The organism is Amycolatopsis albidoflavus (assembly GCF_039525725.1).
In the GTDB taxonomy this organism is placed as follows: Bacteria; Actinomycetota; Actinomycetes; order Mycobacteriales; family Pseudonocardiaceae; genus Amycolatopsis; species Amycolatopsis albidoflava.
The window spans coordinates 57,672-115,342 of the sequence record NZ_BAAAHV010000013.1 but is presented as its reverse complement, the minus strand read 5'-3'; the positions used below and the strand labels follow the sequence as shown (position 1 = coordinate 115,342).

The following is a 57,671-nucleotide window of genomic DNA, read 5'->3' as shown; positions in this document are numbered from 1 at the left end:
TCCGGCCGAGTCGGCTCCCCCGCCCGCCGCCGGCGTGCTGGGCGGCCGGAGCGTCCGCATCGATCCGCCAAAGCCGCGCGCTCATCAGCGGTCGCCGCCGAAACCGGCCTCAGCGTCCTGCGCGGCCACCGCGGCGACCCGGCGGCGTACCGCGAACCAGCCGGCCACCAGCAACGCCGCGATTCCCGGCAACCCGTAAATCAGGATCCGGCCGCCCGCTCCGTTGAAGTAGCTCATCGCCAAGACCAGCACCAGGAATCCGATGGTCAGGTAGTTGGTGAACGGCGCCCCGGGCAACCGCAGCGACGGCCGTTTCACCTCGCCTCGCTTCGCCTTGCGCTGCAGCGCAAGGTTGCAGATCATGATCATCGACCACATCCCGATGATCCCGACCGCCGAGAATTCCAGCGCGATTTCGAATGCCTGGCCGGGCAGCACGAGGTTGAGTCCCACGCCGAGCGCGTAGACAGCGGCGGTCAGCAGCACCCCGCCGTAGGGCACCCCGCCGCGGCTCATCCGCGCGGTGAACTTCGGCGCCGACCCGGCCAGCGACAGCGAACGGAGAATGCGGCCGGTGGAATAGAGCCCGGAGTTGACGCTGGAAAGCGCCGCGGTGAGGACGATCAGGTCCATCACGCCGCCCGCGCCGGGAACGCCCAGCTTCGAAAGGACCGTGACGAACGGGCTTTCCCCGCTCTTGTACGAAGTCCAGGGCAGCAGCATCACGAGCAGCAGGACGGAACCGATGTAGAAAACGCCGATTCGCCAGGCGACCGAGTTCACCGCCTTCGGGATGATCTTCCGTGGTTCCTCGGCCTCTCCCGCGGTGACGCCGACCATCTCCAATCCGGCGTAGGCGAAGACGACTCCCTGCAGGATCAACAGCGCGGGCAGCACTCCGGCCGGGAACAAGCCGCCGTTCGAGAAGATCAGCCCCGGCCCAGTCTTGTGCCCGCCCACTCCGTGGCCAGTGACCAGGAGGAAGATGCCAATCGCCATGAACACGACGAGCGCGGCCACCTTGATCGCGGCGAACCAGAATTCCATCTCACCGAACAGCCGCACGGACACCATGTTGACGGCGAGAATCACCACCAGAGCGATCAGCGCCGGGATCCATTGCTGAAGGTTCGGCCAGAAGAACTGGGTGTATTTGGCGACCGCCGTGACGTCCGCGACGCCGCTGGTCGCCCAGTTCAGGAAATACATCCAGCCGGCGAAGAATGCCGCCTTCTCCCCCAGGAACTCCCGCGAGTACGAGACGAACGAACCAGAACTGGGGCGGTACATCGCCAATTCGCCCATCGCCCGGACCACGAAGAACGCGAAGATCCCGGCCACCGCGTAGACTACCGCGAGCGCCGGGCCGGACGAATGCAGGCGTGCCCCAGCGCCGAGGAAAAGACCAGTGCCGATGGCGCCGCCGATGGCGATCATCTGGACCTGGCGGCTCTTCAGCGACTTGTGGTAGCCAGCCTCCTCGCGGGCGAAGCGCAGCGCATGCCGCGGGCCCTGCTTGCTGTCAACGGCTTCCGGGGGTGCAGACATAGGCTTCTTCCTCTGCGGGGTTCGGGGAGTTCGGCAAGCGTGAAGTCCTGTTCGAAGCGAGGCCGCCGCCGGCTGATCCCGGAAGCATGCGACGGAGAACTCCGCATTGACAATGGCCTTCACACAGAATTAAGGATGCGCCCGGAGCACGCCGAAACCGGATTGCCCTGCCCCGCATGGATCGCGCGGAGTGTCCGAAAGGAGCAGTGCCGAGAACGTCCGGCGGAACGAAAAGAATAGCGATCGCTGCCCCATCAGGCAGAGTTGGCCGACCCCGGCTGGCGATCCCGGCGGTCAGGCGGCATGCTCCAGTTCGGCTCGCCGAACCCTGGAGGCATCCCGATGCGCGTGTTGCTGATCGAGGCCGACGCGCAGGCTGCTCTGGCGCTGCGTTCAGCATTCGCGATGCGCGGCGCGGCCCCGGACCGGGTGACGACCGCAGCGGAAGCCCTCCGGCGGGCGAAAGAACGCCGACATCGTCCTGCTGGACATCGACGTCCCGGACGTGAGCGGCTTCGACCTGTGCCGGTCGATCCGGACGCGCACCGACGGTGCGATCATCGCCTTTCCCGAACAAGACTCCGTCGAAGACCGGATCCTCGGGCTGCTCGCTGGTGGCGACGACCACCACCTGGTCAAGCCCTCCGACGTCGACGAGCTGATGGCCAGGACGCACGCGGTGCTGCGCCGAAGGGGGCGCCCCCGGCTCGCTGGCACGCCCGCATCCGGGTACCCGACCTGGAGATCGATCTTCCGCGTCGCCAAGCGTACATCGTCGGCCTGTCGATAGCCTTGCCCCGGAAGGAGTTCCCACTGCTCGCCTTGATCGCCGGCGCGGACGGAGAGATATGCCCGAGGGACTGGCTCAACGCTGAGGTCTGGGGAGAATACCGGCCCGGCGAGAACCGTACGCTGGACCTGCAGGTGGCGACGCTGCGGACCAAGCTCCGCCGACCGAGGCTGGTCATGACCGTGCGCGGCATGGGCTGTCGGCTGAACGTCGGCGGACCGGAAGCGACCGCACGGGAGCCCCCTTCCGCCGGTGAAGGTGACCGGGTGATCGCCGGCCAGCGATTACGTCGCCGAGTTCCAACTGATCACGATCGGCCGTCCTGACCAGCCGCCGATTACTGCGGTGCGGGGAAATTCTCGGCCAAGTACAGGTAAAATCGAACCGACCTGTCTTCGTCGCGCTTCTCGTGTCGACCCAAGATCACCTTTTTCTGCCGCAGCGAGCGGAACTCGGCATAAGCATCAACCTTGTGCAAGCCAGCCTCTTCGGTCAGCTCGTCGTACGTCATCCCTGTGCTGTGCTCGTTGAGAACCGAGATGAGGGCCTTGGTTTTCGCCTTGGACTGGGACACCGTTGATCCTTTCAGAAGAACCTGCCAGCCGCTGAATGATCCGGACCGGCCGACAAGGAACAAAGCCCATTCGACGTCGCGGCGCAGGCCAGACGGGTACACTCCCGCGGCCAGGCCGGCGAGACGGACCGAATCGGCTGCACCCGTCAGTCCGCATCTAGGATTGGCCTGGTTTCCAGGGTGGACATCGACTTCCCGCACGCAAGGCCCGGGACGATGCTGCTGCCTGATAGGCAGCAGCATCTGCCTCAATTCCCTGCCGCAGGAAGCGGGGACGATCCATCCGGTGCTGGCTGTTGATCGTCCACCGAAGATCCATACACCTCCGCGGCAATTTTCTGATAGATCGGAGTCGGTTCGCCACTTTCGGAACCGGCGTCGTCGTGCATACCGTTCGCCTCACATACACCTGCTCGTTCGAATGCGAATTCCACCACGACCGACCGGGGAGCCGCCTGGCGACCCCAGCCGCTGCCCGATCCGCTAGACAATTCCGCCCTTACGACTCCGCGACCGCGTTCGGGACGACCAGCGATCACCACTGCCGCGGAACGGACCTGAGGTCGGCCGGATGCCGAAGCCGAGCCCGCGATGCCGCTTCCGCAACGGCCTGTTCCCGGCCCAGCTTCGATTCGATGAGTAACCGTCGCGAGATACGCGCAACCGCGTACGAAACCTGATCTTGGGTACGGATGCGCCTTCGGGAAGGCAGCTGAGAGAGGAGCACAGCCGCCCGCACATCCACCCAGCGCCGCGAGGCCCCCCTGATGCCCGAGATACGACACAATCGAAGCGATGCCCCATTTGCAATATTGGTCCGGTCTGAGTGCCGCCGATTCCGGCCAGCGGAGCGGAACGCGCGCCGTGATCGCCCCCGGTCCGCATCAATGCGGTCAGTCGCCATGCTGGCGCGTTCCCTCGTACCCCTGAATCCTCATCTGTTCGGGCAGGGCCGCCTCGCCACTGTTTCGTTCCCTCTGCCCGGTCCGCAGACTTGGGCCATCCAGCGGACGAGGGAGGTGACAGCCATGTGGCGGTTGACGATGAGCATGACAGCGGCCGCACTGTGCTGCGCTGGATGCGGGGCAGCCGCCCTCGCACCGGCGGCCTCGGACCCGTCGTCCGCGACCTCGCCGTCCGGTGCCGGACCGAACAGCATCGTGGTCTCTCCGGTGCCTGCTGCTCCCCCGCCGATGCCAAGCACCTTCCAAACCGGTCCGGCGGAGTCCGCAGGACCGGTGCCTGCCGGTGCCGACGTGTTCGCCTCGCCGACTGCGGTCGCGGAAGCCTGGATGCGCGAGTGGTGCGCATTCGACTGGCGGGAACCGTTGAACGGGAATCTCGAACGTGCCGCACGATTCGAAACCGCCGCTGCGGCTCGCGCGGACCGAACTCGCGGCGACAACACCCGCTCTTACGGAGCGGCCCGTGCGCAGCAAGTGAGCAGCACCTGTGGCGCCGTTTCCGCGACGCTGAATCCCGAAGCGCCCCACAGCCCGGACAGCGCATATCTGGTGGTTTCCGCCCGCCGCACCGATTTCGCCGCGGGGGTGCCGTTCGAAACCTCGACGCTGCAATCCGTGCGCGAAGCGGTGCGCCAGGCCGATGGGCGCTGGCTCGTCGGCGACCAGGTGGAGGCGGGCTGATGCGGGCGCGTGTCTTCGTCTTCGGCGCGGTGGTCGCGCTGTGCGGCCTTGCCTTGGCTGGACGGCATCCCGCTCCGGCCGCGGCGGCGGACTGCGCCACCGCGGCCCCGCCGCCGGCTCCGGCCCCTGCGGCAGACGCGGGCGCGTTGCAGCTTTCCCTTTCCCAGCTCGATGTCGCGAAGAAGATCGTCGGCACCGCGAAAGCGATGTCCATCTCCGAGCGCGGAGTGGTGATCGCACTGCAGACCGCGAAGCAAGAATCCCAATTGGACGCTTTCGCGACAGTCGGCCGCTCGACCGGTGCCTTCCAGCAAATCGCCCCCGGTCCGGCCAATGCGTACGCCGGATACGACCGGACGGACCCCGCTGCCGCGGCGAGAGGGTTCTTCACCGTACTGCTGGCCCGGGATTCCGGGTATGCGAACGACCCGCGAGACAACGCAGACATCGCGCAGCTGGTGCAAGCCAGCGGAGCGGGCGCGAGCCATTACGCGCCGTGGAAACACTTCGCCGAAACGTTGACCAGTGTGCTGTATGCCGGGACCACAGCGATGACCTGCGCCGTGGGCGGCAAGGCAGGACCGACTGCGATCCAGGTGAACGGACCCACCGTGACCTTGCCGCGAGGCGCGGGCGTGACCGGGTCGGTCACCACGGCCTCGCCCGAAACCGCGAAGGTGCTCGGAGCGGCGTTGTCCTGGCTCGGCACGCCGTACGCGTGGGGCGGCGGCACCCCGTCCGGACCGTCGCGGGGCATCCGGGACGGCGGCGTCGCGGACGCACACGGAGATTTCAACAAGATCGGATTCGACTGCAGCGGCCTGGTTCTGTATTCCTATGCCCAAGTCGGGGTGTCGTTGCCGCACAGCTCGGCAGACCAGTTCGCCAACGGCGGCCAATCCGTTCCGTGGCCGCAAGCGCAGCCCGGCGACCTTCTTTTCTACGGTGCCGCAGTGCACCACGTCGCGCTGTTCCTGGGCGTGCTCAACGGAGTGCCGTACATGATCGAAGCTCCGCAAAGCGGGGATGTCGTCAAAGTCTCCGCCGTCCGGACCGGCGGAGACTTCCGGACCCAAGCCGTCCGGCCGATTCCGGGAGGAGGAGCGGCCGCCCATGCATGAGCACCCGCCGGGCTACGAAGCCGAGCAGCCGATCGATCTCACCAAGACCGTGCACGTCAACGTGCCAGCCGAGCCGCCCGCCGCACGCACGCCTCGGGCGAAAGACCCGGCTTGGCTCCGCCGCCGTTCGGTGCGCGAAGCCCTGACCGCCGACGTACCAGGCTCATGGCTGACCGTAGTCGCCAACGTCAAGCCGGGGACGTACAAGACCACCACGACCCGGATGCTGGAAACCGTCCTCGGCCGGGTCCGCGACGACATCCGGTTCGTCGACGGCGCGCGCCGCCCGGTGCGCGGGCGAGTGATCGCCGATTCGCCGAGCTATCCGCAGGACACCGTGTGGCAGCCGTGGGTTCGGCTGGCAGATCAGCTGGTGATCCCGGTGCCCCAGGACGCCGAGGCCGCCCGGGCCGCGGTCTGGATGCTCGATCACCTCGATGCCGAAGGACTGACCGCGCTCACCGCCGGTGCCCTCACCGTAGTGCTCCGCACGGGCCGGGACCGCCGGCTTTTCCGGCGGATCAAGACTTCCTTGGGACGCCGGACCGCGCAGGTGGTGGCGATCCGGCCGAGCGGGGAGGACCCGGAACCGTGGGTGCCGGTGGCGGCGGCGCTCCTTCAGCAGCTGGCCCGGCGGGCGAACGGCGACACGGTGCCGCCGGACGGACCGTCCGGCCGGGTCGTCCCCTTGAATTCCTACCAGCGGAAGGAAGCCAGCTGATGATCGTGCACCTGATGTCCCAGTCGCCCAACCCGTTCGACGGCATCGTGCCGAATTTCGACGTGTTCGGCGTGCAGTTCAACGCGGCGTGGAAGAAGCTGCTGGGCGGAGTGTGGGGGCTCGCCTTCGTGGTCTTCGCCTTCAGCACCATCCGGGCGACGCTGGAGCTGCAGTCGGCGAAGCGCAGCGGTTACCAGACCTCGGTGTCGGAGCACAGCGCGTCGTTGAAGCGTTCGGTGATCGGGCTGGGCGTGCTGGCAAGCCTTGGCCTTGTCTTCGGTGCCGTGCTCGCGGTCTTCTGACGGGACTGGCATGCTGGCCCCCGTCCTCACCGCGACGTTCGTGACCGACCCGTCGACCGCCGTCGACGACTTGGCGAACGCGGTGCACGCGTCCGCGTTCGATTTGCTCCGGCAGGTACTGCCGGGGCTGCGGACGTCGGCGAACACCGACCCGTTGTCCGCGGGCTTTCTCGGCCAGTACGCGGGTGCGGCCGGGCTCGGCCTGATCGTGATGGCCTTCTTCGCGGTGCTGACGATCGTGCACAGCGTGCGCGGCGGGGGCGGCCGTGCGGACCTGGCCGAGTCCCTGTTCAAATACCTGCCGCTGGCGGTCCTCCTGACTGTGTTCTCCCCGGCGGTCGGCGTGCTGCTGGAAAACGCCGCGAACGCCGCCACGGACGGGATTTCGCGGTGGGGTGCCGGAACCGTGGACGCCACCCAGGCCAAGATCGACGCGCTGGCGGCGATCACCGCCGACAAGCTTCCCGGCGGCACCTTCGTCGGCTTGCTGGTTTCGGCGCTCATTGTCGCCGGGGCGCTCGGCGCGTTCCTGGTGCTGGCGGTGCAGAAGATCGGCATGCCGGTGGCCGGGATCGTGGCCGGGATCGGCTGGGGGATGCTGGTGCATCCGGCGTGGCGGGCCAAGGCGGTCCGGGCGCCCGGAGCGTGGCTCGGGCTGATGGCCGTGAAACCAGTGCTGTTCCTGATGCTGGCCGCCGCGTTCGGCGCGTTCGGGTCGGCCGGCGGCAGCACCGACGGAGTGGCCGGGCTGATCGGTCTCTGCCTCCTCGCGGTCGCGCTGCTGATCGCCTGCGCGGTGCCGCTGGCGCTGGTCAGGAAATTCCCGCAGCTCGGCCGCCCCTCCCCCGGCCGGATGCCGGGCGGGATACCGGTCCCGGCGCCGCTCGGCGTGCACGGGCCGGCGACCGCGGTAGCCGAACGGACCGTGACCGGGCACCTGGTGCTGCCGTCGAGGACCGGGCCCGAGCCGGCCCCGTCGCACACTATCGAGCTGGCCTACGAACAACGCCGACAACGAGATCGAGGAGACGCGCGGGCTCAGGCACGGACCCCGCGCCAGCCCAGCCATCTCGAGGAGGGGGCCCGGACGGAGAACCTCTTCGCCGCGTCCCGGACGAGGAGGCGATGATGCGCACCGCAATGCTCGGCGGAGAGGTCGCGAGCCGCGGTCTGCTGGGAAAACTGGGCCGGCGGGGCGGCATCGCGCTGGGCGCGGTCGTCTTGCTCGCGATCTGGCTGTGGCTGGGAGTCGGCGGTCTCGCCGGGATCCTCGCCGGGCTCGGCTCAGTCGCGCTCGGGACCGCAGTGCTCTACCCGTGGAGCGGCCGCCGGTCGCTGGCCGACGGATGGCTGCGGGCGTGGCGGTTCCGCTGGCGCCGCTACCGGCGGGTCACCGAATTCACCGAGGAAGGCCCGGCTGGCCTGCCGCCGGTGCTCGGCCAAGTCGCGCCGCTCGATCTCACCGGTACACCGCACGAGGACATGTTCGTGCTGCGCCACAGCAATCCCGGGGAACTGCCGTACCTCTCCGTGGTGATGGAGGTCGACGGCCAGCCGCAGGGCCTGCGGACCGACGCCGAGTTCGAGGCTGCGTCCGCGCGCTACGGAGTGCTGCTGGCGCAGCTCGCCCGCGACGGATCCTTCATCCGCGGGCTGCAGCAGATCAACCGGATCCTCCCGCACGATCCGGCGCTGCACCGCGCCTTCGTCGCGGCCCGGGTGTCGGACCGGCCCGGCATCGAATCGCTCGTCCAGTCCTATGAGGACCTGGTCGATCTGACCGCGCACACCGCGGAACAACATCGCAACTACCTGGTCGCGCGGTTCCCGCTCACCCCCGAATTCGCCGCGGCCGCCCGCCGGCACGGGGTCGCCGAGGCCGGCTGGGCGGGCCTGGTGCGCGAGGAACTCGCGCGGCTGGCGGAGCTGGTGGTGCGAGCTGACCTGGCCCGGCCGAGAGTGCTGGGGGAACAGCGGACTTGTGCGGTGCTCCGGTCCATGCAGGACCCTGGGTTTCCGGTCGACCAGCACGAAGGGGTGCGATGGCACAACTGCTGGCTCGGCTACCGGGGCGAACGAACCCGGCTGGTGGTCGGCGACTGCTGGTCGCACCGGGTCGCTGTAGTGCTTCCGGAGGCGATGGCGGCAGTCCCGCTCGGGCCGCACTGGCTGGCGCCGCTGCTGGTCGAGGTCAATCCGGCGGTAATCCGGACGCTGAGCGTGCGGATGGAATTCGTCCCGGCACGGATCGCGCGGGCACAGGCGGTGCGAGACGTGGCCGTCGACGGCGCCAGCCGGCTGGACACGCAGGGCAAGGGACGAATCGACGACGGAACCGACGAAGCGATGCTCTCGGCTTCACGACGGCGGCTGGGCGACCTGATGCCGGGCAGCGGTCATCACGGCGTGGAGTGGTCGATGGCGGTGTCGGTGACCGCCGCCGACGCGAGCGAGCTGGCGCGGGCGTGCACCCGGGTCGAAAACGCCGCCGCCAACTGCGCGGTCGGATGGCTCGAATGGCAGGACACCTGGCACGACGCCGCGATGATCGCGACCTATCCGCTGGCGCGGGGAATGGCGGTGTCCCGATGACGAACTCTTCGCGGGCAAGCATGACCGTGGTGCCCGCTCCGGCCCCTGCTGCCCCGGAACCGGCACCGGAACCGGTGCGACGCCGCACGCCGCGCCGTGCCCGCTGGCTGGACCGCGCCGGATGGTACGAGCCGCGAAGCACCGGAACCCGGTCGACGACCCGGCAGGCCGAAGCGCTCAACCTCGCCTTGTCTTCCCCGCCGACCACCTACCGGGGGCTGATCGTCGGCACCGACCGGCTGTCCGGGCAACTGGTGTGCCACGACCCGTTCGTGGCGTACGAGGACCGTCTGGTCTCCTCTCCGAACGCGGCGGTAATCGGCGATGTCGGCAAAGGGAAGAGCTCCCTGCTGAAGACCTGGGGCACCTTGCGCCAGCTGCTGCTGAGCGGACGCCGGGTCATGGTGCTGGACAAGAAAACCCAGGCCGGCGTCGGCGAGTACACGCCGCTGGCGCAGGCGGTCGGCGCGCCGTCGATCCGGTTCACAGTGGACGGGACCGGGAGCCGGCTCAATCTCCTCGATCCGGTGATCGCGCTGGGCGAGGCCGATGAGGCGGCGGCTGGGAGGCCAACCGGGCAGATGATGCTGGTGCGGGCGGTTCTCGCTGAGGCGCTCGGCCGCCCGGTGGCCGAACGGGAAGGCAAGGCGCTGCGGACCGCGTTGCTGGCCGCAGCGCGCGACGCGCACGAGCGAGGGCGCGTGCCGGTGGTGCGCGACCTCGTGCACCACCTGATCCGTCCTGCGGACGAGGCCGCAGCGGAACTGGGCCTTGAGACGAGCACGCTCCGGGAGTGGGGGTTCGACCCGGCGTTCGCGCTGGAACGGATGGTCGAGGAGGACCTGGCCGGGCTGGTCGACGCCGAAACCAGCCCCGACGTGCAGCTCGACCATCCCAGCGGGCTGGTGCACTTCGACATCTCGGCGCTTCCAGTCGAAGGCCCGGCGTTGCGCATCGTGATGACGCTGATCAACACCTGGCAGTCCAACATGCTGGCCCGCCGTTCCCGCCAGCTGATGCAAACCGTCAACGTCGTCGAGGAGGGCTGGCACGTGGCCGAGGGGGCGCTGGGCAAAGTGTTCCAGCGCAACACCAAACTCGCCCGCGGGCTCGGCCTCGCCACCCTCGCTGGGTTCCACCACATCTCGGACCTGCCGCCTGGTTCCGCCGCGCGCGCCCTGCTGCAAGAAGCCGAGACGGTGTTCATCTTCGGTCAGTCGCTGCGCAGCGACGCGCTTGCCTGTGTCGAGCTGTACAACCTTCCGGCCGGGACCGAGGACACGATCATGAACCTCGATCGCGGCACCTTCCTGCTGAAAATCGGCCATGAGCCGCCGCTGCTCGTCCAGCACATCCGGTCGGCGGCGGAAACCCGCCTGACCGAAACCGACTCCGCTATGACTGGTCAGCCGCGCTGAAACGCTGACCGTTCCGGCCGGGCCGCTACGGTGCGATCGAGGGCACCCCGATCCCGCCGGCGAGGGCTCGGTTCCTTCGCTCGCCGCGACGGCGGTCCACCGGCGTCGCAGCCGCACCCTCACGGGTCGGAAGGCGTCGCCGGGCCGGGCTGCCAGAACGCCGGGAGGCAGGGCCCTCTGGACCGTCCCCGCAGCCGAGCGGAAGGCCAATCAAGATCAGGACCGGCAACAACCGCGCCGGAACCTCCGCTGCCGGCAACCGGATTCCGGAGATCATCGCCGGAATCCGGCACCCCATGCTGATCTTCCGCTCAGGGATGCATCTGTCCTGGCTCCCTTGCATTGCGATCCGATCGCCGGATACACGACCCATCCGCCCCAGTCAAGCAGCACCAACCCGGCAGGCAGCGTTTACTGCCCCCGAATCAGCGTTCCCGCCCGATCGGTCGCCGATTTGGTAATTTCAGCGTCCCGGCGGACCACACGCATACACGCAAGCCAAAAATTCACCTGAATGAACTCATCTTCGTCGGCCAATTCCTGAATGTCTGCGTCGGACCGCCGTGAACGCAGCACCTGGCGAGGCCGGACGGCAGAAGGCGCCAATTCTTGACTCTGAGACGAAGGACACCGCCGTGGACACTTTGCGAAGCCGGGGCCTGCCTGCCCGCGAGCCCGAACCAGGCATGCGGAACCCCCTGTCCCAGCCCGGCGTGGTCTGGACGCTGGTCAACCCCGAAGATCTCGCGGCAGCGACCCGGGTGCTGGCGCTCCGCCGCACTGATCCGGGCGGGCTCTTCAGTCTCACCGCAGAACGCTTCGGCCCGGTCACTGCCTGGTGCGCCCTTGGCGACAATGTCATCGGGGCCGCGAACTGGAACCGGCTGACCTTCGCCGAGCAATACCAGGCCGTCAGCGAACGCGCTGGAGCCTTCATCGCCAGCGGCATGCTGTATTTGCGGATCAGCGGCTCGGGGGCCGGGACGATGCTCGACCGGCTGGCCCCGCGCACAGTTTCCGACATGTCCATAGGAACGGCGCGTTTCGTCCTTTTCACCACTCCGGCCGGGACAATCGACGAAGAAGCTGTCGTGTTGCGCACTGCGCCGGACACCTTTCTCCTCTCCTGCGGCGGAGGCAAGAGGCCAGGGTGGCTCGAGTCGGCAGCACGCCTGCATCCGGGGGTGGCGGTCGAGGAGGGAACGCACGGCAGCTTCAACATCAAAGGACCCGGTCGGCTCGACGCAGTGCTGCGAATCGTCAACAAACTCGACGCCGAGGCGGTCGCCAACCTGGCGCCCTTCGAGCACTGCGAGATCCGTTCGCCCGAAGGCGATCCGGTGCGCATCGTGAAAACGATCATCGGACACGAGGTATGGGCACGCCCCGAGATTCTCCGCCGTATGTGGCAACGAGTACTGGACGATTATCCGCGTACCGTTCCGTGCGGATGGGATCTCCTCAACACCTACCGGATGGAATGCACGGACATCGCTTTCGCCCTTTACCCGGTCGACCTCCATGCCGGCATCACTCTCCGGGAGGCCAACTACCGTTGGATGGTCAAGGCAGGCGAGAAGCACGACTACGTCGGCAGGTCATCGCGCCTCAGCGATGCCGGGCCCCGGCTCCGGCTGCGTGGGCTGGAAGCCGATCTGGCAGTCCCGGCACCGGCCGTCGGAGAGGAGATCACCGACAAGTTCGGTGTCTTTCAGGGCCACGTGACCTCTGCCGCCCACTCCCCTCAGCTCGGCAGGCCGCTTGCGTTCGGGCACCTGCACCCCGAACTCGGTCCCGGATCCAGCGTCGTGATCGACGGCACGGCGTGGACCGTGCGAAGCCTGCCCATCCTCAGTTGCCCCAGTCGTCGGCACCGGCAAGCGCCGGCGCCGACCGCGGACCTCAGTCCGCCGCTGCCACACGACCGCGATCCGCAGCGTCTGCTTGAACCGCATTGAGCCCTGCCAGCGGGCGGAGGGGAGCACGTATGCCTGCAACCTACGATGCGATCGTCGTCGGACTCGGCATTATGGGCAGCGCGACAGCCGCTGAGCTCGCTGGGCAGGGAAATCGCGTCCTGGCTCTCGAAGCACGCTGGCCTCTTCACCGCTGCGGCGCCTCAGCCGACGAATCACGCATCTTGCGGCTCAGCCATCCCGACTATCCCTGCTACGCCTCCGACGCCGGGGCCGCCCTCGATGCGTGGCGAGACCTCGAGGCCACGGTGGGAACCAAGCTGTTCCAGCCCACCGGTGGGTTGCTGGTGAGTCGGGCCAGCAGTTCAGCCCTCTCGGCTGCCGCTGCTGCCGCGGCGGCAGCCGACACCGCACACAAGCTTCTCACGACTGCCGAGCTCCGGATGCGTTACCCGTGGTTGCGGTTCCGGCAAGCCGACGAAGGGTTCCTGGATCTCGGTGCGGGAATTCTGCTGGCGGACCGCTGTCTGACCGCATACCAGCAGGCAGCGGTCGCCGCGGGTGCCGAACTGCGATTCGGGGCCGAACTCGATCTGCGGGAAATCACCCGCAGCTGGCTGGAAAACCATGAGATACCGGTTTCCGGCACGAAGGTCAATGGCCGCCATCTGGTGCTCGCGATCGGGGCTTGGCTCGGATCGGCGCCCGCACCGCTTCGCTGGCCGGAAGTGTGGATCGAACGCACGGTCAGCCACTGGTTCTCGCCCGGGCTACAGGTACCCGGCATCGGCGTCGAAAACAGCCCGTTCGTCGAATGGATCGACGATCAGCTCGAACTGTGCATGATCCCCACCATCAACGGGCGGGTCAAAGTAAAGACGCACCACACCGGGCAGGAGGCAGACCCGGCTGCCGGACCCGCTCCCCCGACCGCCGCAGAGGAAGCTTTCGTCAGGTCCAGCCTGAAAGAACTGTCCGGATTGGACCTCCCACCGCTCGGCGCCGCGGCCTCGATGTACACGAATACCGCAGACCGAAGCCTGCAAGTTCGCCGGCATCCGACGATCCTCGACCTCACGACGATAGCGGCGTGCTCGGGGCACGGGTTCAAGTTCGCGCCCCTCGTCGCCGCCCGCGCCGCGCAGCTCTGCACCACGGTGCCTGCGCAGACTTCGCAGGCACCAACGGTTCAGCAGCACGCTCTGTGAGGCAGGCACCATCAATGGCTACCACCTACGTCGGGACCTCCCCGCCCCGCCGCGAAGACGACGGTCTGCTGACCGGCAGTGCGCGCTTTGTCGGAGACCTGAACCTTCCTGGCATGGCGTTCGCCGCGGTAGTGCGCAGCCCGATCGCACACGGCCGGCTGCTGAAATGCGACACGTCGGCCGCCGCAGCGTCGCCGGGAGTGCTGACCGTCCTCACCCCGGCGGAGGCGGCGGGCGCTCGGCTCCCGTGCGTGGCCCTGATGCCGGGCCAGGCATCCACCTCTTATCCGGTTCTGGACGAAGTCGTTCGTTATGTCGGGCAGCCGTTGGCCGTCGTGGTGGCGGAGAGCGAGGCCGAGGCGTTCGACGCCGTCGCGCTCGTCGCGCTGGATTTCGAACAGTTCCCCGCAGTCGTCGACGTCCGGGAAGCGCTGGAACCGGACAGTCCGCTGCTGCACCCCGATTGGGGAACGAATCTCGTCTCGGACTGCGAGATCGGGGATTCGGCCCGGGACTGCGACGAGATGATGGAAGCGGCCTTCGCGGTGGTCGACATGACCTTCCTGCTCGGCCGCGTCGCGCCCTGCCCGATGGAACCGCGCGGCGTCGTAGCCCGGTGGGAAAACGGCGAAGTGACGCTGTGGATATCCACCCAGGCCGCACACCAGGCTCGCGATCACCTGGCCGGTGCCGTCGGCCTCTCCCACCGGCAGGTCCGGGTGATCGCCCCGCGGGTCGGCGGAGCGTTCGGCGCGAAGGAACACCTCTATCCGGACGAGGTCGCGGTCTGCCTGGCCGCCCGGAAGCTGGCCCGGCCCGTGCGCTGGACGGAATCGCGCGGCGAACATTTTGTCGCCACCCTTGCGGCGCGCGACGTCGGGTACCACGGCCGGCTTGCCGTCGACAGGTCCGGAAGATTCTTGGCCCTCCACTGCGATATCGTCGGCAATCTGGGCGCGCATCCGTCCAACGTCGGCGGTTCGCCGTTGCTGGTGGGAGCGTCGGTGCTACCCGGCCCCTACCGGTTCGGCCGCGCGGGCGCGCGGGTTCGGGGCGTCGTCACGACGACCACGCCGACCGGCTCGTATCGCGGCTTCGGCCAGCCGGAAGCAAGCTGGGCCCGGGAGCGGCTGATCGACGAGGCGGCCCGGCTCCTGCACGCCGATCCGGTCGAGCTGCGGATTCAGAACATGGTGAAACCCGCGGACTTCCCGTACCGGAATCAGGCCGGGGAGGTCTACGACAGCGGCGACTACCCGCACGCCCTGCGGATGCTTCGCGACCGGGTGGCCGCGCGGGAAAGCAAAGACGACAACCGTCGGCGAGCGGTGGGATACGCCTGCCACGTGCTGTCCACCGGGATGGGGCCGTCCGAGTCTTTCAAGGACATCGGTTGGCAGGCCGGCGGTTTCGAAACCGCGATCGTGCGGATGGAGCCGGACGCTTCGGTCGTCGTCCACGTCGGCGTCAACGCGTTCGGACAGGGAATCGAGACGGCACTCGCCCAGATCGCCGCGGACGAGCTGAGCGTTCCCCTCAGCCGGGTGCAGGTGAAAATGGGCGACACCGACACCGCGCCCTATTCCTCGATCGGCAGCATCGCGAGCAGATCGGCGGTGCTGGCCGGCGGAGCTCTCATCCAGGCCGCGGCGAAGCTTCGCGCCAAGATGATCGCGATTGCCGCGCACCAGCTCGAAGCGTGCCCCGAGGACTTCGAATTCCGCGACGAGAAGGTGCAGGTCCGCGGGGATCGCTCTTCGTGCCTGAGTTTCGCGAAGATCGCGTCAGACGCTTGGCGCGGATGGGATCTGCCGCCGGGCGCCGGTCCCGGCCTCGAGGAGCGGGTGACGTTCGACCCGGCAGGCTACACCTTCTCGTACGGGGCGCACGCCGCCGCCGTCGCCATCGATCCGGACACCGGAGTCATCGACCTCGAGGGGTATTGGATTGTCAATGATTCCGGTTCGGTCATCAACCCCGCCATTGTGGAGGGCCAGCTGCGCGGCGGGGCCGTCCAGGGAATCGGGATGACGCTCACCGAGAACTTTCCGTACGACGGCTCCGGCCAGCCGTTGACCACGCAGTTGTCGCTCTACGGCGTTTCCGGAATCAGAACTATTCCGGATATCGATGTCACCATGCTGACCATTCCGTGCCCTTTCACCCCGGGCGGGATGAAAGGTGTCGGAGAGGCGGGCATCATCAGCGCGCCCGCGGCGGTGGGGAACGCCGTCGCGGCGGCCCTGCCCGAGGTGGCCGGGCAGATCACCGACGCACCGATCCGGCCGAGCACGCTCTGGGCGCTGCTGGATCGCCAATCCGCCAATTCCGCTTCTGACCGGTAGGGAGAGCTCCGTGGACTCGCGTCACATACTCGTAGACGGCCACCCGTTCAGCACAGTCTGGCTGCGCGACAACTGCCTGTGCCCCTCCTGCCGGCATCCGGAGAATTTCTCCAAAGTGGTGGACATCAGCGAACTGCCCGGGCCGCCGATCGCCGAAAGCGTGCTCCTTGACGAAGACACCCTCGTTGTCGAATGGGGAAATCCGGCACGACACCGCAGTTCGTACCCGGTCGCGTGGTTGCTCGAACACAGCTACGGCGAGCTGCCCGCGCCCGCCGAGTCCGCTCGCCGCACCTGGAACAGCGCCGACTGGGCGGCCGATCCGCCCGTCAGTTTCGACATCCGCGAGTGCAGCGCCGACGGCGGGCCTTGGGCCGAGCATCTGCTCAAGTACGGCTTCGCTTTCTTCGACGGCATGACCGAATCCGAACTCGACAGGTTCGTGACCGCCATCGGCCCGGTGCAGCACACCGAATTCGGCCGCTTCATCACGGTCAAGGCCAATCCCGAGGTGAAAGACCTGACCACGACCGGCCACGGACTTGCCCCGCACACGGATTTTTCCACTTATCTGCACATGCCGCCGCTTCTGCAGTTCATGCTCTTCATCGAGAACTCCGCCGAGGGCGGCGACTCGATTTTCGTCGACGGATTCAAAGTTGCCGAGGACCTCCGCAAGGAACACCCGGACAAGTTCGCCCTGCTGGCCGCCACGCCGGTAAATTTCCAGCAGGTCTACACCGACTGGCGATACTTTCTGAAGAGGACCCGACCTATTATCGAGGTCGCTCCGGACGACGAAGTATCCGGCCTTTTCTTCGCCCATTCGCACACCGCGGCCTGGCAGCTTCCAGCAGACGAAGCAGATGCCTTCTACGAGGCGTACAACACCCTCTTCGGCTACCTGAAGAGCCCCGGCTACCAGCTGCGCATCCGCATGGAGGCCGGGCAGTGCATCGCACTCCAGAACGGCCGGATGCTGCACGGCCGGACCGCCTACGACCCCGCATCCGGCCCGCGCGAACTTCTCGACGCCTTCGTCCCCTGGGAGTACTTCGAAGCCCGAATGAGATTTCATTCGCACCGAAAATGGTACCCCGCCACCTGAGGCCGCACCGCCCGGTCGCGCAATCGGCACGAAACGACACACTTTCCCACAGCACGTCCCGCGAAAAGACGAGGTGGCTGACTTGCATACTGATTCGATGACGGCCAGCGGACGAGAGTTCGCGTTCGACCCCAATGATCCGGAATTCGACGTGGACCCCAATCCGACCTGGGACCACCTCCGCGAAAACGACCCAGTGCACTGGTGGCCGGCCGCGCACGGCTGGGTTGTCACCCGATACGACGATGTGGTGACCGTGCTCACCGACCGGCGCTTCAGCACCGAGCTGAGCCACTATCCGAAAATGCCCCTGGACCTGCCGGACGACCTGCTCGCGAGTCATCGCCTGCTCGCGCGGCACGGGCTGTTCTGGGTGCCGCTGGCCGATCACCGGCGAATCCGGAGCGTCCTCGCTCCGCTGTTCACCGCCGGTGCGGTGGAAGCGTACCGGCCGCTCGTCGAAACCGTCGCCGACGACGTGCTGTCCCCGCTGGAGGGCAGCGCCCGCCTCGACCTCGCCGCACAGGTTACGACCGGCCTGCCACTGGAAATGACCATGAATCTGCTCGGCATGCCGCGCCGCCGGCACACCGAGTTCCGGCTTTTCGGCGGTGCCATCGTCGATCTGTTTTACCCCGGCATCAGCCAGGTCGCCGTCGAGGAGAAAGCCGCCCACATGCCGAGGGGGCTGGCGCTGCTGGACGAACTGCTGGACGAGCGCCAGGCCGCACCGGGCGACGACCTCCTGAGCCGCATGCTGCACGCACAGCACAACGGCGAGACGCTCACTCGCGACGAGGTGCGCAGCATGGTCGCGCTCCTGATGTCGACCGCCTCCGAACCGGTCGGGCACCTGATCAACGTCGCGATGGTGAACCTCCTGAGGCATCCCGAAGCGATGGCGGAGGTTCGCGCCGACGCCTCGCTCATCCCGGCCGCAGTCGACGAGGCATACCGGTACGACGGGTTCGGCAAGTTGAACCTTCCGCGCTTCCCGCTGGAGGACGTAGAACTCAGCGGCGTCCGCATCGGTAAAGGACAGCAAGTCTTCGGCGTGTTCGCCAGCGCGAGCCGGGACGAGCGGGCGTTCCCCGACGCGGCGGTGTTCGACATCCACCGGGACAACCGCAAGAGCCTGCTGTTCGGAGACGGCCCGCACGTGTGCCTCGGCCGGTGGCTGAGCAAGGTGGTGGTGGAGACGATGATCGAGAAGCTCGTCACCCGCTTCCCGGCCATGCGGCTCTCCGGCGAACCGGTCTACACCCAGAACACGTTCTTCCGGAAGATGGTTTCCGTTCCGGTCGAGGTCGGGCGGTGACCATATACAGCACGCCCGGTTCGGCCGATCGGTTCCCGGCCCGCGCGATCGTCGTCGGCGGCGGGCCGGTCGGCTGCCTGGCCGCGGCGATGCTCGCCAGGCACGGCTTCGAGGTGGACGTCTGCGAACGGCGGCCGAGCTTCCTCCAGCACGGTTTCGGCGACGAAGGCCGCACCATCAATCTGTCCGTCTCGCCACGAGGCATGCGGGCACTCGCCAAAGTCGGCTGCCGCCAGGACTTCGCCGACGCCGCGATGCCGATGGACCGACGGGTGGTGCACACCCGCGACCGGCAGGTGCTGATCACCCGATACGAGCAGCCCGGCTGGCGAAACCACTCGATCGCCCGCAACGAACTGAACCTTCTGCTGTTGCGGAACGCGCAGCGGCGACCGGGAGTGCGAGTGCATTTCAGCACCGCCTGCGCGTCGATCGACTTCGACCGCCGCGAGGCGGTCTTCGCCACCAGCGCGGGCGAACAGGTCCGGCCCTACCACCTCCTGGTCGCCGCGGACGGCGCGCATTCGCAGGTCCGCGCCGCGATGCTGGACAGTGGTCTGCTCACCTGCCAGCAGACCACCTTGGACGCTAGGTACCGCGAGCTGACCCTCCGGCCGGCCGAGCCCGGCCGGCTGAGCCGCAGCGCCATCCACGTATGGCCGAGGGAAGGCTTTTTCCTGTGCGCTCTGCCAAATGTGGACGGCACGTTCCGGGCCACCCTGGTGCTGCCCGCCGAGGGGCAGGCCAGCTTCGAGGAGATCCGCCGGACCGGGCTGCGTAACCTGGTCCGCAGGCACTTCGGCGACACTGTCCCCGACATCGACTGGCACACCGCGCAATCGCGCGACGCTCCGCCCGCCCGGATGGAGCAGATCCTGTCCAGCACCTTGCATTACCGCAACTCCGTCGTGCTCGCGGGCGACGCCGCGCATACGATGGCGCCGTTCCTCGGGCAAGGCATCAACGCCGGTTTCGAGGACCTCATCACGCTCGACAACGTCCTCGCCCGTGCGCACCCGGGCGGGCTCGGAGCAGCGCTGTCCGAGTACAGCCGAGAACGCAAGGCGCAGGGCGACGCGGCCGCAATGCTGAGCATGACGAACTACCGTGAGCTGACCGCGCAGACCGGCGACGGCCGGCCGCCCGCGCCGGTCTCCGGACTGCCCCTCCCCATCGTCATAAACTTCCTGGGGCTCTCCTACCAGGAGGTCCTCCGGCAGCACTTGACGATCGACGGCCTCGTACCCAGCAGCATCGCGACCGGCAGCTAAGGAAGACAGCATGCGTCCCAACCACACTCTGGCCCGCCTCCGGAACGGCCGTCTCGCTGTAGGCACCTGGCTGCAGCTGCACAGCGTCCACGCGGCTCGGCTGCTGGTCGCCCAAGGATGCTTCGACTGGATGCTGGTCGATTTCGAGCACACTCCGGTCGACCACACGACCGCCGCGCACATCTTCTCCGCCATCGCCGATTTCAGCGGCGGGCGCACCACCCCGCTGGCCCGGGTCGCGACCGGCTCGGTCGACCAGATCAAGCAGGCGCTCGACGCGGGCTGCCAGGGCATCATCGCGCCGATGATCAATACCGCGGAGGAGGCCGCCGCAGTGGTGCGCTGGTCCCGGTTTCCGCCGGAGGGAGACCGCGGTGCGGGCGGGCTGGCACCACACCTCTCCTTCGGCGTCAGCCGGCCCGCCTATCTGGCCGAAGCCAACCGCGAGACCCTGGTGGGGATCCAGATCGAAACCGCCGAGGGGGTGGAGAACATCAAGAGCATCCTGGACGTCCCCGGAATCGACCTGATCTTCGTCGGCCCCAACGACTTGCACCTGTCGCTGGGCCTTCCGGCGATGTTCTGGAGCGGGCACGACCGGTTCCGCTCCGCTGTCGCGACGGTAACCGACGCGTGCGCGCAAGCCGGTATGCCGACCGGTATCTTGTGCCGGGACGCCACCGGGGTAAAAGATCGCGCGTCGGACGGCTTCACCTTTATCGGGATGGGCAGCGACGCACACTTCATGCTGACCTTCGCCGGGGAGCAGTACGGCGAACTCCACGGCATCGAAGAACCGCCTGAGACCTGGTGCAACGCGATCATCCCGCCGACCGACCGCGATTCCGCGCGCGACGCCGGATGAATGTCCAAATTTCCCCCAAGTGCGGATTAGGGGGTCGTCACGGAAACCAGAGAAAGTTCGGAAACACTGCCGTCGATGCCTACCCGGACACCACCGACAGTATCCTGAAGAACTTGCACAATAAAGCTTGCCGCTTGCTCGACAGTGGTCAGCTTTTCGCGCGGCGTCGCCGCTTTCACGGCGCGGACGTATTCCTCCGCTTCGGCCGGATTCATCACCTGGTCCAGGCCGCGAGTTCCCGGGACGAATCCCAAGGCGACATCGGCGGCTCGCACGCCCGGGTAAGCGAGCGACACCTCCGCCAGTTGCCGGGTGAGGTCGCGCTTTCCGGACACATAGGCGCGGAAGACCGGCGGAACGACGTCGTATGGGAATTGGGTGAAGAGCGTGTTGGTGACCAGCAGGACACCGCCCTCCGCCAACAAGTCCGCGGCGCGCGAAACCACTTCGATCGCGCCGCGGGTTTGCGCCTGCTGGTCATCCGGGTCCTTGACCGGAGACCCGGCGTTCGCGACGAAGCAGTCCAGCGGGCCCGAGCCGAGTTTCCGGAAAAAGCCGTCGACGGAATCCCGGTCGTTCAGGTCGAGCTGGATTGCCCGGCAGTGCAGCTGTTTCGCGGCAGCGCTCAGCCTTTGCTTGTCCCGGCCGGTGATGACGAGACGGACGCCAGCGGCCCGAAGCTCCTGGGCAACCATGAAACCAATCCCGGAACTGCCGCCTGTGACGACCGCAGTGCGAATTTTTTTCATTCCAGCCATGATCGCACCGTCCTTGTCATTCGCCAACCGGATGTCCCGAATCACGCCACGTATTCGATGTGACTGACAGTGTATGACACGAGCTTCCCGATGCATAGGAACGTTTCCCACTCACGCCCCGAACGAGACCCGTCCCGGGCCGCCCTTCGAGCGGGAGGCTCATTGAGGTGATCTCACCAACGGAGATTCCTGCGCTGAAGGCCTGACGTCTTCGCGGGAGCACTCGGCCGCACGCGACGATGAACTGCGGAGACCCAGGAGCGGAAGGACTGGGAGTCCTGGTAGGACTGGATTTGCGAAGATCAAGTCCGGACCAGGAAAGCTCCCCGTGATCACCTATCGTGCCACACTGGACGTGCCCCGCGAACTGGCCCAGTACCTCGGGCGCCTGCTCCACGCCGACCGCCGCGAGCGTGGCACCCTCGCAAGGGCAGCAGGGCGCTGACCTGGTACTGGCATGCGGTGTTCACCTTGTGCTGGTTCCGGGAGAATCGCGACATCACGGCGCTGGCGCGCGATCACGGCATATCCCGTGCCACCGGCTACCGCTGCCTCGTCCAGGTCATCGCCGTGCTCGCAGATCAGGCCCCGGACCTGCACGAGGCACTACGACAAGCCCAGCAGGACGGCCTGGCCCACGTCATTCTCGACGGCAAGATCTTCTCCGCCGACCGCCTTGCCGAAAAGACCACCAGCGTCAAAGGCAAGCAGATCGACCTATGGTACTCCGGCAAAGCACACGAGCACGGCGGCAACATTCAAGCCCTGCTGGCCCCGAACGGTTTCCCCTTGTGGGTCAGCGACACCGAGCCCGGCTCGATACACGACCTAACCGCAGCCCGCGAACATGTCCTCGGCGCCCTGTACTGGGCCTACTCCCAACTCGACCTGCCCACCCCGGCCGACGGCGGCTACGACGGAGCCGGCATCGGGGTGTTCACACCGGTCAAACAGCCCGCCGACGGCCAGGTGCTCGATGCGGACAACCGCACCTACAACGCCTTGTTCCGCGGCCTGCGCTGCCTCGGCGAACGCGGCTTCGCCCTGCTCACCAGACGCTGGCGCGCCCTGCAGCACTTCACCACCAGCCCCCACAAGATCGGCCACATCGTCAAAGCCGCACTCGCACTCACGTGAAACTCGTTGAGATAACGTCAATGAGCGCGGAAGGCAGTCCGGTGGCAGCGCCGAACAACGCGCCGACGAATCCTGCCCGCGACCAGCCAGGATAATGACTGCCCTGCGCATTCCATCGGCGTGGAACGCACTCTTGAGTTGTGCCCGCACCCTTCTTTCCAGGCGCGAAGAGCCGCGCACCGAGGGTTCGCGACCTCGTCCGGCGTGGCGAAAGAGACTCCGCGCTGCCTCATCTGCCCGGTGATCGGCTGGGACAACGGTTCGATCCGGCGGGTTCCTGGTCGCGCCGCCCGTCCTGCTGCACGGCTGAGGATCCCGGTTCGCGGTGTCGGCGGAAAGTTCTCCGCCGGCCGCCGGCACCGCGGGCGGCTGGTTCAGCCGAGCACCGCGGCCGCCGCCCCGAGGGCAGTCCGGTCCGTGCCCGTCCACGGGCTCATGGCCTCAGCCAGCGCGTCGGTGTCCACCCGCTCGCCTGCCGGGTGCGCCCACGCGACGTACCCGTCCGGCCGGACGAAAACCGCATCGAAAGCGGGAACGTCACCGAACACCGGCAGGTGCACCTGCCCGCCGGTCTGGTCGAGTTCGAGCTGGGCCGCGATCCTCCTGATTCGGTCCGTCTCCCGGCCGGCGGGCACGACCAGCCCGACCGCGCCGAAGTCGATCAGCAGTGGACGCGCGTCGCGCAGCAGGCCGAAGACGTCCGCCGGACCGTCTCCCTCGGCAAGGGCGATATTCGGCATCCGCCTGCCGACGAGGGGATGGCTCTCCCCCAGCGGATAGCGCAGGTCGAGCCCGCTGAGAATCCCGCTGAGCCGCAGGCACACCTCCGGCACGGCGAGAAGACCGGCGATCACCCCGCGCAGCGCGTCATTCTGGCTTCCCGGCTTGATGAGCGCGGTCTGCGCCTTCGCGAGCTGCAGTACGGCCGCGCCGATCGGATGGCGCTCCCGGTGATACGTGCCGAGCAGTTCCGCGGGTGCGCCCCGCAGGACCGCGGCGAGCTTCCAGCCGAGGTTCACCGCGTCCTGGATCCCGAGGTTCAGCCCCTGGCCGCCGATCGGCGAATGCGTGTGCGCGGCGTCGCCAGCGAGGAACACCCGGCCGCTGCGATATTCGTCGGCCTGCCGGCATCCGTCCGAGAACCGAGACATCCAGCGCGCTTCCCGCAGGCCGTAGTCGGTGCCGATGCCGTCGATCATGGTCTCGCGAAGCTCGTCCAGGGTGACCGGAGCGCGCCGGTCGGCCGGCGGCGTCGCCCGCATCATGCTCAGCCGGAACCATCCCGGCTCGGCCCGGGAGACCTGGTAGGTGCCGACCCGTTCGTTCCGGCCGAACACTCCCCCGCCGGACGGCGGCGAATCCAGCCGGACATCCCCCACCACCCAGCACGAGACCGGATCGTCTCCGGGGAACGGAATCCCGCAGATCTTCCGGACCGTGCTGCGCCCGCCGTCGCATCCGACCAGATAGCGTGCCCGGACCGTCGTGTTCCCAGACGGCCCCTCTACGAGCACCTCGACGCCGTCGTCGTCCTGGCGAAGGTCAACGACGCTCGTCGACCAGAGGAAGCGGACCCCCAGCTCCGTCGCCCGTTCGGCGAGGATTCGCTCGGTCTGGTGCTGCGGCAGGATCAGCGCGGCCGGCCAGCCCGGATCGATCTCGTGCGGAGCCATCGGCAGGCCGGAGAACAGCACCCCCGGCAAGGATTTGCCCAGGCTGCGGAACTTGTCGGCCAGCCCCCGCTGAGCGAACATCTCAACGCTGCGCGCGTTGATGCCTGGCGCGCGGGATTCGCCGGCCGTACCGGCCGACCGCCGTTCCGCCACGAGGACGTCGATGCCGCCGAGCCGGAGTTCGCACGCCAGCATAAGCCCGGCGGGCCCGGCCCCCGCGACGACGACTTGAGCTGTTGACACTGACTGGTTCATTTCCATAGGATCCAATGTAACAACACATAGGATGCCATGTAAACAAGGAGACGACTTCCGTGCAGACCGCCAGCCTGGCCCAGCTGATCAACCGGGCATCCCGTGCCCTCGCCCGCGACGGTGATGCCGCGCTCCGGCCGCTCGGCCTTCGCTACGCCCAGGTCCCCGTGCTCGCTTCGCTCAGCGAAGGAGCCGAACTGACCCAGAAAGAGCTGACCGAGGCGGCCGGAATCGACCAGTCGTCGATGGCGCAACTGCTCGCCCGGATGCTCCGCGACGGACTGATCCGCCGTGCGCCGCATCCCCGCGACGCCCGCAGCCACACGGTCGTCCTGACCGAGGAGAGCGCCTCGCACACTGCTGAGGCGCACCGGCAACTGGCAGAACTCGAGGAGCGAGCGGTCGCCGGGTTCACACCTGAAGAGATCTCATCCTTCAAATCCCTGCTGGCGCGAGTCAACGACAATCTCGAGAAGTCCTGATTCTCGGGCCAAGCCGCGCCCGTTCGGACACGCCGGCCCGGCGCTTCCGACCACGGGCCCTGCCGAACTCCGCAATCGGAATTCTGCGCATACCAGTCGATGTCATGCGGCTTCCTTGCCTGAATTCGCATGATCTGCGGTGTGATGCGGCGCTGCCCGACGCCGCCGAGGGCGACCAGACCCCGTTGTCCGATCACGAGGGACTGCACGACATCTACCGTTCGTGGTGCACCATCGCCGATTCCTATCCCGGGCACAAGATCCTGGTCGGGGAAATGCGGCTGCCGGACCCGTACCCGCGCGGCGCGGTACCTCCGCCGGGACGAGCTGCACGCGGCGTTCAATCTCGATTTCCTGGTGTGCCCGTGGGATTCGGGCCGGTTCCGCGAGGTAGCCGCCCGCGCTGCGCGCGGTCACCAGGAAGTCGGCGCGCCAGCCACCTGGTTCCTGTCACCCCACGACGTGACCCGTCACGGCCGCCGAGGACACCGGCTTCTCCTTCGCCGAGCGGCGCACGACGTGCCGGTGGACCGGGAACTCGGCACCCGCCGGGCCCGCGCGGCCGCCCTGCTCACCCCTTCCCTGCCCGGCGGGGTCTGCCTATGCCAGGGCGACGAACTGGGCCTCTGGGAAGTCTAGGGACCTACCCGACGAACTCCGGCAGGATCCGGTCTTCGCCCGCACACGCGGCGCCGATCCGGGCCGCGACGGCTGCCGGGTGCCGATGCCGCGGTCGGGTTCGGCGTGGGCCGGCCGTGGCTGTCGCGACGACAGAGTGGCCGGCGCTGACCGCCGACGACGTAGCCGCCGACCCGGGATCGCTGTTGATTCTCTACCGGAGGGGCCTGGCACTGCGATTCTCCCTCGGCGCGGCGGAAATCTCGTGGCTCGACGCCGGGCCGGACGTGCTCGCATTCCGCCCGGGAGCCGGGGGTTGCCCTTCCTCCTCAACTTTTCTTCGGTTCCGGTTCCCAGCCGCCAGACGGTGCTGCTCGCGAGTGGGCCGTTGGTCGGGGATGCCTTGCCGGACGACCCAGCGGCGCGGCTGCTCGAGTAGGTCCGGCTGCGCGTTCCAGGCGCACCCGCCAGTACGTGGCAGCAGGTGCATACCCCCGGATTTGCCACGGTTGGCCGCGCTCGCCCTCGGCTGCGCGTCCGCGAGGTCCGAGAACGCGTCCACCGACCGGGCCGAGGCAGGCCGTCCGCAACAGATCCGGTTCGACGACCGTCGCCGGTCTGTCCGCCCGCGTGCATACCCTCGCGATCGGTTCCTCGGTGTTGTCGACTGTGGTTGCCAGCCAGCAACTGCCACGTGATGACGGCCGCGTCATGCCTGCCGCCGACGTCAGTTCGTTCGCCGCACCGTCGGTGCCGGGCAGCACGTCGTGGACGCCGATCCGCGACGCCCGGCACCTGAGGCATGATCGAAGGACTTCGTCTTGCTCGCAGTGCTTGCCGGAGTGCCCGGCGTCGCTCTGCTCGCCTTGGCCGCCAGCGGTTCCTCGCCGAGCCGGCAACAGAACATCTGTCTTCCGAACCCGGTGAGGGAACCTCCGCGACATTGGCGCGAGTGAACGTTTTCGACGGGTGACCGCGTTACTGTCCGCGCGGGCCAACACAGGAGACGTGGGAAGGAAACCGATGAAAAGAACGACAGTGGCACTCGCCGTCGGCGCACTGATCCTCGGCGGAGCGGCAAGCGCCTCCGCAGCCACAGCCTCGGCGGATGTCCCGGATGCGATCATGGTACCGGCAGGCAACACGGAGATCGCCACGTTCCAAGGCTACGGAGTGCAAATCTACGGCTGTCCGGCCGGCGCATGGACTCTGATTCAGCCAGCAGCAGTTCTCACAGACGACGGTTGGCCAGTAGCGATCCACAGCAAAGGTCCAACCTGGACGTCCATCGTCGACGGAAGCTCGGTCGGCGCGAAGGCGGTGGCCTCTTCCCCGCAGCCGGGCGCGATTCCGCAACTCCTTCTCAAGGCGAATTCCAACACCGGCCAAGGCATCTTCGGAACGGTGACCTACGTTCAACGACTCAACACTCGCGGCGGGGTGGCACCGGGCGGGACCTGCTCGACGGGTGCGCAGACGGCGGTACCATACTCGGCCGACTACGCGTTCTGGGACGCGTCGTAGCACGCTCGAAGCTGCTCCGCGCACTTGTCGCCGGCATCTGCCGTCGGGTCGTCCATCGAACGGCTTCGCGCCGCCAGCGGACTGGACCTCGCAGATGTCCGGCGCGACTCCCGATCGTGAAACCGCACCTCGAAACGGATCGGCCGCCGTCTCCGCGCGGCAAGTCGTCTGTGGAGGACCCCTTGCCGGAAGCCCGATCGCCGTAGGGACCCGAGATTCTGGTGGCACAGCGCCTCCAGAATCTTGCCGGATGGTCGGGATCAACCGACAGAGCGGGGATCGGCGACGATACGGGCAGAAGAGCCAGGCCGAGCGGAAGGGGGATCAGCTGGCAGCCGTCCGGCCTGCGCCGGTGAACGTCCGGATCCTCTTCGCGATCGCCGATCTGCTGGGCACGGAAAGCCAGTCAACCACGGAGGAGCCGGGCCGCTCGCCGTCCACGATCAGCCGGGAGATGACCCCGCAATCCCCCGTCCCGGTTCAAGCGACTACAAGCCGCACGCGACTTCGGAAGGCGCCGACATACGCCGGCCGCGGCCCAAGATCGCCACCTCTCACGAGCCGCAGGACCTCGAGCGAGGCATGCTAGACGGCCGGTACAGCCCGACCGGATCAGCCTCCGGCAGTGCCGCGATCACCCCAGGGCCGGAGGCGCCTGCGCACCGGCAAAGCCTGCCAACCCCGGTTCACCCATCTGAGATGGTCAGCCAACGGCCGGCCGACGTCGAGGACCGCGCCGTCCCCGGACATGGGAAGGCGGCCTCACCATCATCTGCGCCCGGTCGAACGCGCCACCCAGTCGTGCTGGTCCACCGGCCTGCACGCCTCGATGCCGAAACCGTCGGCGACTGCCTCATCACCACGATCTCCGCCCTGCCCGAACTCGTGCGCCGATCCCCGGATTGGGACCCATGTTCGGAAATGGGCCGTCATCACGAACTCAACGTTGCCACCGGCATGCCGTCTACTTCCGCGACCCCCGCAGCCCTGGCAATATGCTCCAACGAGAACACTGACGGCACGCTACGCCACTACTTTCCCGAAGGCAGCGACCTCCGTCCACACCGCCGACAATCTCTCCGCCGTCGCCACACAAACTCAACCGCCGGCCACGCAAAGCGCTCGGCTGGGACACCCCAGCCGAGCGCTCGACGACAATCCTCACTCAACCCAGCTGATCAACCGCGTGGCAACGACAACTCGAATTCGCCGATTCCCGCAAGGTGCCCTTTCACGACACGAACTCTGACGAACGAGCCCCGCCGCACCTCGATGGTCAACTCCGCGCGTGACGGACGAGCATGCCGAGGCAAGATCGTCCGTCACGGTTCGACCGCGGCCTGCGACTCCGGTAACGCGTCCGCGATCTCCCATGCGTCAGGCAGGTAATGGAAACCGGGATCGGCTTCCGGGTCGGGAGGCAGCAGCGAGGCGGCGCGGGTGTGCATGTCAGTGGTCGAGCCGGCCAGCACCAGTTTGCTCTTGTCGCCGCGCACCGGCCGGCCGGCGGCATGCTCGCGCTGGACGAAGCGGTGGTGGTTTGAATCCGCTGAGCGACCGTCCTCGATCATCACTCCGGCCGCGCGGTAGCTGGCCATGATCGTCTCCAGCGCGACCACCTCGACCCGGTTGACCCAGAACCGATCGCGCGTATCGATCCCGAGACGGTCCGCGAAGACGTCCAATACGCCATAACGGTGCAGGTTCTCCAGAATCTCGCTGGCTACGTACCAACCGGAGAAGATCACCGGGTAGACGAGCCCGCCGATGACCGCGATCATCCGGCTGATCGCTGGCAGCGCGTGCCAGACCATGCCCAGTTCGGCGACCCACGGCAAATTCGGATGGATAAGCGGAACTTCGAGGATGTCCTCGGCCGGCAGTTCGGTCCATCCAGGCTCGGCACTGGCAAGCTGGAACGCGACCGGCAAAATGGTCTGCCGTCCGATCCGCGCGCCCCAGCCGAGGCCGCGCAGCGCCGCAGTCAGTTCGACATGTTTGGGATCGCCCAGCACGGTCCCGTCCGGCAGTGCGTGTCCTGCGTAACGGATGAGCTGGTCGTTCCAGATCCGCAACCGGGCACCGTCCGGGCCGTCCGGCGGGAATACCATGACCATCGGGCGCAGCTTGCCGCCATTGGTGGCGTAGCGCAGGTAATGGCCGAACGAAGAAGCGACCTGCGAAGCGGTCAGCTTCGCACGAGAGAGGTCGATCAGAGCCAGGTCTTCGGGCTCGATCCGTTCGAGCGACTGGAACGTGCCGCGCCGGATGCACCGGGGCTCGTTTCGCCACGCCTGTTTGAGACCGTGGAGCAGTTCTTCGTCGGTCAACCGGTAGGTGCCGGTCGCCTCCAGCTCCCGGACCGCGGCGGCGACCCGGGCTTGCCGGTCTCCAGGCAGTGCGGAATCGGCGAGGAATCGTGCCGCCCGCCGCGCGATCTCAGCCTTGGCGAACAGCGGCCCGGATACCTCCGTACGCGGAGACCGGACTTCGACCGCCGGGGCCAGACCGGTGTGGGGACAAGTAGTCAAGTGCGTTTCCTCCGTCGATCGTGCGGCAGCGAGCAAGGCCCTGGTGAGCGATTCGCACCTGGGATGCGATGGCGGCACCAGCGCCGCTCATCGTGCGAACGGACTATCTTCGACGCGCCGTCCGCCCTGATATTCCGCCAGAATTTATCTCACGAGCGCGAATATGGTCGAATTCGAGACCATCATTGTCCGAAACCTGACCGAGGTGCTTTTTGACAGCACTCTGACGCAGTCTCTCGCCGAAGGCGAATACGATCCCCGGCCAGCGCGAGACTGCCGGTCGCCTCCTCCTCTCGCAGCTCCAGAACCTGCGTCCCCGGCCAACTCGCCCACAGTCCTGGCCCAGCCAGCCAATCGCGTGACTTCGATTATCCGAAGGCCGACACAACCATGCGAGACTCCAGTCCGAAAGGGCAGACTAATCGACCTTCGTGTTCAGTCTTGTTTGCGGATCCGCGTCGCCCTCGCGGGCTCGTTCGCGGTCGGAGGCAGCAACCGGCCGCTGAACGGCGGGCAACCCGCCAGTCACCCGAAAGACCCGGTAGGACCGCATGTCGCCAGCACATCCGACCTCATCGGAATTGCCGCCGCATCGGCTCCAGCACCGCGCCTACCGCCGACGCCGCAAGCCGTCCGGCGATCGCCGGTCCACCAGACGAACAACTCACCCGCGTTGATAGTCAATGTTTGCGCAAATAGGGAACTCCGACCGATTGCCCGTCTACGGACACTTGCAGGCCGCCGACGCCAGGCTCGCAGTCGAGCACGGCTACCGTGGCCCAATCCCAATCGGTTTGAGAGCCGGTCCGGAACTGCTGTGGCGCAGGCGGACCGACCTGCCTCACCGGCGGATACCAGATCATCACGAAGTTGTCGTAGTTCTTGCACCCGGAGCGTGCGGAACTCGCGGGAAGGCACTCCGCGGGTGAAGCACAGCCACTGGCATCCGTGGTTACCAGGAATTGCGGCGACCTCGCTGCCGGAATCCCAGCGCGTGCTCGACGAAAACCGGTCGGCCGCCGAGGTCGCGGCGGACGCCGGGAAAGGCCTAGACAGCAGGAAACACCAGTCGGCAGTCGGGCCGGATCCGGCCCGACTGCCGACGACAGCCCCCCGGATCAGGAGAACTGCCACGCTTGATTGGGACTTCCGGTGCAATCCCAGATCTGTGCCTGTGTTCCGGGCGTGGTGGACCAGCCGGTGTCGTCAAGGCACTTTCCGGACTGCGGGTTGTACAGCGCCCCGTTGCCTTCTGGTATCCACACCTGAGCTCCGGTGCTGTTGCAGTCGTAGAGGTCCACTGGGGTGCCGTTTCCGGTGCCGCCGAACCGTACGTCGAGGCATTTGCCCAGCACCCGCAGCGTGCTCCCGGCTTCCACCCGAGTCCATTGCTGCGCCGGCGTCCCGTTGCAGGTGTAGACCTGGACAGGATTAAAATTCGTGCGATCGGCCCACCGGTCGTCCAGGCACAGCCCCCGGTAGCCGGTGATCCGGCCGGAATGGCCCGCGCTGCCGCCGCCGTTCGTCGTGTACGCGGCGACGTAGCCGACGCGCATGGTTCCGCCGGACGTCGTCGCGTTCGACGGGCTGGTGCAGCCGCAGACGCCATTCGGGAAGCCGCCGCCCATCGCCAGGTCCAGGATGATGGAGAGGTTGTGGTCGAAAGCCTGCTGCCAGGCAGCTGCACCGACCTGGGCCTCGGTAGCGGTGTAGTACGAATTTCCGTCGAGGAAGAAGCTGATCGACTCGTTCCGGACGTCGGTCCGGTCGAGAATCATGCCGTAGGTGTGGAAGCCGGTTTGGCAGCCGTCACATTGGCGCAGGCCGCTGCTGATCCCGTTGCTCTCGTTGCACGGGCCGCCGGGAAAGGTTCCGCAATGGACGGTCCCTGCGACCTGGGAGCGCGCGTTGACGTCTTCCATGACGTCGATCTCGCCGTTCTCCGGCCATTGGCCGGGGCCGAGCATCCAGAAGGCGGGCCAGTAGCCCAGCCCGTTGTCGGGATTGGGCTGCTGAATCGACGCGACCACCGCCAGCTTCCCGCCGGCCGGGGCGCCCACGTTGGGCGACGCGGTCCGGATCCGGCCGGACGTCCAGTTGCCCCCGCCGCCGAGAGCAGTGATGTCCAGATTGCCGCTTCCGTCGAGATGGACGTTGTCCGTCGAATTCGTCATGGTTTCGATTTCGCCGGTGCCGAAATTCGAACCGGGCCCGGTGTCGTAGACCCAGTTCCGGTCGACGCCGCTGCCCGCCGGCCCGTCGAAGTCGTCGCGGAACACAGTGGTCCAGCCGCTCCGCGGTAGCTGCATAGCCGCACTCGCCGGTGGCGCGCCGGCCACCGCGGTCCAGGCGCTCAAGCCAATGGCCGCGAGAGTTACCGCGAATCTGGCTTTCGCGCGCGAAAAAGATCTCATATTTCCTCCAAGATTGATCTCCGGATTCCTGCCGCCGACCGAACTGAACAGATCACGGAGAGACACCAAGATCAACGCTCGGCCGGAGCACGTGCGAACGCCATTCAGCGCAACTGCGGTCTTCGCAACAGCCCTACGGTCCTTCTCCCCTGGCGGCACCCGATCTCGTCCACAACTGCGTCACCAGCGCGACGAAGTCGTCGTACGGTTCCGGATCACCGGCGTCGCCGGGCCACCACTCGTACGCGGTCCACCTGCCGCCGTCGGCCCGGGCGGCGGCCAGCAGCAAGTAGTGCCCGCTGGCGCTGTCGTCCTGGGAGATCAGCAGACAACGCTTCAGGATCTCGGCCGTGTCCGCGAAGAACTCCAGGCCCAGGTCGGCCCAAGCGGCGAGAAGCTCCGGTTCCAGGTCGGAGAACCAGCCGATTCCGGCCGCTGCGCGCAAGCCGGCCGAGCACGGGGTCGCGCGCCAGCCGTTGCTCGTCAGGAGAAAGCTCCGATACGCCGGCGGCAGCTGCACCCGGAGCCGTTCCTCGGCCGCGACGACATCCTCCTCACTCGCCGGCTCGCGGCCGGGCCAATCGGAATCTCGCCAGACAACCTCAGCCTCCTGACACGACAGCCCTCCGGCAGTCACTCCGCGCACCGGATCCGAATCCAGTGCCGCGAGGCCGCGAAGAAAGCCGCACCACTCGGCAACGGTCACCGGCGAGATCGCACTCATGCACGAGTTCCTTCCGACGCGGCCAGGTGCGGAAAATCATCGCAGCGGAAACCTGGCTCCCGACGAAGATCTGGTCATGTGCCTAGTCTTCGAGCCATCCGTGCGCGCGAGCCAGCGTCAGCATCCGCTCCCGCACCGCCAGGATCTGCTCGCTCGTCAACGCCGGTACACAGACGAGCAAGGTCTCGGCCATTTCCGCGGCGAATTGCGAAGCGGACAGAACGTCGCACAGAATGTCGTCGGCGTCTGCCGGCACCGCGACCGGCGCCACCGGAGCGATCGACCGGACCTCCGCGATCGCCACCGGTTCAGGTGCCTCCTGCAGCCGCACGCGCGACGCCTTCAGGCCCCGGTCTCCTTCCTCGGCGTCGAACACGACCTGTACCCCCGGCGAAAGCATGTGCTTGTCGAACTGCAAGTCGTTCGCATGAATGAAAACGTCCTCGCCACCTTCGTCCGGCGACACGAAACCATAACCCCGGACCTCGTCGAACCGGACAACCGTACCCGTCGTCATCTCTCCACCCACGCCCTCGTCCGCCGCCGAAAATCCCTCGCCCTATCTGTAGCGGACCAGTCCGGACGGCACGGCGAGCCGACCGGAGAATTGCCTTCTCGGAAACGAAAACTGCCCTCGCGTGCGCGCCTCGGTCACGACCGGTCGACGGAACGCCCGCTCTGATGCAGCCAGCACGCCACCGCGTGCTCCTGCTTCCCCGGCCCCAGCGGAAGCAGTTCCGGTACCGCGCCGGCACAGCCGTCAAACGCGCGAGGGCACCGCGGATGATAAGCACAGCCGGAGGGCATCGTGCGCGGATCCGGTGGGGTGCCCGCGATTCCGGTCAGCTTCCGCCGGGGTCCGCTCAGCTCGGGGAACGAGCTGAGCAACCCCACGCCGTAGGGGTGCGCCGGCGCGCGAACGAGCTCCGCGACCGGCGCAACCTCGCATACGCGCCCGCCGTACATGAGCGCGACCCGGTCCGCGAACTCGGCGAGCAAGGCGAGATCGTGCGTCACGAAGACGACCGAGAATCCAAGCCGCTTCTGAAGGGAGGTCAGGCGAAGCAGGATTTGCCGCTGGGTCACCACGTCCAGCGCCGTCGTCGGTTCGTCCAGAATGACGATTTCGGGTTCGAGCGCGAGCGCCATCCCGATCATCACCCGTTGCCGCATCCCGCCGGACAGTTCGTGCGGATAGCTGCCGAGCCGGTTCGGCGGGATGCCGACCAGCCGGAGCAGTTCGGCAGCTCGCTCGCGCCGGGCGGCGGCGGTCATGCCGGGCCGGTGCGTGGCAAGCACATCGGTCAGCTGCGCGGAGATCTTGTGCACGGGGTTGAGCGAGCTCATCGCGCTCTGGAACACGATCGCTAACTTCTCCCAACGGAAGGCGCGAAGCTCAGCGGGCGTGAGCGCCAGGACCTCGACTGGCTCGGCAGCCGGCGCGAAATACCGCACCGAGCCGCTCCTGATCACCGCAGGCGGTGGCAGCAGCCGGGCGATCCCTTGGACCAGGCTGGACTTGCCGCTGCCGCTCTCGCCGGCGATGCCGAGCACTTCGCCGCGGCGCAAGGTGAACGAAACCTCCCGGACAGCGGTCGTCGCGGCCTCACCCACTCCGTAGTCGACAGAGAGCCGCTCGACCCGTAGGACGGCGTCATCTTCCGCCCCCGCCTGAGTGACCAACTCCAGCACCGGCGTGAAGCCGCCGCGAATGCGGACCGCCCGGCCCGTCCAGGTGCGCACTCGGTGCCTGGCAGTCTCGCGCAGCCGCGGATTGACGAACTCGTCGACGCCGAAACTCAGCAAGGACAGCGCCGTGCCGAGGAGCGCGATCGCAAGGCCGACCGGCACGAACCACCACCAGGCACCCTGGGCCAGTGCCTGCTGGCTCTGCGCCCAGAACAAGATCGTGCCCCAGTTCCAGTCCGAGGTGCCTGAGACCCCGACGAAGGCCAGCACCAGCTCCGCCATGACCGCGAACATCACATTGCCGACGAAGCTCGACGTGATGACGGCGGTCAGGTTCGGCACGATCTCGAACCCGATGATCCGCCGCGCCGGTTCGCCGACCGACCGGGCCGCCTCCACGTAGTCCCGCCGGCGCAGGGAAAGCGTCTGCGCGCGCAGCACCCGGGCACCCCACGCCCAGGACGTGCACCCGATCATCAGCAGCACCGCCAGGTCGCTTGCGCCATGCAGCAGCGAAGACACGATGATCGCCAGCGGAACCGCGGGAAGCACCAGGAACACATTGGACAGCAGCGACAGGCCCTCGTCCGTCCAGCCGCCGAAATATCCGGCGGACACGCCCACCGCGACGGCGAGCATCGTCGCGACCGCTGCCGCCCCGAAACCGATCAGCATCACTCCGCGCGCGCCGACCAGCACCTGGCTGAAAATGTCCTGGCCGAGACTGGTGGTGCCGAACCAATGCCTGGACGACGGACCACTCAGCAGATCGGCACTGCGCTGGGACGGGTCGTACGGCGCCACCCACGGCCCGACGATCGCCAGCAGGGCGAAGCCGCCGATCAGCACCAGCCCGATCGCCGTCTTGGCGTTGCCCGCCCATTTCGCCTTTCGCCGCGCCATCTTCACGCCTCCCTGCGGACCCGCGGGTCCAGGAGCAGGTACACCACGTCGGCCAGCAGATTCGCGACCAGCACGGCCAGCGTCACCAGCAAGAGAATGCTCTGCAGCAACGGATAGTCCTGGGCGCCGATGGCCTGCACCAGCTCGTAGCCGATCCCGGGATACGAGAACACGATTTCGACCAGCAACGTCCCGGCCATAACAAAACCGAGAGACAGCGCGAACCCGGACACGTTGGGGATGACCGCGTTCCGGGCCGCGTAGCCGATCATCACCCGCCGGGTGCTCAGCCCCTTGGCATGCGCCACCGTGACGTAGTCCTCGGCTGCGACAGTGATCATCATGGAACGCATGCTCAGGATCCATCCGCTCATCGACGCGACCACGATCGTCAAGGCGGGCAACAGGCTGTGCAGCGCCGCGCTGCCGAGGAATTCCGGATCCCAGCTGGGCACCAGCCCTGGGCTGAAACCGCCGGACGCTGGGAAGAAGCTTCCCGGCCCGGCCAGCACCGCGACAGCGACCAGCGCCAGCCAGAAGTACGGCACCGAGGAGAAGAACGTCGCGACCGGGAGCAGGACGTCGGTCCACGATCCGCGCCGCCAGCCGGCGACCGCACCCAGCGCGGTGCCCAGCAGGAAGGCGACCACGGTCGTTGTGCCGACCAGGGCGACTGTCCACGGCAGACTCTGCGCCAGGACATCCGACACCGGTGTCGGGAAATAGGTGTAGGAAAGTCCGAGGTCGCCGCGCGCCAGCTGCCCCCAGTATTCGCCGTATTGGCGCAGCAGGCTGGTGTGCTTGTCCAGGCCGAAAAGCGCGTACAGGGAGTTGATGGTGTGGGTGTCCACCTGGCCGGGGAAACGGCTCAGCAGCGCGAGGACCGGGTCGCCCGGGACCAGCCGGGGAAGGAAGAAGTTGACCGTCACCGCCGCCCACAGAGTAACCAGGTAGAACGCGAGCCGGCGCAGGAGGAACCGCATCACGGCACCGCGGGCTCGTCCGGCGAGTACAACCAGCACGCGGTCCAGTGACCGGCCGCATCGCCGAGCTCGAACCGCGGCGGCATGTCGGCGCGGCACCGGGATCGCACCTGCGGGCACCGGGGATGGAACGGGCATCCGCCCGGCGGCGAGACGAGACTCGGCGGCTCGGCCAGCAGGTCGTTCGCGGCGGCAGACGAGGCGGGCCTCGCCGGGTCGGGGGCGGAACCGATCAGCAGCCGCGTGTACGGGTGGGCGGGCCGCTGCGTGACTGTCTCACCGTCACCGCCTTCGACCAGCCGACCGGCATACATGACCAGGATGTCGTCGGCCAGGTATCGCGCGGACGCGATGTCATGGGTGATGTACAGGACGGCGAGCTGCAGGCGGGTCGCCAAGTCCCGCAACAGGTTCAGCACGCCGAGCCGGATGGATACGTCCAGCATCGACACCGGCTCGTCGGCCAGCAGCACCTGCGGGCCGGCGGCCATCGCCCTGGCGATGGCGACCCGCTGCCGCTGCCCGCCGGACAGTTCGTGCGGGAACTTGTCCAGGTACTGGTCCCCCGGGCCGAGCGCGACCTCGGCGAGGAGGGCGGACAGGGACGCGTCCGGCGCCCCACCGCTGCTGTGCAACCGGAGCGCCCTGGCCAGGTGGTAGCGGACGGTGTGCACCGGATTCAGAGACGCGAACGGGTCCTGCAGGATCAGCTGCACCTGATGCCGGTAGGAGCGCAGCCAGCGGCCCCGTTTCGCCGGCACCCGCCATCCGTCCAGCCGGATCTCCCCCGCGGTCCGGGAGACAAGCTGGGCGAGCAGGCGCGCCACCGTGGACTTGCCCGATCCGGACTCGCCTACCAAAGCGGTCACCTGCCCGCTGCACAAGGTCAAGTCGACGTCTTCGACCGCGTGCACCGCTCCCGGCGAGCGGGCCAGCAGCGACCGGCCGCGCCGGCGAACCGCGAAGTGCTTGGTCAGACCGACGGCGGCGAGCACTTCCGTCCCGTTCGTTTCCGTCACGCTCATTCCGGGCTCCTGTCGCCGTCGTCGTAGCTGGCCACCGGCAAACGGCGCACCTCGCCATCATCGGAGAGCGGTTCCCGCACTACGGGGGTTGCGCCGGAACCGCTCGAGGGCCGCCGGCCGCGGTCCCGCTCGCGGCAAGGCGCTCCCGGTGAGGCCGTGGTCATGCGGAACGTTCGAGCCCATTGGGCTAACTCGGATCCGCGACCCCGCCGTCGGAACCGGACGGCGCTCAGCCCGCCGGTTTCAGGTTCGAGACGATCTGCAGCGCGTTCATCTTGTTCGGCTGGAGGCCGGCGTACTGGTTCTGCTCGTCCGCCCAGCCGGTCCAGTGCGCGGTGTTGTACTCCCCGCCGTCGTTGACGGCGACCAGCGGGATCATCGGCACCTGGTCGGCCATCAGCTGCTGCAAAGTCTCCAGCGCCCCGTTCCGGGTGCCCTCGTCGGACGCCTGCGCGTACTGCCGCAGGGCATTCGTCGCCGCGCCATTCGAGAACCGTCCCCAGTTGCCGGCCACGCCGCCGGTTCCGATCGGCTTCAGCAACGCTCCGTCCATAGCGGACTCGTAGAGGTCGTACGGCGTGGCACCAGCATTCGTCCAGTGCAGCGTGCCGCCGAAGCGGCCGGTGTCCACATTGGTATTCCACACGTTCTGGTCGAGGCGGTCGACCGTCGCACTGATCCCGATCGCGGCGAGATTGTCCTTGATGATCTCCAGGTCCGCGACGTAGTCCGACCACCCGGCGGGAACCGACAGCGCGAGGGTGACCGGTTTGCCGGACCGGTCACGCAGCGTCGTGCCAGCATAACTGTAGCCGGCGGCAGTCAGCATCTTCTTCGCGCTTTCGACGTCCACCGCCGCGTTTTTCCCGCGGAACGCCGGAGCGAGGAACGGTTCCCCGGCGGGCAGCGGAAGGCCGGTCACGCTGGTCACTTCTGGATAGAAGTATCCGCCTTCGCCCTGAGTGAAAACATCATGCCGGTTGACCGCCAGGTTGACAGCCCGGCGCAGCACGACGTCGTCGAACGGAGCCGTCTGGTTATTCAGCCAGAGACCGTGCACGGCCAGCGTGGGCGGGAACCACAACTTGTGATGCGCTGGGTCCTTGCTGACGAAAACGGCGTTCGCATTGGGCAGGAAGACGAAGCTCCAGTCGCACGCGCCGGTGGCCAACGCGGCCGACTGAGTGTCGTTGTCCGAGTACGAGGTATAGCGAATCTCTTTGACCGCCGGGAGCGACTGCCAGTAATCAGACCGTTCCGCGAGCGTCACCGTCTGCGAGGTGGCGGACTTGATCGTGTACGGCCCGGTGCCGACCGGATTCGCCACGATGTCCGTTTCCGGGTCTTTCATGGCCGACCACTGATGCTCGGGCAGCACCGCCTGGTCGAGGATCTTGTTGCGGTTGACGAACTGGGAGGCCGGGAATGTCAGCGTGACCCGGTTCCCGCTCGCGGTGATGTCACCGAACGGAATGCCGCTGCCGTTCAGCGCGGGGTGTTTCTTCAGCAGTTCGAACGTGTACGCGACGTCTGCCGCCGTCATCGGCTTCCCGTCCGACCAGTTCACCTTGTCTCGAACTGTCAGGACAAGGGTGGTGTAATTGTCCGACCAGTCCCATTTCGTGGCCAGCCAGGGCTTTCCCGGATCGGCCGGGCGGATCGCATTGGTCATCACCAGCGGTTCGTAGATCATGAACCCGTAGCCCAGCGAATTGGCCGGCGACGAACTGAGAAGCACATTGTTGTTCTTGGTCAGCGGACCGTTCGGCATGCCGACATTGAGCACCGTGTCGGCATTCCCGTTGCTCGCTCCCCCTCCGCCGCATCCCGCGAGAAAAGCGGCGGCCAGCACACCGGCCGCCGCAGCGGCAGCACCACGTACGTTCATGGTTCCTCCTGTGTGAAGTGTCGGCAGCTTACCCTCGGACACAATCATTCCCCAGATCGTTTCTGAGATGTTTCGCATTCGGCACCGCGTTCGTCCGGATCGCTTGGGCCAGCAGCCAGCCGCTGTCCTTGATCCGCCGCTCCTGCGTCTCGAAGTCGACGTGGACCACGCCGAACCGTTGACTGTATCCCATCGCCCATTCAAAGTTGTCCAAAAGGGACCACGCGAGATAACCCTCGACCTTCGCACCTCGCTCGATTGCCTGGTGCACCGCAGTGAGGTGCTCGACGTAGTACCGCACCCGCTGCGGGTCGTGCACGTGCCCGCAGGGGCCGACCGTGTCCGGGAACGCCGCGCCGTTCTCCGCCACGATCAACGGCAGGCCCTCGCAGTACTCGGTCAGCCACAGCAGCAACTGGGTCAGCCGGTCCGGCGCCTGCTCCCAGCCCATGGAGGTCAGCGGCTCCGCCCCCGGCAGCATTCCCACGCTGTCGAGCCCCGGCAGGTCGCACGCCCACTTGGCTTCGGCCAGCGGAGCCGGTCGGCACGGCGCGTAGTAGTTGATCCCCAGCCAGTCGAGCGGCGCGGCGATCGTCTCCAGGTCCCCGTCTGCGACGGCTGGCTGGAGCGCGTCGAGATGAGCGACGTCGGCAAGGGATTCCGCCGGATATCCGCGACCCATGACCGCGTCAAGGAAGAACCGGTTCTGCAGGCAGTCGAACTTGCGGGCGGCCTGCCGGTAACCCTCGTCGGCTGCCTCGATCACCGCAGGGGCGAAATTGAGCGCGATGCCGAATTTGTGACTCGATCCGGCTTTTTCCCTGAGCCGCCTTAGCGCGGTGCCGTGCGCCAACAGCAAATGATGCGCAGCACGCAGGGCCGCACGGTGGTCGCTTATCCCGGGTGCATGCATTCCGTTGCCATACCCGAAAAAAGCTGAGCAGAACGGCTCGTTGATGGTGACCCAGTGCCGAACCCGGTCCGAAAGCCGGTCGAACACCATGTCCGCGTAGTCGGCGAAGCGAGCGACGGTGTCGCGGTTCGGCCAGCCGCCGTCGTCCTGCAGCACCTGAGGCAGATCCCAGTGGTACATCGTGGCTATGGGAACAATTCCCCGCTCGGCGAGCCGGTCGGCAAGCCGGTCGTAGAACGCCAGCCCGCGCGGTTCGACTGTCTTGCCATCCGGCTGCACCCGCGACCAGGACAGGGAAAACCGGTAGTGCGGGATCCCCAGCCGGTCCATCAGATCGACATCCTCGCCGCTGCGGTGGAAATGGTCGCAGGCGAAGTCCCCGTTGTCGTTGTCGAGAACATTTCCTGGGATCGCGGCGAACGTGTCCCAGATGGACGGTCCCCGGCCATCCTCCTTCGTCGCTCCTTCGATCTGGAACGCTGCAGTAGCCGCCCCCCAGACGAAATCTCGAGGGAAAGACAACTCCTGTCCGAAGCCGTATTCGCCGTCCACCCCGCACCCTTCGCCATGCCGACAAAGCCGAACCGCGACCGATCTGGACCGGTGCAGACGGACTCTTCAACACTAGTAGTCAGCCCAGCCGACCGCCGGAACGCGCCAGCTCGGCGCCCATTGAGATAGCCGCACCGGCGCGAAGGGGCAGCGTCACCCCGTCCCTGCCCCTGCCCGGTTCCGACTCCAGTCAGGTGTCAGTCGCTCGGGCGAAAGGCCACGCCAGCCTTTCACGCGGATGCCAGAACCGGCCAGCCGAGCTGGTGATCTTGACCTCGACGGCCTCTTCCCAAGCCTGCGGCCAGATCTGCACCAGGCAATCCGCCGGGCCGGTACCGGGTCCCGACGCCGCGAGATCAGCGGTATTGCGCAGGTGGTAGCGCATCCGGTACTCCCCGCTCCCGGCAGGCAGCGGAGCCAGCGATTCGACCAGTGCTTTCGACCAGTCGAGCAGGCCAAGTTCGCCGGAGACGCAATAGTAGCTCCCCTCCACCACGTCCTGATAGTCGGCGCTCCGGCTGACCGGCGGCTCATCGAATGTCTCGATCACGACATTCGCATAGCTTGCACGGGTTTCGACCGTAAACTTTATCCGATCATCCCTGATCGCCATCAAACCGGGATCGAACATCGGCCTAATCGGGCATCCAGTTTCCCGTTCACTGAGATAGAACTGAGAAAATCGAATCGGCACCCGGCCGGCATACTGATAGGCCGACTCTTTGTTTGTGGGCATCACGTCAAGCTAGAAGAGCCGCACCGGGGGCGTCAAACTAATCGCACGCCCGCAGTATTTTGGACAGGCCCACTGCCCGTTGGCACGCCAAGCGCGAGCGAAAGGCGGCCCGGCGCGGGGTCAATGACTGAAAATGATTCATCTTCAACTTCATGCCGCGCTCGACAGCCGAGCGCGGCCGAATTTCCGCGCTACTGAATAGCAGGCGGCTTTCGCATCGTCCGTGCGCTGCCCGGCACGGGTTCAGCGGAACGGACCTTCGCGACCCGAGCCCGACGCCAACCGCGACGGCTCCCCTCGCCGAACAGCCGTGAGATCACCAGGAGCGCGAGCACGACCACCAGCACGCCGACCGCGCTTGCTACCGCGAGGACAGGGCCGAGGCCGTCAGGTGCCGCGAGGTCCGCCGGATGTGCCCCGTGGGGCCGGACGACGATCGCCGCCGCGCCGGACTCTTCCGGCAGTTCATCGGTCACCGCGGAGGTCACATTGAGCGTCCCCCAGCCAAGCGCCGGATCGGGCAGTGCCGCGGCAGGGTGATCTGCGGTGACTTCAAGTCGGTGCTTGATCTGGGGCGCGGTCAGACGCGGCCGATAGGCCCTGATCAGCGCGACAGTCGCGGCGACAAAAGGCGCGGCATAACTGGTTCCGTTTCCCTGCCACTGTCCTGGCCCGCCCGGTCCAATGCTTGTGATGGCCACGCCGGGTGCGACGAGCGACACGAAGGGGCCGGTTTGGGAGAAATCCGCGTGCTTTCCGTCCTTGTCGACGGCGCCGACAGCGATGACCGAGGGATAGGAAGCCGGGTAAGTCACCGGATTGCCTTGCTGCGCGGTATTCGCCGCGGACGCGACGACCACCACGTCGCGCCGGCTGGCGTACTCAACGGCAGCGGCGAGGTCTGGTACCGGCGTCGTGGTGCTCGCCGAGATGTTGATCACCCGCGCGCCCGAGTCGACCGCCTGCCGGATCCCGTTCGCCATTCCCTCCGCGGTCAGCGAGCCGGCGACGTTTGGTGTATCGGTTGTCGCACAGCGAATCGGCAGGATCGTCACGTCCGGGGCCAGTCCGAGGAAACCGGTTCCCGGAGCCGGCGTCGCCGCGATGATGCCCGCGTTGAAGGTGCCGTGCCCGTAGCAATCCGTGTTCGCAGGCCCCCGACTCGGACTGGTCAGGTCAACGCCGGGCAGCACATGGGCGTTCACCAGCTGCGGAGTGGTGACGTCCACGCCGGTGTCGACCACTGCGACAGTAATGCCCGCCCCTCTCGTCAGCGGCCAGACTCGTTGGGGCACAAGCTGTCGCTGCGCCCACGGCACGTCGGTCTCGGATATCTGTGGCGGGGGTAGGCACGGTGGCTGAGACGATGACGGCGGTGCCGACGCTGGCGATGGCGAAGAGGGTGGCGGCGTAGGCTGCTGCTGAGCGATGGCTGGAGCGGAGGCCCCCAGGACGGCCACACCGGCGGTCAGCAGGACTGTGAGCCCAGACGACGACCTCCTCACGACGCCACCGCCGCGGCCCTGCCAGTCTCCGCCACCTCGCCGTGCCATTCTACAAGCGAGGTCGTCATCCGAGCGATCGCGCCCGGATCGTCGATCAGCCGAAGCTGACGGCTTTGTCGGCGCGCCAGCACGCGGTCCAGTTTTGCGAGCACGAGCTGATCGCGTTCGTCCAGGCCGGTACCGGACGGGACCTCTCCCGGGGCAAGTTCGCGAAACAGAGCGGCGACCTTCGGCGCCGCCGGCCCGTCGCAGCCCTCAGTCCCGGTTCCCTCGGCCTTGCGCACAGCGAGCGCCTTGAACCGCGAGCCGGCGAGGAACACTACCTCGCCGAACGGGCGGTTCAACATCAGTTCGGAGGTCCGGCGTGCGGTTGCCGGCCAGATCAGCACGTCGAGGTCGGCACCGGGAGCCGTCGCATCGAGATCCGCGCCGGCCGTGAGAAATCCCGGTTCGGCGAGCACGGTGCCCGGAATGCTCCCGTGTTCGATCGATCCGGCACGGCCCTGTCGCAACACCGGGCGCCGATGCGTCGGCAGCCGACGGAGCCCGGACGCCAGGCAAGGGACTTGCCCGTCCAAAGGCTCGGGCCGACCGGCGCGCACCGCCCTGTTGACCGCCGTGGTGCTCTCCTCGCCTTGCCCGAGGTACAGGCAGACGGCGACGAAATCGGCCTTCGTGCCGGCCGACTCGTCCCGCCGCATGGACGGCCAAGTCGCCAGCGCGGCGTTGACAGTGGCCAGGGCTTCGCCGAAGCCCTGGCCGGCGGATTCGGTAAACCGGAGCTGTTCGGCCGAGTTGCTGGGACGGTCAGGGACATCGCGCGGGTTCAGCGGCTCTTCGGGCAACGGCACCGTCACGGTCTGAGCTCGGCCGGGAACCGTCTCCGGAATGGGCAGACCCCGCAGCGCGCGCGGACGCTCCGGTTCGACTGGGTTGCCGGCCGGATCGTCCTCGCCGCGGACAACGCCGGGCTCGGCCGGGAGGTCTCGCACGCCGGTGTCCGGCACCAGGCCCCGCGCCGCTGGCGGACCGGACACAGTGGACACTGGGGTCGCGGAGGTGGTCATGATCGGCGGCAGGCACGTGGGGCGGGCAACAGGCGATCGGAGATCGGGGACCGTCCGGACGAACTCGGCCGGCATCCGGCCCGCCGTATCGGCAGTGCTCGAAGGCTGATCCGCAACCGGCAAGAGGTCCGCCATCGCCCGGTCCGCCCTATCGGCGGTAGCCGAGGAGGCATTCTCCGCAACTTGCGAGGAAGGAGGCATCTCGGGTACGACCGGCAGCGACGTCCCCGCGGGAGGGCTCTTTGCCCCGGCCCACTTGTTGAGCGCCTCCACCGCGTCGCGGTCGAGGATGCCGGCTACCCGGATCCGGGTGGCTTTCCGCTGCGCCGGTCCTATCGTGTCCAGCAACCGCTCGGCGGCGGCGAGCACCGGCAAGCCCACCAGTTGCCCGCGAACTCCGAGCGTCAACGTCCAGGTCACAGGGTCGAAGGGCGCGGCGTCGGTGGCGGCGTCGCCTGGTCCACTGTCCGAGCAGCGCATTACCAGGCCGGAAGGCACGACGTCGGCCGTCACCGGCCCACCGTCGCGAAGTCGGTAGCTGCGGCGGCCGCTCGCCACCCATCCGGGAGGAGCCGGCGCGATGTCGAGAATCGTCTGGTCGCCGGGGCCGGGCGGCTGACGGAGCACCGTCGCGAAAGGACGGAAGCGGAACTCGCCGGTTTCATCCAGCACTACGGTCGAAACGGCACCCGCCCCAGCGCTCGCTCGCGGGCCGGCGCTGAACACGACGCTCCGGCCAAGCCGCATGGCGAGTTCGACCTGCCAGGCATGCGTCGCCGCGTCGGCGGACGCCGGGACGACCAGCACCCGGTCGGACGGAAGCGAGCGCAGAATCGCGGCGACCGCGGACGGCGATGGCACCGACCGTCCGTCGCCGACGACGACCTGCGGGAAACGCGGATCGGCGGCCGCTGCCATTCCCGGACCAGCCGGATCGCCCGAGCGAGCCCCAGCCTCGCGCACCAGCAGGCCGCATTGCACTGGCTCGGCCACTACGCCACCGGCCTCGATCGGCCGATCGGCACACCAACTCTCCCACGCCGGCGCGGGAAACCGCGAGCCGGCCGACCGGCTCGGCCGCCCCGGCGCGAACTCCTGCCATCCGGTGCCGCCGGCGCCGAGGCCCGCGTACAAGCCGGCACCCGGCGTCACGGTAAAGCCGCCGTCGGGCACCACGACCGTGGTCTTGAGCTCCTCGGACAGCCTGCGGACTTTCTCCGGTTCCCTGGCGAGCGCCCTGATCCCGAGCCAGATCGCGGCGATCGACCCGCCGCTCGCGAGCGGTGCCGCGAGCAGGTCCGGAAGCGAACTGAGCAACGATGGCTCGTCCAGCGCACCCGGCGTGACCAAGACGAGCAGATGAGACGGCGCGAGCGGCACCGGCGCATCCAGCCAACGCTCCAGCGCCGGCTCGCCGGCACTGCGGATCAGCACGTGCCGCTGGTATCCCTCGTGCTCGTCCGCGACGAGGGCCGCGAACCGCGGCTGCGCAGCAACCTGGCGCATCTTCACTCCTTCCGTCCGGTCTTCGGCGGGCAGGTCACCCGGTGAGGACGATGTCTTCCTCGGTCAGCATGGTGAGATCAGCGGCGTTGGCGGTCAGGCTGGCCGACAGCCGCGACGCCTGCCGGTCGGTCATCCGCTCGAAGACCCGGCGGGCGGTCCGGCCGTTGCCGAAAGTGCCGTCCTTCGGGATTTCGTCGAAGTACTTCAGCAGCGCGTCGCTGGCGCTTTCGGTCAACCGGTAGTCGTGTTTGCTGCACTGCGCCCGCACGATCGTGACCAGTTCGTCGGGGGTGTAGTTGGCGAACTCGATGGTGCGGCTGAACCGCGATTCCATGCCCGGGTTGGATTCGAGGAACTGCTGCATTTCCCGGGAATACCCAGCCGCGATCACCACGACGTCGTCGCGGTGGTCCTCCATCAGCTTGACCAGGGTGTCGATGGCCTCTTTACCGAAGTCCGGCCCGGTGCCGCCGCCGCTGCTGCTGAGCGTGTAGGCCTCGTCGATGAACAACACGCCGCCCAGCGCGGTGGTGAACGCCTCGGTGGTCTTGATCGCCGTGCCGCCGATGATCTGCGCAACCAGGTCTGCCCGCGCGACTTCGACCAGATGTCCTTTGCGCAGGACGCCCAGCTGGGCCAAGATCTGGCCGTAGAGCCGGGCGACTGTGGTCTTGCCGGTGCCCGGCGCGCCCGCGAACACCAGGTGCCGCGCCATCGGCGGGGCGGAAAGGCCGGCGTCGATCCGGCGCTGGGCCATCTTGTTCAGGTTGACCAGCGACGTCACTTCGCTCTTGACCCCGGCGAGCCCGACCAGGCCGTGCAATTCGACCAGCGGATCGGAACCCAGCCCGGGACGCGCAGGAGCGGACTCGGGCGCGGCCAGCGCCGCCGCGACGTCCGCAGTCGCCGCGGTGCCGAACGCGTCCGGAACCGAGTTGCCGGCGCTGGTCAGGTCCAGCACCTCGATCGAGTTGCCGGGCCGGGTCTGCCGCACGCCGCTGCCGCGATTGTCGCGGACCGTGCAGCCGGACAGCCGGACCGCTTCCTCGGTCTCGAGCCGGATACCGTCCGCGGACCCGCCGTTGAACTCGCAGTCGGCGATGGTGCCGGACGCCCCCTCGCTGAACAGGATCCCGGCTTCGGCACTGTCGTGCACGCGGCACCGGGACAGCGAGACGTCCGCACCTCCGTCGGCCCGGACCCCTTCCGCCCCGGATTTGCTGATCACGCTGTCGGCCAGCGACAACGCCGCCTCGGCGACGGTCACCCCGGCCCGCGCGGTCCCCCGTGCGCTCAGCCCGCTGATCGAAGGACGGGCGGCACCGCTCACCGACACTCCGACGTCGCGGCCGTCCTCGACCTCCACGTTCTCCAGCCGACCCCGGGCGTTCCCGCGGATCTCGATCGCCGGGCCGTCGCAGCCGAGCACTCGCAGCCGGCGAAAGAACGGGTCCGCACCCTCGTCCACCCGGATCCCAGCCGAGGTGCACCCAGACACGGTAAGCCGGTTGAACTCGGGAATGCTGCGTTCGGTGACGCTCACCCCGACACCGTCGATTTCGGTCGCTTCGCACGCCGTCACGGTGCCGGAGGCCCGGCCGGCGAAGTGCAGCCCGCTGCCTCGGCTCCGGCTGACGACGCAGTTCCGCAGCACCGGCGCGCATCCTTCGCCGACGTACATCCCTTCCGCCGCGGAACCGGCGACGGCACAGTCCTCCAGCACCGCTGGCTCCGAACTGGCCAGGTAGAAACCGATCGCCTTGACGTCGGTCACCTTGAGCCGAGTCGCGTTCATGACCGCGTGCTGCTCGACCGCGACCGCCGGTTTGCCCGTTCCGGAGACCGTGGTGTCCTCGACGGTCAGCCGGCCCCGGCCGTTGAGGCAGATGCCGTTCCCGGCCGGCCCGCGCACCTGCGACGAGCGGACCAGCAGCGAGCCGTTCTCGGCGACGACGACCGCGGAAGTGCCGAGATCGTCGAGCTGGCAATTGTCGAGCACGCCGCCTTCCGGCGAAGTCACCACCACGCCAGCGCCGACCGAATTGCGCACCTGGCTGGCCCGCATCAACACTGTGCCCCGATCGTGGACGTAAACCGACGCCCAACTCGACGCCTCCACTACGGACTCGGTGATGCTCAGCTGCCCGCGAGTGACCAGCACGGCCGGGCTGTCCTCGTCCATCGACACCACCGTCACGCCAGACAGCGCGGCGCAGTCCGCGTCCAGGGTGACCGTCGTGCCTCTCGCGGCGACCAGCCAGACCGTGCCCGGGCCGTTCTCGGCGGTGATCGTCACTGCCTTGGTCAGCACGAGATTTTCGGTGTACCGCCCCGGCCCGACCATGATCACCGCCCCCTCGGCGGCGCGGTCGACGGCATCGCCGATGTTCCGGTACCGCTGGCCCGGCGACTGGGCGACCGCGATCACGTTCCTGCTCACGTCTCAGCTCTCCTCCGTGCCGACCTTGCCCACCGCGGTGCTCACGCCCCGACCTGTTCCAGCCAACCGCCCAGCCCCGACGTCGCCAGCCCGTGCCGGGTCCGGCAGCCCGCCTTGGCGAACAGGCGGGTGAGGTGCTTCTCCACCGTCTTCTCGCTCATCCGCAGTTCGAGCGCGATCTGCCGGTTGGTCCGGCCCGATCGAATCAGCTCGATGATCCGCAGCTCGGCCTCGGAGAGCTGCTCGCGCGCGGGCCGCGCCATCGAAACCACCACGCCGTGGCAGCGCAGCGACTGCCGGGCCCGGGCAGTCAGCCGGGCGGCACCGATCGCCTGGGCGATCTCGTACGCCTCGTTCAGCCACGGATGCGGCTCGGCCGAGGTCTCGGCGACCCGCTGACAGGCCAGCGAGAGCTCGAACCGGTTGCCGTGCCGCCGGATCACCCGCTCCGCGGCGCGGGCGTGTGTCCCGTCGTCCTCCACCAGCCCCCGGACGACCAGGACCGTCTTGGTCGATTCGACGGTGCCGCAGCCGCCGTGCCAGGCTTGCGCCTCCGCCAGCACCCGACGCGCGTCGGCCGTCCGGCCGGTCTCGGCCGCGATCGCCGCCAGCCGGCGGAGCAGGAGCGACACCCCGGGCGTCTCCCCGCGGTCCCGTCCTCGGCGGAAGGCGCTCCAGCCAGTCTCGAACACACCGTCCACCTCGCCCGAGTGGTGCCGAATCCCGGCCAGCACCCAGCCGCGCAGCGCCGCGAAGGCCGCGCTGTCCTCCGGGACGCCGGCCAACCACGAGGCCGCCAGCCGGTCTTCGCCCCGCCAAGCGCACATCTCGGCGGCCAGCAGCCGGGTTGCCTGCCGACTCACCGGGTCGGCGTTCGGATCGGTCTCGAGCCGGCGGGCAGCGCTGAGCGCGTCGGTCCAGTCCTCGCCCGCGTACCCCGCACAGACCCGGTGCACGGCGGCGATCGGACCGTCCGCAGCCGACTGGTAGTCCGGGCCGAGCACCGCTTCGAGGGCTGGTGCGATGTCACGCATGGCGAGCGCGGCGTCCAGGACTGCATCGGACGGCCCGCCGCGGAACCCGTCATCCGGCAAGCACCATTGCCGCAGCGGCCCGAAAGCGGACTCGACGTCGACCGCGCGGACAGATTCCCCAGCGAACCAGCGCCGACCGAACTCCGCCGCGCCCGCGCCGGCGATCGCGGTCTCGACTGTGTCCGGCACCGGCTGTCCAAGGTGGACCGAAGCGAGCACCGCCGCAGCGGCGACGCTGTTCCGGAGCTCCGTGCCGCCGGTGCCGCGAGCGACTGCCGCCGCCGCGAAGTCCGCCAGCAGCGCGTAACCACCGGTGCGCACCAACGACCGGACGATCTCCGCAGCCAGCCGGTCCTGTTCCGGCCCTGGCCGCGCTTCGCGCCACGCCGTGTACTCGGCCATTGCGGGATCGAGCGGAGCGTCCACACTCGATCCCGGCCGCACGTCGTTCCCGGCCGCATCGGCGAGCTGCTGCTCGGCGACCGCCCGGCGCAGCTTGGCCAACCGTTCCGGGTCGGCCGCCGCCACCGCGGCGCCCAGCGCCGGGCAGCCGACCGTCAGCCGCGCGGCGAGGTCGGCGTCCAGCACCCCGGCGAGCACGAGCCGGTCCGCCGTGCGGCCGTATTCGGTCAGGGTCCGTCCCGCCGCCGCGGCGAGCAAGGGAAGGTCGTCAACGCCGAAGCGCGGCCCGTCCGCGGCGAGCAGGACGAGGTCGCGGGCGGTTTCTCCCCAGGAATCGACTTCAGCGCACAGTGGATGCCCGGGCGGAAGGGCGATCGGCTCGGCGGGATCGCGCAGGCAAAGGTGGCCGTGCACGGTCGCCAACCTGCCTTGCCGGTGCAAGTCCGCGACTGCCGCCGCGAGCGTGCCGGGGTTGAAGTACCAGCGGCCGAGGCCGCGATGCAGGGCGTCCCGCAGCGCGCCGTCGACGGCGGTGCCGGCGACCTGCCGCAGCACCAGATCCGCCTCGTCCTCCGGAAGCGGGCCGAGATCGATCACCTGGTCGGCGGCGGCGCACAACTCCTCCGCTTCGCCCCGACACGAGGCGATCACCCGCTGACCGGCGGAACGCAGCGCAGCCAGCGCAACCGCGGGCTGGGCAATCAGATGCGCGTCGTCCACCAGCAACGCGACCGGCTTGTCTGCTCCGAGCATGCTGAACAACGCGCCGAAAGCGTGGATCAACCGGTACTTTCCGGGTTGGGAAGCATAGGTGTCTTCGGTGCACAAGCGGCGCACGGCGGCGAGTGCCTCGGTGAGCCGGGGACCACCGCCGATTTCCTCGAAGTCCTCGCACACGGCGCGCAGCACTGCGGACACCCCAAACAGGTCCCACTCCGGGTGTTCCGCCGAGCCGACGACCTGGACGGTCACGAATCCGCCGCCGGCCAGCTCGTGGCCCGACTGTGCCAGGACGCTGGTCTTGCCGCTGCCCGCAGGACCGCGCACCACCAGCATCGCCCTCCGGTGATCAGCACCCCGAAAAGCCGCCAGCTCCGTGTCCCTGCCGATGAGAGCCGTCCGCTGCTGCTTCATCTCGACCACTCCTCCCCGGTTCGTCTCGTCCGCGCGGCGCGGGAGTCCACACCGGACCCGCTGGAACCAGTCTCGCCGGGCCGTCTTCACGCAGTCTCTATGTCGCTCCATGCCGACGGCGCTAGAACCGGCCGGTCAGCATCGCGCCGGAAAGTTCGATCCGGGACCGGTAGCCGGTCCGCAGGAACAGGCGGCTCAACCGTCCTTCGACGCTTTTCTCGCTGGTGCGCAAGGCCGTCGCGAGTTGTTTGTTGCTCAGGCCCTCGGCCGCGAGCATCGCCAGCACTCGCTCGTTCTCGACGAGCGTTTCCTGGCGTCCCGGCACGGCGACGCCGTGCTCCCGCATCACGTTTCGCAGCCAGGCCCGGTAAAGCAGCGCATCGACCTCGCCGTACCGGGCATACGCCTCGCTCAGCAGGCGCGGATGGCCGACCCCGTTGCGCACGAGCCGTTCCAGAACGACGGCCGATTCAAGCGGCTGCCCGCGCTCGCGCACGACGGCCAGGCATTCCGCGGCCGCTGCCCGGTCGTGGTGCACGGTGGCGCGCACGAGCCGGGCAAGCACCACTGCCCGGCTCGTGGGCATGCGCGCGACGATCTTCTCGAGTTCGGCACAGCTGCGCCGGGCAAGCCACCGGTCACTCGATTCGAGAGCCAGCTGTGCCAGTTCCGCCCAGGCGACATCGGCACCGGTCGCAAGTCGACGCTCCCCGGCGTCGGCAATACAGTGCTCGAGCCAGGCCATCGCGCCCTCGCTCTCTCCGAGTGCCTGGTCGATCCTCGCATCCGCGATGTCCAACAGGTATGCGAGCTGGGGCGACGCAGCGCGGGCGACGGCCAGATGGTCTCGCGCCTCGGCCAGTTTTCCCTGGGCCACCAACAACGAGACCACCAGCAGGTGCATTCCGGTCGACGCCGCGTGGTAGTTCCGGTTGGCGCCCTGTGCGATCCTGCGCCGGGCCAACTCGACGGCGAGCCCGGCCTCGCCGCGCAGGGCCGCTCGCATCGCGCGGACGGCTGGGGAAAGGCCGGACGCCGGCAGATTCTCGTCTGCCAGCAGCTTTTCCGTGCCGCCGAGATCACCGATGACCAGAAGCGCGGTCGCGTACGCGCCGATCTGACGAACGCGGTGCCGCTCTATGTGCCGCAACGGCCACTCGGAACGGACCGCTACCGCGGATTCGAGAGGTGCGAGATCCCCGGTCCACACGGCGGCCAGGGTCTTCAGCAAGCTGCTGGTCATCACCGACATCGCGTCCTCCGCGTGCCTGTAATCCCCCGCGAGCAGGTCGCTTACCAGGTCCCATCGATCGAGCAAACTACCGGCGTAAGCCTTCACGACTGGATGCGTTCCCGCTCCGTCCGGCGCCGGAGCGGACTGCCCGGCAATCGCGCCGACGGGATCCAGCTCGCCCATGCTTCGCCACGCGCACAGCCGAATCAGGCGGACCTCCTGAATTTCGTCCTCGGCCAGCGCATCGGCGAAATCGGCGAGAAGCAGCTCGGCCCCGCGCAGGCTTTGCTCCGGCCGGTCGGCCCGATGACAGGCGACGGCATGCCGGTACAGGACTGCCGCGCGGGTCGCCCGGTCCTCGGTGAGTTCCACCGCCGCAGCGAGCCACCGCACAGCCCGCTCGGCCTCGGACCCGTCCGCCGCGGCGTGCTCAAGCAGCGCCCCGAGCGCCTGGCGGCAATCGACCAGACGGCCGGCATCGGCCACCAAGTCCGCGAGCCGGTCCGGATCGGAGCAGCGCGCCGAACCGGCCCACACCGCACGGACCGCGGACCCGGCGAGTTGCCGGCGCTCGAACGGGCCTAGCTGCGCGGCAAGCACTGATTCCCCGTACGGCAAAGGAAACCGCCACCCTCGGCCGCGGTGCAGCACCCCTTCCCGGCACAGCAGATCCAGTGCCGCGACACTGTCCGTCCGAGACATGCCGAGCGCGTCGGACACAAGCGCCGGCACGGCTTCGCCCAGCGGCGCGATGAGCGCCACTGCCTTGGCCACCGTCCACGCATGTGAGCCGAGGCCGCGCACTGCCACGCCGAATCTGCTCGTGAAGCGCGACGGCGGCGCCTGTCCGGGCACCAAATAGGCCCGGCCGGAGATCGTGTGGATCGAGCCGGCCCGGCACAGTCTCTCGACAGACTCGTCCACTGCCAACGGAATGCCCCGGGAGCCGCGGAGAAGCCGGTCGAGCAGTTCGCGATCCGGCACGGCTTCGGTCAGCTTGACCACTCGCCTGGAGATCTCCGCCGCCGTCCACGGCCGCAACCGCACTGAATGTACGAGACCCTCCTGACGGAGCCTGCCGAGTCTCGTCCTGCCCTCGGCCGCCGCCGGACCAGCCCCCGGAGTCCGGATCGCGCAGCAGAACATCGCCGAAGCGTTCGTCAGCAGCCGGGCAAGGCTTTCCAGCACTGCCAGGGAATCGCGGTCCGCCCACTGGATGTCGTCGACGAGCAACGCCGATTCGCCGTCCGCCCGAAGAATGGCCGCGGCCGCGGCCATCGCCGCGCGCCTGCCGATCCGCGGATCCTGGGCGGCCCCGGCGGCGTGTCCGACCGCGACCCACGCCGAGTCCGTTCCCGCAAAGCCCGCCGACCGCGATCCGCCGGCACCGCGGTCTGGGGTGCCTGGCTCCGCGCCGAGCATCGCCGGAACCGCGATGCCAGCGCGGGTAAACCGGATCCCGGAAACCCGGACACCGCCAGCCGCCAGCTGCGCGCCGAGTTCCCCGAGGAAGGCGGTCCGCCCGATCCCGGCCGGACCGGAGATCGTGACCAGCGGCTTCCCGGAGGAACGAGCAGCGGCGAGTTCGGTGTCCACGTCCGCATCATGCGACGGTGCTCCGCATCGACGGTGCCCGCCGGATCAGCCGAGGTACTTTCCGCGACGCGTTGTGTCCGAACAGCCACGTCGGCATCTGGTCATCGGCGTTTGCGGAGCCGCGCGCGAATCGGCAGCACGTACCAGAGCGAGACGAGCATCGTCAGCGCCCCGGCGGCGATCGCACTCGCGGTCTCCGGCCCGATCGCGATTGACAGCACCAGCAGGAAGGCCGCGCTCAGCGACAGCATGAGAAACGAGAACCCGGCCAACACCAGGACATTGGAAGTCCGGACCAAGTCCTGCCGCAGATTGCACCCGAAGATCACCCGGTGGTAGACCGCGGGAGCGACCAGCAGCGCATTCGCGGCCACCCCGAGAATCAGCGCGGTGACATACACCCCGCGCTGGAAGTGGGAAAAAGACGAAAAAAGCGGAGTGAACACCATCGTCAGCATCGAGGCGAGAAGCAGTTGCACTCCGGTCTGCGCGACCCGGACCTCTTGGAGGAGCTCGGCGTAATTGCGGTGCAGCCGCTGGGACTGCGTTTCGACGCGCACTTCCGGCCCGGTGATCCGCGGCCCACGAGGAGCCGGAAGGTCGGCCGACTCGGCGCGCATCTCCGGCACAAGCAGCTCGATCTGTTGTGCTGCAACGGCTTCCGTTGTTTCGATCACTGCGGGCCTCCTTTTTGTGCCGACAGCGCAGCCGAGAATGACCGCAAGATCGAGACAGTAGCCTGCGATGCCCGGATCGGCACAAGCCGCACAACCGTTGTTGAGGCCGAATTTCAGCGTCGGCTGCCTGTTCCGCCCCCTCATCAGCCTTCGCCGCGAAGAAGGCTCCCGGAACCGGGCGGCCCGGTCAGACCATCCCGCACCGAATGGCGTAGGCGACGGCATGTGCCCGGCTGTTCAGGCCGAGCCGCGTCATCATCACCTGCAGGACAGCCTTGATCGTCCGTTCGGAATAATTCAGCTTCGCAGCGATCTCGCTGGTGTCCAGCCCGTCCGACAGGAGGCGCAGAACTTCGATTTCGCGCTTGTTGAGCCCGGCCGAGGTCAGGCCATAGGTGCTGTGCAGCCGTTCCTGGGACTGCCGTATGCGATCGAGCAACGCGAACAGCAACGGCTCCGGCATCGTCGAGCGCGCCCTGCTCGCGTTTATCGTGGCCCGGACGATGACGTCGTAATCGACCTCGCCGCGCATCAGCACGCTGACGAGCCCGCATTCGAACGCCCTGAGCAGGTAGTACTCCGGAAGCCGGCTAACCACGAACACAACGCGGACGGTGGAAGACTCGGCGCGCTCGACGAATTCCTCGACCATGGACAGCAGGGCGCCGTCGACATTCCCTGCGAAGACGATCAGCACCTGGGCCTGCCGCTCGGCGTCGCCGACGACCAGTCGGACGCCCGGACGACCGCGGAGCGCCGCGCGGGCGCCGTCCGCCGCGATCGGATCCCTGGCCAGGACCGCCACGCTCACCCAGCCCATCACGCCTCCATCCTGACCGCGGACCGCCTTCGAACCGGCCGGCACCGCAACCGCCGACAATCGACGAGACATATCTTCCACGGTGCGGCAGTCCTGGTTCGCAGGATGACCGCCGTCGAGCCAGCCTTTCCGCAGGCCGCCTGGCGCCGATTCACGGCCGATCATCCGATCCAGTCGGAAAAGCACTATGTCGCATTCCTCCGGAGCCGCCGCCGGGCAGACGCGAAACCGACGACGCAACAGCAGTCGCCAGCGGACCGGTCGGTCCGACGCCGAGGCGCGGCGGGCACGATCGAACGGGCCGCGCGCTCGATCCGGTCGGCCGACAGTGCCGCCCGCGCGCTCGGTCCGCCGGCTTCGCGTCGCTACCGCCGCTCCGCATCGTCTTCGCCACCGCCGAGCCCCTCCGTGTGGTCCTGACCCGGTGTCCGCCGGCTCGCCGGGGCGTTCACGCCGCCGAGCCTTCCTTTTTGAGACTTCGTGAAGGCCACCATCTCACACTGATCGAAGCCATGTGCATACTCTGTGGAGGTGAGCGACCGTGGGTAATGTCTACGTCGCCGTACGTGCGAGCGACACCGTGATGGGAGTCGGCCTCGCAAGCTTCCTCGAGACAGACCGCCGGCTGACGGTCGTTCCCTTCACGTCGCCGCTCGAAGCCGACGTGCTCGTCTTCGCCACCGACTTGCTCGACACGGACAGCGCGACGGCGCTGCGACGGATCGCTGGCAGCTCCACGGCCCGAGTGGTGCTGATTGCCGAACATTTCTCCGAAGCGAACGTGATCGCAGCGGTCGAATGCGGAGTGGTCTCCGTACTCCCTTTCGGCAGCAGCAGCGCCGACCTCGTCGACACCGTGCTGGATGCCGCCGAGCGGCCGGCCTTGGATCCTCGGCTGCTCACCGAGCTGATGGACCAGATCCGGCGCCTCGGCCGCCCGGAGCCGGACTCAAGCCAGCTGACCGACCGCGAAATCGCCATTCTGCGGATGCTGGCGGACGGATTGGACACCCAGCAGATCGCCGACGAGCTCTGCTATTCGGCCCGCACGGTGAAAAATATCCTGCATGTCCTGTTGAGCCGGAAAAAGCTGCGCAACCGGCAGCACGCAGTCGCCTATGCCGTCCGCGCCGGACTGATCTGACCAGCCCGTCACGTCCCGAACTTCCACCCGGCCTGTTCCCCCGAGCCGGCCGGGAATTCGAGTCCGGCTTGATCGACGCCCTGGAGCAGTTTGACGGCCGAGCGCAGCCGGTCCACCGCCTCCTCGGGATCACGCCGAGCGGTCGCTCGCATCGCCGCGGCCGCGTCGAGCAGGCCGACCAGGATGTCCACATAACGCTCGCGCGCTTCATCGGTCTTCTGCGCCGCGGTCAGCGTGACACACTCGTCCACCCAATGATCGAACCGGTCGGCAAGTGACAACTGTGGCACCACAACGTCGTCCGGCCAGTTGCGCGGCGGGCCGCTCCATCCTTCGACGCGACGGCGGTCCCTGCCGGATTCAGTCCCCACGATCCCCACCTCGCCAGTCGGCCCCGGAACCCCGATCCGCGAATGGTGACACATTCGACAGCCCGGTGGGGCATTTCGCTCCTTCAAATCAGTCGTTCGCAGCATCCGGCTGGGCCGGATTGCCCATCGTGGAATATTCCAACCCGACCCCTCCCGCCACGCTGGTGAAAGGTCGCCGTCGCGCCGCCTCAGCCGCGGCACCGCAGTACTTCCGTCCGCAGCACACCGCTGCGAACTCTTCGATTCCCGACTAGCTCCGGAAGATCTCGAAAGCCCGGCGCGTGCACGCACATATGCGGTCGCTTTCCATCTGCCGCGGACCGGCGCAAGCTCAGTCCGCGGACAGCCTGGCCAGCTCAAGATCGAAGTCGGCCCACAGCGACTCGCTGCCCCACGGGACCACCTCGTAAGTGCGGTCGAGGAATTCCCTGACCCCGGACACGGGCGCGCGCAGTACGGCATATCCGGCGGGCGAATCCAGCTCGACGAGAACCGCCTTCGGATTCTCCTCGGAAGGCCGGATCCGAATGTCGCCGAGACCAGCCGGCGAGTGGAGCCCGCTGGCCAGAAGGCTGCGCGCGAAGATCCACTGGATGGAGCGAGGAGCCTCGACAGTGTCGAACTCCATGAAGATCGCATAAGGATCCGACGTTTCGTACCGCAGCGTCGCGCGCAGCGGCACCGGAGTCATGCATCCAGCCATCAGGTCGAAAACCAGTTCTCGGGCGACCACCGCATTGTCCGAGGCATTGGCAGCGGAGTAGGGCAGACGTCTGTTTTCGTTCATGTCAGCAGTGTCGGCGGAAGGACTTCATTCCCAGTCCACACGATCCGCGCCTGGATTCCGGCATCCGTTCGCCGGGCTTCCACTGGCGACAGCGGTGTCACCGCTCGGCGGTGCCGAGTCGAGTTGGTGCGCCACGTCGCCTGCGCCGATCGCGGACTTCTCCGCCACAGCCGGAATGAGCTGCCGCAGCACCGGATTCCGCCTTTCAGGCAGGGAAGACTGCCCGCCGGTACTTGGTTGCCGACGGACCGGCCAGGACGCACTGGGCCGGATTTTCTTCGCCTACAATGCACGAAGGTGCGCGACGAAAAGGCCCAGGAGGCGTTGAGACGGTGGGCGACGATCTGACACCGGAGCTGACGGTTCAACTGCTGGGCGACGTACACGTCTCTCGCGGCTCAGTCGA

Annotated in this window: 43 protein-coding genes and 1 pseudogene (1 of these 44 only partly in view); 21 read left to right on the top strand and 23 right to left on the bottom strand. The window is 67.9% G+C overall.

What is annotated here, in order from left to right; genetic code table 11:
* Positions 1–84: 84 nt before the first annotated feature.
* On the bottom strand, positions 85–1,437 hold the full coding sequence (locus ABD156_RS24210) for an amino acid permease (protein ID WP_344278071.1): 1,353 nt from the start codon (positions 1,435–1,437) through the stop codon (positions 85–87).
* A gap of 616 nt (positions 1,438–2,053) precedes the next feature.
* On the opposite strand from ABD156_RS24210, the gene ABD156_RS24205 reads away from it, so the two are divergent.
* Together ABD156_RS24205 and ABD156_RS24200 are read left to right on the top strand one after the other, a co-directional pair.
* Positions 2,054–2,338: a response regulator transcription factor gene (locus ABD156_RS24205; protein WP_344277907.1), complete on the top strand. Its 285-nt coding sequence runs from the start codon at positions 2,054–2,056 to the stop codon at positions 2,336–2,338.
* Positions 2,339–2,340: 2 nt separating this feature from the next.
* On the top strand, positions 2,341–2,664 hold the full coding sequence (locus ABD156_RS24200; RefSeq protein ID WP_344277904.1) for a winged helix-turn-helix domain-containing protein: 324 nt from the start codon (positions 2,341–2,343) through the stop codon (positions 2,662–2,664).
* A gap of 11 nt (positions 2,665–2,675) precedes the next feature.
* Here ABD156_RS24200 and ABD156_RS24195 read toward each other — a convergent pair whose 3' ends face one another.
* A complete protein-coding gene (locus tag ABD156_RS24195; protein ID WP_344277901.1) occupies positions 2,676–3,155 on the bottom strand; it encodes a hypothetical protein in 480 nt (159 codons plus the stop codon).
* Positions 3,156–3,940: 785 nt separating this feature from the next.
* Between ABD156_RS24195 and ABD156_RS24190 the strand changes: the two genes are divergently transcribed.
* The 14 genes from ABD156_RS24190 to ABD156_RS24125 all read left to right on the top strand — a co-directional run bounded on the left by ABD156_RS24190 (position 3,941) and on the right by ABD156_RS24125 (position 20,743).
* Entirely contained in the window at positions 3,941–4,558 is a 618-nt protein-coding gene (locus tag ABD156_RS24190; protein ID WP_344277899.1) for a hypothetical protein, read from the top strand.
* Complete coding sequence (locus ABD156_RS24185; protein ID WP_344277896.1) at positions 4,558–5,679, top strand: C40 family peptidase; 1,122 nt, start codon at positions 4,558–4,560, stop codon at positions 5,677–5,679. The genes ABD156_RS24190 and ABD156_RS24185 overlap by 1 nt, the downstream gene beginning before the upstream one ends.
* A complete protein-coding gene (locus ABD156_RS24180; RefSeq protein WP_344277893.1) occupies positions 5,672–6,400 on the top strand; it encodes a hypothetical protein in 729 nt (242 codons plus the stop codon). Before ABD156_RS24185 ends, ABD156_RS24180 begins: the two co-directional genes overlap by 8 nt.
* On the top strand, positions 6,400–6,702 hold the full coding sequence (locus tag ABD156_RS24175; protein ID WP_344277890.1) for a hypothetical protein: 303 nt from the start codon (positions 6,400–6,402) through the stop codon (positions 6,700–6,702). The genes ABD156_RS24180 and ABD156_RS24175 overlap by 1 nt, the downstream gene beginning before the upstream one ends.
* Before the next feature lie 10 nt (positions 6,703–6,712).
* Complete coding sequence (locus tag ABD156_RS24170) at positions 6,713–7,831, top strand: hypothetical protein (protein ID WP_344277887.1); 1,119 nt, start codon at positions 6,713–6,715, stop codon at positions 7,829–7,831.
* Positions 7,831–9,294, top strand: a complete 1,464-nt coding sequence (locus ABD156_RS24165; protein ID WP_344277884.1) for an SCO6880 family protein — start codon at positions 7,831–7,833, stop codon at positions 9,292–9,294. Before ABD156_RS24170 ends, ABD156_RS24165 begins: the two co-directional genes overlap by 1 nt.
* A complete protein-coding gene (locus tag ABD156_RS24160; RefSeq protein WP_344277881.1) occupies positions 9,291–10,712 on the top strand; it encodes an ATP/GTP-binding protein in 1,422 nt (473 codons plus the stop codon). Before ABD156_RS24165 ends, ABD156_RS24160 begins: the two co-directional genes overlap by 4 nt.
* 713 nt (positions 10,713–11,425) lie before the next feature.
* Complete coding sequence (locus ABD156_RS24155) at positions 11,426–12,670, top strand: aminomethyl transferase family protein (RefSeq protein WP_344277878.1); 1,245 nt, start codon at positions 11,426–11,428, stop codon at positions 12,668–12,670.
* A gap of 29 nt (positions 12,671–12,699) precedes the next feature.
* Entirely contained in the window at positions 12,700–13,836 is a 1,137-nt protein-coding gene (locus ABD156_RS24150; RefSeq protein ID WP_344277875.1) for an FAD-dependent oxidoreductase, read from the top strand.
* A 14-nt stretch (positions 13,837–13,850) separates the two neighbouring features.
* On the top strand, positions 13,851–16,181 hold the full coding sequence (locus ABD156_RS24145; protein WP_344277872.1) for a xanthine dehydrogenase family protein molybdopterin-binding subunit: 2,331 nt from the start codon (positions 13,851–13,853) through the stop codon (positions 16,179–16,181).
* A 10-nt stretch (positions 16,182–16,191) separates the two neighbouring features.
* Positions 16,192–17,289, top strand: coding sequence for a TauD/TfdA family dioxygenase (locus tag ABD156_RS24140; RefSeq protein ID WP_344277869.1), 1,098 nt, complete (start codon positions 16,192–16,194; stop codon positions 17,287–17,289).
* Positions 17,290–17,386: 97 nt separating this feature from the next.
* Positions 17,387–18,607, top strand: coding sequence for a cytochrome P450 (locus ABD156_RS24135; protein ID WP_344277866.1), 1,221 nt, complete (start codon positions 17,387–17,389; stop codon positions 18,605–18,607).
* Positions 18,604–19,878: an FAD-dependent oxidoreductase gene (locus ABD156_RS24130; protein WP_344277863.1), complete on the top strand. Its 1,275-nt coding sequence runs from the start codon at positions 18,604–18,606 to the stop codon at positions 19,876–19,878. Before ABD156_RS24135 ends, ABD156_RS24130 begins: the two co-directional genes overlap by 4 nt.
* A gap of 10 nt (positions 19,879–19,888) precedes the next feature.
* Positions 19,889–20,743: an HpcH/HpaI aldolase family protein gene (locus tag ABD156_RS24125; protein ID WP_344277860.1), complete on the top strand. Its 855-nt coding sequence runs from the start codon at positions 19,889–19,891 to the stop codon at positions 20,741–20,743.
* 26 nt (positions 20,744–20,769) lie between these two features.
* Here ABD156_RS24125 and ABD156_RS24120 read toward each other — a convergent pair whose 3' ends face one another.
* The gene (locus ABD156_RS24120) at positions 20,770–21,546 is read right to left on the bottom strand and encodes an SDR family NAD(P)-dependent oxidoreductase (RefSeq protein ID WP_344277857.1); all 777 of its coding nucleotides are present in this window, start codon (positions 21,544–21,546) and stop codon (positions 20,770–20,772) included.
* Between the two features lie 283 nt (positions 21,547–21,829).
* Here ABD156_RS24120 and ABD156_RS24115 point away from each other — a divergent pair.
* Positions 21,830–22,638: pseudogene (locus ABD156_RS24115) on the top strand (transposase family protein).
* Positions 22,639–23,012: 374 nt separating this feature from the next.
* Here the strand turns inward: ABD156_RS24115 and ABD156_RS24110 are convergent.
* Positions 23,013–24,566 (bottom strand): FAD-dependent monooxygenase, encoded by a 1,554-nt coding sequence (locus tag ABD156_RS24110; RefSeq protein ID WP_344277853.1) that lies wholly within the window; start codon positions 24,564–24,566, stop codon positions 23,013–23,015.
* A 59-nt stretch (positions 24,567–24,625) separates the two neighbouring features.
* Here ABD156_RS24110 and ABD156_RS24105 point away from each other — a divergent pair, with 59 nt between their 5' ends.
* Positions 24,626–25,048 (top strand): MarR family winged helix-turn-helix transcriptional regulator, encoded by a 423-nt coding sequence (locus ABD156_RS24105; protein ID WP_344277850.1) that lies wholly within the window; start codon positions 24,626–24,628, stop codon positions 25,046–25,048.
* A gap of 1,641 nt (positions 25,049–26,689) precedes the next feature.
* Positions 26,690–27,190 carry a DUF3455 domain-containing protein gene (locus tag ABD156_RS24100; protein ID WP_344277847.1) on the top strand — a complete coding sequence of 167 codons (501 nt, stop codon included), beginning with the start codon at positions 26,690–26,692 and terminating at the stop codon, positions 27,188–27,190.
* A gap of 1,322 nt (positions 27,191–28,512) precedes the next feature.
* Here the strand turns inward: ABD156_RS24100 and ABD156_RS24095 are convergent.
* The 17 genes from ABD156_RS24095 to ABD156_RS24015 form a co-directional block, all read right to left on the bottom strand.
* Complete coding sequence (locus tag ABD156_RS24095) at positions 28,513–29,721, bottom strand: nitric oxide synthase oxygenase (protein WP_344277844.1); 1,209 nt, start codon at positions 29,719–29,721, stop codon at positions 28,513–28,515.
* A gap of 1,118 nt (positions 29,722–30,839) precedes the next feature.
* The gene (locus ABD156_RS24090; RefSeq protein WP_344277841.1) at positions 30,840–32,030 is read right to left on the bottom strand and encodes a ricin-type beta-trefoil lectin domain protein; all 1,191 of its coding nucleotides are present in this window, start codon (positions 32,028–32,030) and stop codon (positions 30,840–30,842) included.
* A 238-nt stretch (positions 32,031–32,268) separates the two neighbouring features.
* Entirely contained in the window at positions 32,269–32,859 is a 591-nt protein-coding gene (locus ABD156_RS24085) for an SMI1/KNR4 family protein (RefSeq protein WP_344277838.1), read from the bottom strand.
* 82 nt (positions 32,860–32,941) lie between these two features.
* Complete coding sequence (locus ABD156_RS24080) at positions 32,942–33,376, bottom strand: cold-shock protein (RefSeq protein ID WP_344277835.1); 435 nt, start codon at positions 33,374–33,376, stop codon at positions 32,942–32,944.
* 134 nt (positions 33,377–33,510) lie between these two features.
* A complete protein-coding gene (locus ABD156_RS24075) occupies positions 33,511–35,451 on the bottom strand; it encodes a dipeptide/oligopeptide/nickel ABC transporter permease/ATP-binding protein (RefSeq protein ID WP_344277832.1) in 1,941 nt (646 codons plus the stop codon).
* Positions 35,452–35,453: 2 nt separating this feature from the next.
* Positions 35,454–36,434 (bottom strand): ABC transporter permease, encoded by a 981-nt coding sequence (locus ABD156_RS24070; RefSeq protein WP_344277829.1) that lies wholly within the window; start codon positions 36,432–36,434, stop codon positions 35,454–35,456.
* Positions 36,434–37,459, bottom strand: a complete 1,026-nt coding sequence (locus tag ABD156_RS24065; protein WP_344277826.1) for an ABC transporter ATP-binding protein — start codon at positions 37,457–37,459, stop codon at positions 36,434–36,436. The genes ABD156_RS24070 and ABD156_RS24065 overlap by 1 nt, the downstream gene beginning before the upstream one ends.
* Positions 37,460–37,688: 229 nt before the next feature.
* Positions 37,689–39,347: an ABC transporter substrate-binding protein gene (locus tag ABD156_RS24060; RefSeq protein ID WP_344277824.1), complete on the bottom strand. Its 1,659-nt coding sequence runs from the start codon at positions 39,345–39,347 to the stop codon at positions 37,689–37,691.
* Between the two features lie 28 nt (positions 39,348–39,375).
* Positions 39,376–40,812, bottom strand: coding sequence for a GH1 family beta-glucosidase (locus ABD156_RS24055; RefSeq protein ID WP_344277821.1), 1,437 nt, complete (start codon positions 40,810–40,812; stop codon positions 39,376–39,378).
* 190 nt (positions 40,813–41,002) lie between these two features.
* Entirely contained in the window at positions 41,003–41,548 is a 546-nt protein-coding gene (locus ABD156_RS24050) for a hypothetical protein (protein ID WP_344277818.1), read from the bottom strand.
* A 191-nt stretch (positions 41,549–41,739) separates the two neighbouring features.
* Positions 41,740–43,101, bottom strand: coding sequence for a type VII secretion-associated serine protease mycosin (gene mycP / locus ABD156_RS24045; protein WP_344277815.1), 1,362 nt, complete (start codon positions 43,099–43,101; stop codon positions 41,740–41,742).
* Complete coding sequence (locus ABD156_RS24040; protein ID WP_344277813.1) at positions 43,050–45,626, bottom strand: hypothetical protein; 2,577 nt, start codon at positions 45,624–45,626, stop codon at positions 43,050–43,052. The genes mycP and ABD156_RS24040 overlap by 52 nt, the downstream gene beginning before the upstream one ends.
* Positions 45,627–45,660: 34 nt before the next feature.
* On the bottom strand, positions 45,661–48,066 hold the full coding sequence (locus ABD156_RS24035) for a right-handed parallel beta-helix repeat-containing protein (RefSeq protein ID WP_344277811.1): 2,406 nt from the start codon (positions 48,064–48,066) through the stop codon (positions 45,661–45,663).
* A 41-nt stretch (positions 48,067–48,107) separates the two neighbouring features.
* Positions 48,108–50,636, bottom strand: a complete 2,529-nt coding sequence (locus ABD156_RS24030) for a helix-turn-helix transcriptional regulator (RefSeq protein ID WP_344277808.1) — start codon at positions 50,634–50,636, stop codon at positions 48,108–48,110.
* A 121-nt stretch (positions 50,637–50,757) separates the two neighbouring features.
* Positions 50,758–53,466, bottom strand: coding sequence for an AAA family ATPase (locus tag ABD156_RS24025; RefSeq protein ID WP_344277805.1), 2,709 nt, complete (start codon positions 53,464–53,466; stop codon positions 50,758–50,760).
* A 101-nt stretch (positions 53,467–53,567) separates the two neighbouring features.
* Entirely contained in the window at positions 53,568–54,143 is a 576-nt protein-coding gene (locus ABD156_RS24020) for a DUF6328 family protein (protein WP_344277802.1), read from the bottom strand.
* Between the two features lie 187 nt (positions 54,144–54,330).
* Positions 54,331–55,128 (bottom strand): helix-turn-helix transcriptional regulator, encoded by a 798-nt coding sequence (locus ABD156_RS24015; RefSeq protein ID WP_344277800.1) that lies wholly within the window; start codon positions 55,126–55,128, stop codon positions 54,331–54,333.
* 418 nt (positions 55,129–55,546) lie between these two features.
* Between ABD156_RS24015 and ABD156_RS24010 the strand changes: the two genes are divergently transcribed.
* On the top strand, positions 55,547–56,107 hold the full coding sequence (locus ABD156_RS24010) for a response regulator transcription factor (protein WP_344277797.1): 561 nt from the start codon (positions 55,547–55,549) through the stop codon (positions 56,105–56,107).
* A gap of 8 nt (positions 56,108–56,115) precedes the next feature.
* Here ABD156_RS24010 and ABD156_RS24005 read toward each other — a convergent pair whose 3' ends face one another.
* Positions 56,116–56,478 (bottom strand): hypothetical protein, encoded by a 363-nt coding sequence (locus ABD156_RS24005; RefSeq protein ID WP_344277795.1) that lies wholly within the window; start codon positions 56,476–56,478, stop codon positions 56,116–56,118.
* A 331-nt stretch (positions 56,479–56,809) separates the two neighbouring features.
* Positions 56,810–57,265: an SsgA family sporulation/cell division regulator gene (locus tag ABD156_RS24000; RefSeq protein ID WP_377926000.1), complete on the bottom strand. Its 456-nt coding sequence runs from the start codon at positions 57,263–57,265 to the stop codon at positions 56,810–56,812.
* A 332-nt stretch (positions 57,266–57,597) separates the two neighbouring features.
* On the opposite strand from ABD156_RS24000, the gene ABD156_RS23995 reads away from it, so the two are divergent.
* Positions 57,598–57,671: the 5' end (the start) of an ATP-binding protein gene (locus tag ABD156_RS23995; RefSeq protein ID WP_344277792.1), read on the top strand. It continues 2,209 nt past the right edge of the window; only the first 74 of its 2,283 coding nucleotides appear in the window; the start codon lies at positions 57,598–57,600; its stop codon lies beyond the right edge, outside the window.

Excerpts from the sequence above, each read along its gene's own strand:
- ABD156_RS24195 (WP_344277901.1), bottom strand. The coding sequence starts at position 3,155 with ATGCTGCTGCCTATCAGGCAGCAGCATCGTCCCGGGCCTTGCGTGCGG.
- ABD156_RS24015 (WP_344277800.1), bottom strand. The coding sequence starts at position 55,128 with ATGATCGGCCGTGAATCGGCGCCAGGCGGCCTGCGGAAAGGCTGGCTC.
- ABD156_RS24150 (WP_344277875.1), top strand. The coding sequence starts at position 12,700 with ATGCCTGCAACCTACGATGCGATCGTCGTCGGACTCGGCATTATGGGC.
- ABD156_RS24145 (WP_344277872.1), top strand. The coding sequence starts at position 13,851 with ATGGCTACCACCTACGTCGGGACCTCCCCGCCCCGCCGCGAAGACGAC.
- ABD156_RS24135 (WP_344277866.1), top strand. The coding sequence starts at position 17,387 with ATGACGGCCAGCGGACGAGAGTTCGCGTTCGACCCCAATGATCCGGAA.
- ABD156_RS24090 (WP_344277841.1), bottom strand. The coding sequence starts at position 32,030 with ATGCAGCTACCGCGGAGCGGCTGGACCACTGTGTTCCGCGACGACTTC.
- ABD156_RS24065 (WP_344277826.1), bottom strand. The coding sequence starts at position 37,459 with ATGAGCGTGACGGAAACGAACGGGACGGAAGTGCTCGCCGCCGTCGGT.
- mycP (WP_344277815.1), bottom strand. The coding sequence starts at position 43,101 with ATGGCACGGCGAGGTGGCGGAGACTGGCAGGGCCGCGGCGGTGGCGTC.
- ABD156_RS24170 (WP_344277887.1), top strand. The coding sequence starts at position 6,713 with ATGCTGGCCCCCGTCCTCACCGCGACGTTCGTGACCGACCCGTCGACC.
- ABD156_RS24100 (WP_344277847.1), top strand. The coding sequence starts at position 26,690 with ATGAAAAGAACGACAGTGGCACTCGCCGTCGGCGCACTGATCCTCGGC.
- ABD156_RS24040 (WP_344277813.1), bottom strand. The coding sequence starts at position 45,626 with ATGCGCCAGGTTGCTGCGCAGCCGCGGTTCGCGGCCCTCGTCGCGGAC.
- ABD156_RS24210 (WP_344278071.1), bottom strand. The coding sequence starts at position 1,437 with ATGATCGCCATCGGCGGCGCCATCGGCACTGGTCTTTTCCTCGGCGCT.
- ABD156_RS24070 (WP_344277829.1), bottom strand. The coding sequence starts at position 36,434 with ATGCGGTTCCTCCTGCGCCGGCTCGCGTTCTACCTGGTTACTCTGTGG.
- ABD156_RS24160 (WP_344277881.1), top strand. The coding sequence starts at position 9,291 with ATGACGAACTCTTCGCGGGCAAGCATGACCGTGGTGCCCGCTCCGGCC.
- ABD156_RS24185 (WP_344277896.1), top strand. The coding sequence starts at position 4,558 with ATGCGGGCGCGTGTCTTCGTCTTCGGCGCGGTGGTCGCGCTGTGCGGC.
- ABD156_RS24030 (WP_344277808.1), bottom strand. The coding sequence starts at position 50,636 with ATGAAGCAGCAGCGGACGGCTCTCATCGGCAGGGACACGGAGCTGGCG.
- ABD156_RS24165 (WP_344277884.1), top strand. The coding sequence starts at position 7,831 with ATGCGCACCGCAATGCTCGGCGGAGAGGTCGCGAGCCGCGGTCTGCTG.
- ABD156_RS24000 (WP_377926000.1), bottom strand. The coding sequence starts at position 57,265 with ATGAACGAAAACAGACGTCTGCCCTACTCCGCTGCCAATGCCTCGGAC.
- ABD156_RS24050 (WP_344277818.1), bottom strand. The coding sequence starts at position 41,548 with ATGCCCACAAACAAAGAGTCGGCCTATCAGTATGCCGGCCGGGTGCCG.
- ABD156_RS24010 (WP_344277797.1), top strand. The coding sequence starts at position 55,547 with ATGGGAGTCGGCCTCGCAAGCTTCCTCGAGACAGACCGCCGGCTGACG.
- ABD156_RS24080 (WP_344277835.1), bottom strand. The coding sequence starts at position 33,376 with ATGACGACGGGTACGGTTGTCCGGTTCGACGAGGTCCGGGGTTATGGT.
- ABD156_RS24125 (WP_344277860.1), top strand. The coding sequence starts at position 19,889 with ATGCGTCCCAACCACACTCTGGCCCGCCTCCGGAACGGCCGTCTCGCT.
- ABD156_RS24180 (WP_344277893.1), top strand. The coding sequence starts at position 5,672 with ATGCATGAGCACCCGCCGGGCTACGAAGCCGAGCAGCCGATCGATCTC.
- ABD156_RS24085 (WP_344277838.1), bottom strand. The coding sequence starts at position 32,859 with ATGAGTGCGATCTCGCCGGTGACCGTTGCCGAGTGGTGCGGCTTTCTT.
- ABD156_RS24175 (WP_344277890.1), top strand. The coding sequence starts at position 6,400 with ATGATCGTGCACCTGATGTCCCAGTCGCCCAACCCGTTCGACGGCATC.
- ABD156_RS24110 (WP_344277853.1), bottom strand. The coding sequence starts at position 24,566 with ATGAACCAGTCAGTGTCAACAGCTCAAGTCGTCGTCGCGGGGGCCGGG.
- ABD156_RS24075 (WP_344277832.1), bottom strand. The coding sequence starts at position 35,451 with ATGGCGCGGCGAAAGGCGAAATGGGCGGGCAACGCCAAGACGGCGATC.
- ABD156_RS24060 (WP_344277824.1), bottom strand. The coding sequence starts at position 39,347 with ATGAACGTACGTGGTGCTGCCGCTGCGGCGGCCGGTGTGCTGGCCGCC.
- ABD156_RS24190 (WP_344277899.1), top strand. The coding sequence starts at position 3,941 with ATGTGGCGGTTGACGATGAGCATGACAGCGGCCGCACTGTGCTGCGCT.